This window comes from Nostoc sp. JL23 (assembly GCF_017115065.1).
GTDB lineage: Bacteria > Cyanobacteriota > Cyanobacteriia > Cyanobacteriales > Nostocaceae > Nostoc > Nostoc punctiforme_A.
The window spans coordinates 115,343-157,508 of sequence record NZ_JABXKN010000121.1; the positions used below are offsets into that span (position 1 = coordinate 115,343).

The 42,166-nt window shown below is 41.6% G+C and carries 39 protein-coding genes (1 of these 39 only partly in view); 24 read left to right on the plus strand and 15 right to left on the minus strand.

Features of this window, described 5'->3' with window-relative positions; genetic code table 11:
* The 7 genes from HWQ42_RS24340 to HWQ42_RS24370 all read left to right on the plus strand — a co-directional run.
* Nucleotides 1–684: the 3' portion of a hypothetical protein gene (locus HWQ42_RS24340; protein WP_292735885.1), read on the plus strand. It extends 366 nt beyond the left edge of the window; 684 of the gene's 1,050 nt are visible here — the last part of the coding sequence; its start codon lies beyond the left edge, outside the window; the stop codon is at nt 682–684.
* Nucleotides 685–776: 92 nt separating this feature from the next.
* On the plus strand, nt 777–1,598 hold the full coding sequence (locus HWQ42_RS24345) for a hypothetical protein (RefSeq protein WP_292816807.1): 822 nt from the start codon (nt 777–779) through the stop codon (nt 1,596–1,598).
* A 46-nt stretch (nt 1,599–1,644) separates the two neighbouring features.
* A complete protein-coding gene (locus tag HWQ42_RS24350) occupies nt 1,645–2,349 on the plus strand; it encodes a hypothetical protein (protein WP_292735891.1) in 705 nt (234 codons plus the stop codon).
* Nucleotides 2,346–4,004, plus strand: a complete 1,659-nt coding sequence (locus tag HWQ42_RS24355) for a TrbI/VirB10 family protein (RefSeq protein WP_292816809.1) — start codon at nt 2,346–2,348, stop codon at nt 4,002–4,004. Before HWQ42_RS24350 ends, HWQ42_RS24355 begins: the two co-directional genes overlap by 4 nt.
* Before the next feature lie 37 nt (nt 4,005–4,041).
* The gene (locus tag HWQ42_RS24360; RefSeq protein WP_292816811.1) at nt 4,042–4,614 is read left to right on the plus strand and encodes a hypothetical protein; all 573 of its coding nucleotides are present in this window, start codon (nt 4,042–4,044) and stop codon (nt 4,612–4,614) included.
* 349 nt (nt 4,615–4,963) lie between these two features.
* On the plus strand, nt 4,964–5,203 hold the full coding sequence (locus HWQ42_RS24365; protein WP_292735900.1) for a hypothetical protein: 240 nt from the start codon (nt 4,964–4,966) through the stop codon (nt 5,201–5,203).
* 63 nt (nt 5,204–5,266) lie between these two features.
* Nucleotides 5,267–5,524 (plus strand): hypothetical protein, encoded by a 258-nt coding sequence (locus tag HWQ42_RS24370; protein WP_292816813.1) that lies wholly within the window; start codon nt 5,267–5,269, stop codon nt 5,522–5,524.
* Nucleotides 5,525–5,606: 82 nt separating this feature from the next.
* Here HWQ42_RS24370 and plsY read toward each other — a convergent pair whose 3' ends face one another.
* The 4 genes from plsY to HWQ42_RS24390 all read right to left on the minus strand — a co-directional run bounded on the left by plsY (nt 5,607) and on the right by HWQ42_RS24390 (nt 9,076).
* Nucleotides 5,607–6,287, minus strand: coding sequence for a glycerol-3-phosphate 1-O-acyltransferase PlsY (plsY, locus tag HWQ42_RS24375; RefSeq protein ID WP_292816815.1), 681 nt, complete (start codon nt 6,285–6,287; stop codon nt 5,607–5,609).
* A gap of 77 nt (nt 6,288–6,364) precedes the next feature.
* Nucleotides 6,365–7,639, minus strand: coding sequence for a DUF3086 domain-containing protein (locus HWQ42_RS24380; RefSeq protein ID WP_292816817.1), 1,275 nt, complete (start codon nt 7,637–7,639; stop codon nt 6,365–6,367).
* A 136-nt stretch (nt 7,640–7,775) separates the two neighbouring features.
* The gene (locus HWQ42_RS24385; RefSeq protein ID WP_094350673.1) at nt 7,776–8,162 is read right to left on the minus strand and encodes a DUF3119 family protein; all 387 of its coding nucleotides are present in this window, start codon (nt 8,160–8,162) and stop codon (nt 7,776–7,778) included.
* 119 nt (nt 8,163–8,281) lie between these two features.
* A complete protein-coding gene (locus tag HWQ42_RS24390; protein ID WP_094350672.1) occupies nt 8,282–9,076 on the minus strand; it encodes an MlaE family lipid ABC transporter permease subunit in 795 nt (264 codons plus the stop codon).
* A gap of 466 nt (nt 9,077–9,542) precedes the next feature.
* Here HWQ42_RS24390 and HWQ42_RS24395 point away from each other — a divergent pair, with 466 nt between their 5' ends.
* The 3 genes from HWQ42_RS24395 to aroH all read left to right on the plus strand — a co-directional run bounded on the left by HWQ42_RS24395 (nt 9,543) and on the right by aroH (nt 11,827).
* On the plus strand, nt 9,543–9,839 hold the full coding sequence (locus HWQ42_RS24395; protein WP_292816819.1) for a hypothetical protein: 297 nt from the start codon (nt 9,543–9,545) through the stop codon (nt 9,837–9,839).
* A 650-nt stretch (nt 9,840–10,489) separates the two neighbouring features.
* Nucleotides 10,490–11,311 carry a signal peptide peptidase SppA gene (gene sppA / locus HWQ42_RS24400; protein WP_292816821.1) on the plus strand — a complete coding sequence of 274 codons (822 nt, stop codon included), beginning with the start codon at nt 10,490–10,492 and terminating at the stop codon, nt 11,309–11,311.
* 102 nt (nt 11,312–11,413) lie between these two features.
* Complete coding sequence (gene aroH, locus HWQ42_RS24405) at nt 11,414–11,827, plus strand: chorismate mutase (protein ID WP_292735923.1); 414 nt, start codon at nt 11,414–11,416, stop codon at nt 11,825–11,827.
* Nucleotides 11,828–11,843: 16 nt separating this feature from the next.
* Here aroH and HWQ42_RS24410 read toward each other — a convergent pair whose 3' ends face one another.
* On the minus strand, nt 11,844–12,245 hold the full coding sequence (locus tag HWQ42_RS24410; protein ID WP_292816823.1) for a type II toxin-antitoxin system VapC family toxin: 402 nt from the start codon (nt 12,243–12,245) through the stop codon (nt 11,844–11,846).
* Nucleotides 12,242–12,601: a hypothetical protein gene (locus HWQ42_RS24415; protein ID WP_292816825.1), complete on the minus strand. Its 360-nt coding sequence runs from the start codon at nt 12,599–12,601 to the stop codon at nt 12,242–12,244. The genes HWQ42_RS24410 and HWQ42_RS24415 overlap by 4 nt, the downstream gene beginning before the upstream one ends.
* A gap of 64 nt (nt 12,602–12,665) precedes the next feature.
* Here HWQ42_RS24415 and HWQ42_RS24420 point away from each other — a divergent pair, with 64 nt between their 5' ends.
* Entirely contained in the window at nt 12,666–12,863 is a 198-nt protein-coding gene (locus HWQ42_RS24420; RefSeq protein ID WP_292816827.1) for a DUF4926 domain-containing protein, read from the plus strand.
* 202 nt (nt 12,864–13,065) lie between these two features.
* Here the strand turns inward: HWQ42_RS24420 and HWQ42_RS24425 are convergent, their stop codons facing one another.
* Together HWQ42_RS24425 and HWQ42_RS24430 are read right to left on the minus strand one after the other, a co-directional pair.
* Complete coding sequence (locus tag HWQ42_RS24425) at nt 13,066–14,106, minus strand: GTPase (RefSeq protein ID WP_292816829.1); 1,041 nt, start codon at nt 14,104–14,106, stop codon at nt 13,066–13,068.
* Between the two features lie 711 nt (nt 14,107–14,817).
* Entirely contained in the window at nt 14,818–17,031 is a 2,214-nt protein-coding gene (locus HWQ42_RS24430; protein WP_292816831.1) for a phosphoketolase, read from the minus strand.
* Between the two features lie 186 nt (nt 17,032–17,217).
* On the opposite strand from HWQ42_RS24430, the gene HWQ42_RS24435 reads away from it, so the two are divergent.
* The 5 genes from HWQ42_RS24435 to crtO all read left to right on the plus strand — a co-directional run bounded on the left by HWQ42_RS24435 (nt 17,218) and on the right by crtO (nt 22,356).
* On the plus strand, nt 17,218–18,600 hold the full coding sequence (locus HWQ42_RS24435) for a cytochrome P450 (RefSeq protein ID WP_292816833.1): 1,383 nt from the start codon (nt 17,218–17,220) through the stop codon (nt 18,598–18,600).
* A gap of 486 nt (nt 18,601–19,086) precedes the next feature.
* Nucleotides 19,087–19,272, plus strand: a complete 186-nt coding sequence (locus tag HWQ42_RS24440; RefSeq protein WP_292816835.1) for a hypothetical protein — start codon at nt 19,087–19,089, stop codon at nt 19,270–19,272.
* A 34-nt stretch (nt 19,273–19,306) separates the two neighbouring features.
* A complete protein-coding gene (locus HWQ42_RS24445) occupies nt 19,307–19,693 on the plus strand; it encodes a cytochrome P450 (protein WP_292816837.1) in 387 nt (128 codons plus the stop codon).
* A 102-nt stretch (nt 19,694–19,795) separates the two neighbouring features.
* On the plus strand, nt 19,796–20,554 hold the full coding sequence (locus HWQ42_RS24450) for a DUF2993 domain-containing protein (RefSeq protein ID WP_292816839.1): 759 nt from the start codon (nt 19,796–19,798) through the stop codon (nt 20,552–20,554).
* A gap of 107 nt (nt 20,555–20,661) precedes the next feature.
* Nucleotides 20,662–22,356, plus strand: coding sequence for a beta-carotene ketolase CrtO (gene crtO, locus HWQ42_RS24455; protein ID WP_292730205.1), 1,695 nt, complete (start codon nt 20,662–20,664; stop codon nt 22,354–22,356).
* A gap of 85 nt (nt 22,357–22,441) precedes the next feature.
* Here the strand turns inward: crtO and HWQ42_RS24460 are convergent, their stop codons facing one another.
* The gene (locus tag HWQ42_RS24460) at nt 22,442–24,169 is read right to left on the minus strand and encodes a trypsin-like serine protease (RefSeq protein WP_292816841.1); all 1,728 of its coding nucleotides are present in this window, start codon (nt 24,167–24,169) and stop codon (nt 22,442–22,444) included.
* Between the two features lie 642 nt (nt 24,170–24,811).
* On the opposite strand from HWQ42_RS24460, the gene HWQ42_RS24465 reads away from it, so the two are divergent.
* The 4 genes from HWQ42_RS24465 (at nt 24,812) to HWQ42_RS24480 (ending at nt 29,601) form a co-directional block, all read left to right on the plus strand.
* A complete protein-coding gene (locus tag HWQ42_RS24465; RefSeq protein ID WP_292816843.1) occupies nt 24,812–25,555 on the plus strand; it encodes a tetratricopeptide repeat protein in 744 nt (247 codons plus the stop codon).
* Between the two features lie 78 nt (nt 25,556–25,633).
* On the plus strand, nt 25,634–26,506 hold the full coding sequence (locus HWQ42_RS24470; protein WP_292816844.1) for an NAD(P)-dependent oxidoreductase: 873 nt from the start codon (nt 25,634–25,636) through the stop codon (nt 26,504–26,506).
* A gap of 605 nt (nt 26,507–27,111) precedes the next feature.
* Entirely contained in the window at nt 27,112–27,657 is a 546-nt protein-coding gene (locus tag HWQ42_RS24475) for a PEP-CTERM sorting domain-containing protein (RefSeq protein ID WP_292816846.1), read from the plus strand.
* A gap of 327 nt (nt 27,658–27,984) precedes the next feature.
* Nucleotides 27,985–29,601, plus strand: coding sequence for an alkaline phosphatase (locus HWQ42_RS24480; protein WP_292816848.1), 1,617 nt, complete (start codon nt 27,985–27,987; stop codon nt 29,599–29,601).
* 120 nt (nt 29,602–29,721) lie between these two features.
* On the opposite strand, the gene gcvP is transcribed toward HWQ42_RS24480, so the two are convergent.
* The 3 genes from gcvP to gcvT all read right to left on the minus strand — a co-directional run bounded on the left by gcvP (nt 29,722) and on the right by gcvT (nt 34,478).
* Complete coding sequence (gene gcvP, locus HWQ42_RS24485) at nt 29,722–32,634, minus strand: aminomethyl-transferring glycine dehydrogenase (RefSeq protein WP_292816850.1); 2,913 nt, start codon at nt 32,632–32,634, stop codon at nt 29,722–29,724.
* A gap of 192 nt (nt 32,635–32,826) precedes the next feature.
* Entirely contained in the window at nt 32,827–33,216 is a 390-nt protein-coding gene (gene gcvH / locus HWQ42_RS24490) for a glycine cleavage system protein GcvH (RefSeq protein ID WP_094350648.1), read from the minus strand.
* A gap of 125 nt (nt 33,217–33,341) precedes the next feature.
* A complete protein-coding gene (gcvT, locus tag HWQ42_RS24495) occupies nt 33,342–34,478 on the minus strand; it encodes a glycine cleavage system aminomethyltransferase GcvT (protein ID WP_292816851.1) in 1,137 nt (378 codons plus the stop codon).
* A gap of 189 nt (nt 34,479–34,667) precedes the next feature.
* Here gcvT and HWQ42_RS24500 point away from each other — a divergent pair, with 189 nt between their 5' ends.
* Nucleotides 34,668–35,165, plus strand: a complete 498-nt coding sequence (locus tag HWQ42_RS24500) for a pentapeptide repeat-containing protein (RefSeq protein WP_292816853.1) — start codon at nt 34,668–34,670, stop codon at nt 35,163–35,165.
* A gap of 174 nt (nt 35,166–35,339) precedes the next feature.
* Here the strand turns inward: HWQ42_RS24500 and HWQ42_RS24505 are convergent, their stop codons facing one another.
* The 3 genes from HWQ42_RS24505 to HWQ42_RS24515 form a co-directional block, all read right to left on the minus strand.
* Complete coding sequence (locus tag HWQ42_RS24505) at nt 35,340–37,106, minus strand: tetratricopeptide repeat protein (protein ID WP_292816855.1); 1,767 nt, start codon at nt 37,104–37,106, stop codon at nt 35,340–35,342.
* A 301-nt stretch (nt 37,107–37,407) separates the two neighbouring features.
* Nucleotides 37,408–38,754 carry an LLM class flavin-dependent oxidoreductase gene (locus HWQ42_RS24510; protein ID WP_292816857.1) on the minus strand — a complete coding sequence of 449 codons (1,347 nt, stop codon included), beginning with the start codon at nt 38,752–38,754 and terminating at the stop codon, nt 37,408–37,410.
* A 430-nt stretch (nt 38,755–39,184) separates the two neighbouring features.
* The gene (locus tag HWQ42_RS24515; RefSeq protein WP_292816859.1) at nt 39,185–39,400 is read right to left on the minus strand and encodes a hypothetical protein; all 216 of its coding nucleotides are present in this window, start codon (nt 39,398–39,400) and stop codon (nt 39,185–39,187) included.
* A gap of 185 nt (nt 39,401–39,585) precedes the next feature.
* Here HWQ42_RS24515 and HWQ42_RS24520 point away from each other — a divergent pair, with 185 nt between their 5' ends.
* The 3 genes from HWQ42_RS24520 to HWQ42_RS24530 all read left to right on the plus strand — a co-directional run bounded on the left by HWQ42_RS24520 (nt 39,586) and on the right by HWQ42_RS24530 (nt 42,111).
* Nucleotides 39,586–39,768, plus strand: a complete 183-nt coding sequence (locus HWQ42_RS24520; RefSeq protein ID WP_292816861.1) for a hypothetical protein — start codon at nt 39,586–39,588, stop codon at nt 39,766–39,768.
* A gap of 236 nt (nt 39,769–40,004) precedes the next feature.
* Complete coding sequence (locus tag HWQ42_RS24525) at nt 40,005–41,756, plus strand: FAD-binding protein (RefSeq protein WP_292816862.1); 1,752 nt, start codon at nt 40,005–40,007, stop codon at nt 41,754–41,756.
* Between the two features lie 13 nt (nt 41,757–41,769).
* Nucleotides 41,770–42,111 carry a 4Fe-4S binding protein gene (locus HWQ42_RS24530; protein WP_292816864.1) on the plus strand — a complete coding sequence of 114 codons (342 nt, stop codon included), beginning with the start codon at nt 41,770–41,772 and terminating at the stop codon, nt 42,109–42,111.
* The last annotated feature ends 55 nt before the right edge of the window (nt 42,112–42,166 follow it).

Genomic DNA, 42,166 nt, shown 5'->3' on the forward strand with positions numbered 1-42,166 from the left:
CAAGTAGTGGTATCAGCAGATGCAGATAAAATATATCAGCAAGCACTGAATATGAGTGTTGCTGAAGAAGTAGCTGGTTCTTTTCTACGTCCTTGCCAATCGCTTACTGGCGAACAACAAAGTCAATGTTTTGTGAAAGCTGCCGAAAAAGTTAATGTTCTCTGGCAGAAATATAGAAATACTTATGGAAATAAAGGCTGGATAAATAGACTACAAACTAAGGTAGATAATATCAGATATGGCACTGGCATTGTATCAGAAACTTCTTTTAATTCTCTATTAGGTTCTACAGTGCAAACGAGCATCAAGAACTTTTTAGTTTCCTTACAATATGCCTTCCAGAATTTGATAGAAGCTACGATGTTGTTGATAGCAGCTTTAGGGCCAATTGCTGTAGGTGGATCTTTACTACCTGTAGCTGGTAAACCAATTTTTGCGTGGCTGACTGGATTTCTATCTATTGGAATCGCCAAAATTTCATTCAATATTATTGCTGTGCTGACTGCGGCAGTGATTGTCAATGGGCCAGGTCAAAATGCTAATGTCGATCCAGATTTAATGTGGTTCATAATTTTTCTAGGAATTTTAGCACCAATTTTATCTTTACTTGTCGCTGCGGCTGGTGGTTTTGCAGTCTTCAGCGCCATCAGCAGTACAGCTTCTTTAGTAAAAGAGAGGATATAGAAAATATAAAATTTTTGCAAGTATTGTAACTAGTAAGTATATGCAAAACATCATATATAATAGCTGAAGTTTTTGCAGGAGGAGGTGAAGAAATGGTGCGTTTACTAGAAAAAAGACAAAGAACGGGAAGTGTTTTGACGTTTTTTGCGATCGCAACCTTCAGTTTACATATATTAGTTTTATTTTTATTTTTATTACAAGGGCTAAATATTCGCCAACTCAGCTTGAGAAAACCTCCCAACTTTGTACAATTAATCAATGGCAAACCAGTAGCTAATATTGATGATTTAGCAAGAGAACCAGAAGCAATTCGCCAATTTATCAGCAAAACGATGATATCAATGTTTAGCTGGTCTGGAACCTTACCACCACAAACTATTGAAGAAGTCGCAAACCCCAAATCCGATTTAGGAATACTGATTAACACACCTCAAGGTGGTAGCCAAAAAATTAGTACTAGCAGTTGGGTAGCTAGTTTTGCCTTATCAGAAGACTTTCGTAAAGGTTTCTTAAGCACAGTTGCAGAAATGACACCGCCAGAAGTTTTCTCTGAAAATCCCAACCAAGCGATGACATCACAACTAGTAATTAAAAGAGTTTATCCACCAAAACAAATTGCACCAGGTAAGTGGCAAGTGGGTATGGTAGCTGACTTAATTCAAAAAAACCGAGTTGGTGGTGCAAAACTCATAACTCCTTTTAATAAAGATTTCCTGGTACGTGCAGCAGATTATTTCGCTAATCCCCAAGCCGACAATAGCACCGACCTGCAAAAAGCAATTTATAGTGTCCGCGCTGATAGACTAGAAATTTATGAAATTCGTAACTTATGTTTGCTAGATGACTACAACCCGAACGAAAATAAATCAAAACAATGCGGAACTGGACAAACATCTGATAGTTTTATCAGATAATCGCTTTTTTAGGTGAAGATAGTTCAATTTATGCGATCAATTATTAATGCAATTACTCAAACCAGAAAATAAGAAAAATAGTCCCTTACCGTTATTGGCAGTAGGAACGTTTGGTTTACACCTATTTACCTTGCTGTTACTAATATTTCACGGGTCTATGTTACAACAGTTAGGTCGACAACTCACACCTCAAAGTTTAGTGCAACTTGTTGATGGTCATGCTATAACGGTAGACCCCCAACCCAATTTAGAGCGGCAACCAGAGACGATTCGGCGCTTTGTGGGTGAAACTATGAGTTTAATGCTTACTTGGTCACAACAACAGCCACCAACACAAGTCTGGGAAATTACCTCCCAACTGGTAGCTGATGATTTTAAAGAAAAACTTAAGTCAGAAATTACTAATTTAAATCCAGACAGCCAATTTGAAAATGTTAATAGGGGAGTGGAGAATGTCTTAGTAATCCAAAGAGTTTCTCAACCGAAAGCAATAAGTAATGGGAAGTGGAAAGTAGAGATACTTGCCAATCAATTAATTTTTAACAGTTATGATAAATTAGGGAAATCAGTTTCCTTTAATAAACAAATTTTAGTTAGAGCAATAGATCAACCTGTAACTTCACTATCAAATGCAGCACTACCGTCGCAGTTTGCAGCTTACCGCCTTGGAGAAGCCAGATTAGAAATTTATAATATATGTGAAATTAAAGATAATAATTGTTCTGGAAATCCAAACAAGGCTCTACCATGACCCGATACTCAACTCCTGCCCAAACGCCTCCCCAAAATGGATTTACTCTAACTACCGATGATCGCCAACCAGAAGTAGAATCTGTAGATTGGGAATCGCGGATGTCAAGGTTGGTCGGTTTTGAAGAAGAATCTTCTTCTAGTGACACCGAAGAATCGGAAGACTCTGCAACGCCGCCAGAGCCACTTTCTCAACCACAAGAAGTTCAGACTAAGCAAGCACTCTCATCTAATCCCTTTGCCAAGTTAGGCTTGGTAGGGGCTGCTACCTTAGCGATCGTTTTGGTAGGTGGTGTGTTTTTGTCTCAGTTGATGAGTGGCAGCAATCAAAAGCCAAAAACTATTGTTTCTCCACCAGTGCAAGAGCAGCCCACTGATGAATCCATATCTCAACAGATGGAAGGCCAAATAGATACTCTCAAAACGAAATTAGCTCTGACTGAACAAGCACAGATGGTGAAAGCTGCCCAGCAACAGCTGAGAATTGCCAAATCAACGCCGACAGTAGCCTTACAACAACCGTCAGTGAGACAGAAAGTGATCCCAACGCCCCCACCAACAGCTTACGTACCTCGGACAGTGACAGTTGAGCGCGTCATTAGAGTACCTGCTTCTCAACCTTCGCTATCACCCCAACCACCAGTTGTGAACCCCACTCAACCAGTAGTTAATATAACTCCACCAACTCCACCAAGCCCATTTGAAGAGTGGGCAAGGTTAGCAAAGTTAGGTAGCTATGGTCAAGTCAATCCTAGCAATCAACCTACTAGTAATATAGCTACTTTGGAACCTGCAAATAATGCGCAGCCGCAGCAAGAGACGCCAAACCCAGATCCTGAGCAAACCCCACAAACCTCACAAACCCCACAACAGGACAATCCTGCGGTCAGTCAAGCCCAACCGCAGGGGCAGAAATCTGTAGCAGTTGGGAGTAGTGCCAAAGCTGTGTTGGCGACAGCAATATTTGGAGAAACTAGTAATAAGTCAGGTGGTGGTGGTGATGCAGATGAAGCGAAAAACGTATTTGTAATCCGATTGAAAGAACCACTAAAATCTACCGATGGTGCGATCGCTCTACCCGCAAACACCGAATTCCTAGCTGAAATTGGTTCGCTTTCTGAACAAGGTCTTTTGCAGATGAACGTAGTCAAAGTTATCTCGCAAAATAATGGCAACCCCACAGAACGAAGCTTACCCAACAATGCAATTATTCTTCGCGGTACTCAAGGTAAGCCTTTAATCGCAAATAAATTTCCTGGTCAAAGTTCGTCTATAGCCTCGATGGATGCAGGACTATTTGTTTTGGGAGGTATTGCTAAAGCAGCAGAGCTAGTAAATCGTCCTGATACCAAACTCCTGCCTTTATATGGAGGATATGGCAACAACGCCGTCCTTAACGGCGAGAATAGCGAAAATGGCGATAGCACCAATAACCCCAACAATGGTAATGGTGTCGTCACTGGTTATACTACTGTCACCGAGAATAGACGCAACCTTGCAGCGGGGGTTCTAGAAGGTGGTATGAACTCTGTAGTACCCCAAATTGCCCAACGTAATCAACAGGCGATCGCCCAAATGTCTCAACAAGGTGGTGTTTGGTTTTTGCCAGCAGGCACAAATATTGAAATATATGTTAATCAAGCAACTCAGTTTTAAGAGGTAATATTTATACCAATTTTAGATATTTGCAACCATGAAAAAGAATATTAAATTGTCAGGAAATAACCCAAAACGTTCTTATTTCCTACCTATAGCTTCCTTAATTTTCTCGGTTGCTATGTTCTTCTTGGTAGGTCGCGCCGTAGCTAATAACGCCGTTCTGCGTTCCATCTTTTCCTGTCAAGCACAAGGTTTAGGGGGACTAGTACCTACAGTTGATGTCTGGTATCAACAAGGAACAAACTTAAGCTTTATTCCGGCTGGAGAAGTAATTAAAAAAGTTTGGTTAAATGACCCATCACAGGTAACTATGGATTTTGATGGGCCAGTATGTATGCAGTTTGGTCAAGAAGCTAATAGTAGTTCAGGAGATTGTAAAAACTCCGCAGCAAATGTAATTCAACTCAGACGAATTCAAAAACTGGATATTCCTGGACTTCCTGCCACTAGCAATACACTTTTAACAGTTGTTACCGAAGCGCAAGGTAAAAACAAGTTGTATACTTTTCGAGTGATATATAAAACAGATGCTCCTGAATACCACACCTTAGCAGTTTTTCCCGATCCTTCTGGTCAGGAAGGAGCTTGTTCAAGAGTTTTACAATAAAGTTCTAGCAAAATTACCCGATAGCCACAGAAGTTTTGCCTCGACAAAAAGCGTTGATGCCTACGTATGTCTGCATTGTGGCCGATCAAAAGCCCTGCCATAATTCCCTGCTTCTAAAAAAGGGTTAGGGAAGATTTAAGTCTTTGGGCAGTTTTTTTCTTTAAATAGCACGGTTAAGATAACGTGTGGGCTACTACTGTAGTGCAATCAATTGAAAAACGCTATAACTTAACAGATTTAACTGACTCAGGCATTTTTAGCCGACATCTTTATAAATCTTCAGACAAAAACTAACCACAAATTCCAAAATCGTGTAAATATAAAGAAAAGCTTAAGAGGTTACAGGCTCATGGTGACAGCGAAAATGATGCAACAGCTTTGGGCTGTAATCGAGTCTACCCAGGTCAACACCCTACTCCAGTTTGACGATGCTGCTTTAGTACAATTGCTTCTCCAGCAGTTAAAAGCCAAGCAAGGGCTTGATGCTCAGTCAGATAGTACTCTCAATACTTATATAAAATCTAAACTGCCCCTAATTCGTGATACGGCTGAAGGTCGATTATCTTTAGGGCAAGGCGGCAATCATTAGTCCGAAAAATCAAATTATTGCTCGCTGCCAAGCATACGCTCAGAGTTCAAACAGTGGAATATTATGAATAACTGGCTAGTAATTGCCCTAGTAGCTTATCTAATTGGAGCAGCGATTGAAGGGGTGAGTGCAGCCAGTCAGCTATCTCATTCAATGCCAGAATTAGCTAAACAGACACAAGCTCATCCTTCAGAGTCTGATACTGGGTCTAGTTCAAGTTGGCGAGTTGTGGCCGCCATCGCCTCAGTCAGTATTTGTGGAGCTTTTTTGTGGCCTTGCCGCCTTTTCCACCGTTTAATTAAAGGCAACGTTCGTTCGTAATTCTAAAACATAAATACAGTAATTCTGGAAGAAGCTCTCCCCATCTGAGAGAAGAGTTTTGAGTTTGACTCCCGCTTACCTATCATGCAGTTTGTTCGGGTTCTGTCGCTACAGGTTGCCCAATTTTCGGCTCCGTTCCCGCAAACAGTCGTTCAATATTAGTGCGATGGCGCAAAATCACATACAATCCACCAGCAATCCCAAACAGAATATAGGGTAAGGGTTGATGCAAAATTACCATGAAAATGGAAACTGCGATCGCACCTGCAATTGAACTTAAAGAGACAATCCGCGATATCGCCACAACGATGGCAAACACACCCGCTGTTGCTAAACCTACCTGCCAACTCATTGCCAACAAAATCCCCAAGCTGATAGCAACAGATTTACCACCGGTAAAGCCCAAAAAAATTGATTTACTATGTCCCAGGATGGCAGCTAACCCAGATATTGTTACTAACCACGGTTGCCACAGTTGTGCATCTACTGTTGGAGGGATATAATTTTTAATTGGTTCAAAGTTAAACAACCAATAAACTAGAGCGATCGCTAATGCTCCCTTTAAAGAATCAAGTACTAAAACCAATGCTCCTGGCCCTTTGCCCAAGGTTCTTAGTACATTAGTTGCGCCAGTAGAACCTGAACCAACTTCCCGAATATCAATACCTTTTAACTGCTTCACAGCAATGTAGCCAGTGGGAAAAGAACCCAGCAGGTAAGCTATGACCACAATTGCTCCGCACAGAGTTAACCAAATAGCCATAATACAATTCAAAATTTAAAATTCAAAAAAGTCAAGAGGTATTACTCTTGACCAATGACCAATGACCAATAACTCATTTAAAAATCATCATCATAGTTTCTCACTATTTTGGGGTCAGGAGCAAAGGCTAACCACAGGGGAAATTGCAGCAGTGACAGACTAATTTGTTCTTCTGAATCGTCAATAATAATCAAAGGCAATTGATTGGCTTTCGTCAATCGGTCTGCTTTTTGAGCGAGAGCGTCAGATGCCTCAAATAATACCACACCCCGGTCTGGGCCGAAATCTGGGCGACCGATTCCCAGACAATCTTGCAAGCCACGCCGCCATTCACCTAATCGCTCCGGTGTATTAGCTAAGACTAAAGTACGGACGCGATCGCCATACAGCTTGTGTAATATCGAAATTGCAGCTGAGGCAATCAGAATATTTTGTAAGCGGCTACCCATTGTCCGCAAACCGCCCCTTCCTCCTTGAGTAAAAAACCAGTTGGAGATTCGTTCAGCGTGGATTGGTTCAAAGGTACGGCGTAGTTGCCACGGTGGTCCGTAGTAATCTGGTTTATTGCGGTATTGATCGATTAGGCGGCGAATTTGTTTTGTAGTATCTTGAAACTGCTGTTGGGCAAATTGGGGTATTCCAGGTTGGGGTTCGGCTGGTTTAGCCTCTTTTACAGCTGGTTTTTCTCGTTCTACCACAGTTGGGGTCAGTTGCAACTGTTCAGCGGCAACAGCCAAATCTTGTAAACTACCCGTGAGATAGTCTTTAAAACCCTGCACCCGAATTGCCAAGTCTTGGGATGCACCAGCAAAAGTGGTTCGCATCTCATTGCGGATACGTTCTTGACGGCGTTCTAGTTGTTCTACAGAAATTTGCAGGGTTTGTTTGCGTTGTTCTAACTGTACTAGCGACTCTTGCACGAGTCGCCCCAGTGAGGTTTGAGTTTCACTTACCTGTGCCTGAAGCTTTTCGTAAGAAGCTTGCAGCTTGGCTATTTCTGACTTGAGAGCTACTTCAGCACTCTGCAACTCTGCTATCCGCTGTTCTGCTTCTACATATAATAAATGATTTCCTGATTCTATTTCAGACCCCAAGGCGGCATTTTCCACTTCTAATTGCGCTACAAACTCGCCATTTGAATTTTCTGTTAGTTCTACTGTCGAATCTACCACTTCTGCATTGGAAATGAGTGGCTCAAAATTTGTGTACTCCTCTGATGAGCTAATGGCTTTTGTGTCTACCACTGACTCAACTGATGGATTTACTGGATGTTCACCTGCATTGTTCTCTTCTGCTTTTTCTGTCAACTGCTCATCAATTGGTTCTGGGGTTTGAGATGCCTCTGGGTTCATAAACAATAGTGTAATTCCTATGACGCGAATAAATAGCTTTCAGAAATATTACAATTGACCTGCCATAAAAGTCCTGAGCATGAGTGCTGAGTTCTGAGTCTATATCAAAACGACTCAGCACAGATGGCACTCAGCACTAAATACGCGGACAACGTTGTTCTAAGCAAGTTTTCAAGGTGTTGGGGTCAAATAAAATCGGCAAAAAGTGAATACTTTTAATTTCTTTAAAGTAAAACAAAATGGGGACTCTATTCCAAAATATCCGCCAGTTTTGCCATTCCTGGTAGGGAAAGCGCCGAATCAATTTTTCGCCTCTGTAAATATCTAAATCGGTAACGGTAAATTGCAAACGCAACGTTAACGCCTGAAACATGAGAAACAAACCAAACAGCGTAAAAACGGAGCCTACCCACGGTTGTACCAACAGTAGTGGAATCGCGGCAATCACCAACACTATGGGTATATTGTAACTAGGCTTGAGTTCCACAGTTGATGTGGAGTTAGAAGCAAATGAGCTGGTCACAGTTTTAAATCCTGCTTTGTTTAGTAGGCATCTCTCCTATTTTAGGAGTCAGGAGTTAGAAGTTAGAGTTAAGAGTGAGGAATTTTAACTCATAACTCCTCACTTCTCACTTCTAACTTTTATAGCCCTATGAATGCACTGCCAGTCCCCTGAAACATTAACCAAGAAAGAAAGAAGTTGCTCACAAATATAATCAGCAAGGCAGTCACAACAGCAGTTGTAGTTGACTGTCCTACACCTTTAGCACCTCCTGTTGTCGTCAACCCCCAACTGCAACCAATTACAGCGATTAAAATCCCAAAACAACACGCCTTGATCATGGCGCTTAAAATATCCCAGATACCAAGAAAATTACGGGCTGAGTCTAGAAATACTGTATCAGACAGGTTGTAGATATTTGTCGCAATGATGAATCCTCCGAACATCCCCGTTATCAAAGATAGGAGGGTTAAAATTGGTAACATTAAACAGCAAGCAATAACGCGGGGAATAACTAGATAATCGATTGGGTCGGTTTTTAACATCAACATGGCATCGATTTGCTCTGAGACTCGCATGGTACCGATTTCTGCTGCAAAGGCAGAACCGACTCGTCCCGCCAAAACTACTGCTGTCAACACAGGAGAGAGTTCTCGTGTCAACGCTATAGAAAGCACTCCGCCGATAATGTTTCCGGCGCCAAAGTTGATAAATTCCCGCGCCACCTGAATGGTAAACACTGCACCAACGAAAATAGCCGTCAATAGGGCAATAAATAAGGAATCTGGCCCAACTGCTGCCATTTGTTCTAAGGTGTTACGCCGATGGATTTTGCCTCTCAATAGGTGAACTAGTACTTGCCCACCCAGAAAAATCGCCGCCAGCAAACGCTGACTCCATTCCCCTAAACTGGATTTGGATGTAGTCTGGTTCAATGTTCTGCTGTAGCTAACTCGGTAACTGCCTTAAGAATAGCGGAAGTCATGGGAATGGGGAATGGGGAATGATGAAGAGGACAAGGGGACAAGGGGACAAGGGGACAAGGGGAAAGACTTGTTGCAATTTCTCTCCCCTGCCCCTCTGCCCTCATCTCCCTACTCCCTCAAGACGGCTAAATATTAACTTAGATTAAAGATGTTCTCAGAAAATGAAGCTGTTCTTAAACGTGCTGTAAGGCAATAAATAAGTAGTACACTTGGCTATAACCTCCATTTTGCAAGGTTTTTGTAGATTTGAATTGCCTTTTATATCCCCAGCATAGGCTGTAACTGCTACCCGTTTATTTTAATGAAAACTTAAGATTTTTGACAGATTCGCTGCTCTGGAGCGATCGCTCGTATTGTAGAAAATGACAAACCGCTATCTTGCTTTTGTCATCTCTACTCACGGAGTTTGTCTTAAATGACTATTTTTACTAACTTTCTCCGCTCCCTACTACTTACAATCATTTTTAGTTTTGTCGTTCCCATGTTCCTCGTTGGCGGCGGATTCCTTTTTCTATCCCTCATCAGTAACATCCCTGGCTTACAAGATTTAACCGAGGCGATCGCAACTCAGATTATGCATTTTCTCGCCACCTTCGGCAGTGGAACTCCCCTACGCGGATTATTTGTAATTAGCTTGACCTTTAGTTTCGTTGGCGCACTGTTTGATATGTTCGTATATTATCGGTATCAAATTTTACGTATAGATTCTTGAGTAGTGGAATCGCTTGATCAGGAGATTATTGGGCTGTAGAAGACAGGAAAAAGTGATATTTCCCAGAGTGAAAGTACTACTAGTACAACACGGCGGAAATAGAGCAACCATTTAAAATCTTTAAAGAGCTTATTCCATAACACTTTTGACTTTTGACTTTTAACTTTTGACTTCCGCCTTGCGGTACTAGTCTTAACCTAAATAGAGATTAGTGTTGCTGAATGAATTTGTATTAATTAAATTGAGTGTCGAAGTAATTGATTAAATATTTATATATTCATTAGTTATTAGTTATTAATTACTGACAACTAGTAAACGTGTGCGACCTTAGTAAAACCAGTCCTCAAATATTCAAAAAGCCAGAATAACAAGGCATTGAGAGCTTTTAATTTTGCAAAATAGCTAAAATAGTCTTTCTAAATCATCAGGTTAACGCTAAACTAGAGTTTGGCATTTTATGCTAGCTGTAATCTTTGAGGATTTGATTAGTATTAATCGAGAATATCAAATAAAACTCACTGAAAAGTATAAAAATTTCCTTAAAATTCTGATGAACACAATGCTTGCTCATGTTTCTTAACAGAGGAAAGCAGGTCGTCTGACCGTTGGGGATCTTATATTGAATTTATTACGAGGTATGTTGACAGCTCATGGTTTGGCCGTTTAAGCCCAAGTTTAGAAAACAAATTGCGCGGATTGAAATTACTGGTGCGATCGGTAGTGCTACTCGCAAACGCGTCCTAGAAGCTCTGAAAACTGTAGAAGAAAAAAAGTTTCCGGCATTATTGCTACGTATCGATAGCCCTGGCGGTACAGTCGGAGATTCTCAAGAAATCTACAGTGCCCTGAAGCGTTTGCGCGAGAAAATCAAAATAGTTGCTAGCTTTGGCAATATTTCGGCTTCTGGAGGAGTCTACATCGGCGTGGGAGCCGAATACATCGTTGCCAACCCAGGTACGATTACGGGTAGTATTGGTGTGATTTTGCGTGGGAATAACTTGGAACGCTTGCTAGAAAAAATCGGTGTTTCCTTCCAGGTAATTAAGTCTGGCCCTTACAAAGACATTTTGGCTTTCGATCGGCAACTGACCGAACCAGAAGAACACATCCTGCAAGAGTTGATTGACACAAGTTATCAGCAGTTTGTCCAAACGGTAGCTGATGGACGTTCTTTAACGGTAGAAGCTGTGAAAAGTTTCGCTGATGGTCGGATTTTTACTGGACAGCAAGCCCTAGCCTTGGGTGTTGTAGACCGCCTGGGTACAGAAGAAGATGCCCGTCGTTGGACAGCAGAACTGGTTGGTCTCGATCCAGAAAAAACTCTCTGCTATACCCTAGAAGAACGTAAACCCTTATTGAGTCGTTTTATACCAGGAAGTCGTCAGTTTTCATCAGGAATTGGGGCTGGTATTGATTGGCTCGAATTTGAAATGTCTACTAGTGGTTTACCTCTGTGGTTATATCGACCCTGATATGAGTTAGGAGTTATGAGTGAGGAGTTATGAGTTAACAGTCTTAACTTCTCATTCTCAACTCCTAACTCCTCACTTTTGTGTTTTAAGGAGGATTTTGGCGTGGACTGGCAAATGCGGGCTATTCGCGGAGCAACAACCGCTTCAGAAAATACTGTTGAGACAATCCAAGAGGTAGTTACAGAACTACTAAATGAACTGGAAAACCGGAATCAATTCCAGCCCAAGGACATTATTAGTGTGACTTTTTCAGTGACACGCGATTTGGATGCAGTTTTTCCAGCTGCGATCGCAAGAGCGCGTCCTGGTTGGGATAATGTGGCTATGTTGGATGTGCAGCAAATGCACGTCGAAGGCAGCTTACAGCGCTGCATTCGCTTTTTAATCCACGCTTATCTGCCAGCCTCCGCCTCAATTCATCATATTTATTTACGCAACGCCGCTAGCTTGCGTCCCGACTGGAGTTTGCCTCAGACTTTACAAGCATCACAGCAAGCAGTTAAGTCAAAAGTGTAAGAATACTTAATATTTTTTAAGATGAAATCCAGTTTTCCAACTGCAAATTAGAAATGCGGCTGTAGTGACGAATATTGTTTGTTACTAAAGTGTAATTTTCTGCAACTGCAACACTAGCAATTAGTAAATCAAATTCAGCAATAGTTTGTCCTATTCTACGGAGTTCTGCCTTTAATTCACCATACTTTCTAAGGGCAGGATCGGTTAAAGGTAGAACGGGTAAGTTTTGAATAAATTCTTCTGCACGAGTTAAATTTTCCACTACTCGTTGAGAATTATAAGCACCGAAATACAACTCAGCAACCGTGATACTGCAAATACAAATTTGCTCCCATCCTATTTCTCTAACTTTAGTTTTGACTGGATTAATATCTTTAATCCAATAAATGCAGGTATCGGTATCAAGTAAATAAGTCATAGGCTAATGTCATTGTTAGAAATAGTACGGCTATCATAAATATCTTTGACTATTTCCTCAGCAGTACGTTCATCTTCCCAAGGGCCAAGCCTTTCCATAAACGTGTCTAGTGGATGCGATTTTGGCTGCTGCTCAGATGAGAGGATGATTTCATTTACTATCAATTGATTTGCTTCTGTAACTCCTAATTTTTTGGTTTCCTCTTTAGCTATAACCATAATTTGCATCAAGGTTATAGCCTGACGCAGAACATCACCTTTATTTGTGCCTATTTTATTTGCTAGTTCGTCTAATATCTGATTTAGTTCAGGTGACAAATCTAAGTTTAAGCGAACCATCTTTTGACTGTTAGTCATGGTTCCATCCTTACGTAAAATTTTAATTACATTATAGTTGGCTGAGGCTGCAAGATTGATAGCGATGATTCAAGAACTTGATCGGGTTATTTTGACTAGTGATATCCCAGAACATAGTTTAGAAGAGGGTGATATAGGTACACTTGTTTTAGTGCATCAGGGTGGCAAAGGATATGAAGTTGAATTTGTCACATTGGATGTTGAAACTGTTGCAATTGTTTCACTCCACAGCATACAAATACATCCCATGGGTAGAAAATAAATTGTGCGATCGCGGCTGATAATCTAATTTATAATGGCATACAGCCAAATAATATTTTAAAATTTAAAATATATTACTTGACACCAGAGGCTAGAGAAAATCAGTATTAAGAAAATTATTATACACAAGGTAAGAATATTACCTCGTCATGAGGCGATGTGTATTACTAAATATAAAAATAGCTTTATCTTGTTATTTAGTTTTAGCTAAAAAAGTAAAAAATACTTCCTACAGCAGCGCCTACTATACCACCAATTGCAGCACCGATTGGCCCACCAACTACTGCTCCAGCACTTGCACCCGCAGCTGCTAAAGCTGGAATAACCTCTATAAGTTTTTTCTTAATTAATTCTTTTTGTATGCCATTAAATATAAAATCATTAGCATTAAATTCATTATCCTTATCTTCTTTGTCTTGATTTGTAAATTTTGATTGATTATAAAAAGTCCAGTTGGGATCTCTATTAGGTTTATTAGATTGTGTTTTATTTATTCTAGGAGCGGTTGCCATCAAAAAAGGTATAGCACCTCTTTCAGACATTGTTATAAATACTTGTGTATACAATTCTTCTAACCATCTTTTGCCATCTGGTGTTGTTTGGCTTTTATTATCTACAGCAACTGAGGGGATTTTATTTGCAATTTCATTACCTGTATGTTTTGCAATTTCATCTCTAATACGCTTAGTTCTTTCCCGTAATTCTTCTAAATAGTCGTCAGCTTTATTAGCGCGTGTGAAAATAATTATAGAATGTTCCCAAACTTTTGGTGTGAATGCTTCTGAAATAATTTGTATACCTTTTTTTTCATCTTCACCAACTCTTGAGTCATCAAGACGAGTTACAAACCAAAGTAAATCTATTTGCTTGACTTGATTTTGAATTAATTCTATATACTTTTGGTTATTTCCTTTTTCTGGGATATCATCACACAGTCCAGGTGTATCAATTATTGAACATTTAACACCATTTATTTCATGCTCATATTCCTGAACTTCCATTGTTGTAGCATCATATTTGCCTACAGGAGCAATTTCCTGATTCAGTAATGAATTAACAGTACTAGATTTACCAACACCTGTTTTACCTAGTAAAACAAATACGAACTTTTTGTCTTGAGATAGCTGTAGTTTATCAATTAATAAACTTAACAATTCTCCAAAAGAAGAAGAGATAGATTCTTTGCTTGCTGCCAAGTTTTTTGTAATTTCATCCACGAGCTTTTTAGCTGTCTCATTAAGCATATAATTTATATTGTTAATTAATTTTTATATATACTAATAAATTAAAATGATAAAAATAACCGTAAATATACGCCTTAAAATGCTAATCTATGGCGTCTATCTGCGTGTATGTTAGGTTAAACTTCAGACTTTTCTACTTACAAAATCCAGCTTAATGAACTAACCCAATCGCACTTTTCCTCAAGTCTACACATTCCCCACGCCTCCAGATAAAAATATCACCCTTCGTCCTAGTTCAAAAATCAAGTTTTGCGACTTGTAAAGTAAGTTTCTGACTCGTAAACTAACTTTTGCGACTCCAAAAGCAGCTTTTGCGACTCCAAAACCAGCTTTTATTAAAGAATTTCAGCAAATCTACTCCCATTTTTCCTGTCTACTAAGTTCTCTTCAATAAAAAACGCAAATATACGCATTCCGACGCAATTTTCAGCGTTTCTATACGTATAAATGCGATAAAAGTAGAAACAATTCCAGCTTTATAGCGCTTCTCGGTTGATCCAATACAGACCTAACCCCCAGCCCCTTCCCTACAAGGGAAGGGGAGCAAGATTCAAAGCCTCTCTCCTTTTAGGAGAGAGGTTTGGAGAGAGGTCAGAGTGTATTGTATCCACGCGAGAACCGCTATATTTAATGGGCGTTGCTAAATCTAGGGATGAATATCTCACGCAAAAGAAAATTCAATAAAATCATCCCGCATTTATGCAACATCATTTAATGCACTAATGCGATCGCACGTTTTGTCAACGCTTCCGCAGTCAATCCATTAAACGCCATCAACTCGCCAGCACTGGCTGTAGTCTCCCCACGCTTCCACGCGAAGGTGTCGCGCTTGGCTGTACTACGTAACAGAATAGGTTCTAACATCCCCGCTGCACCACCAGTAACAGCAATTAACGCATCGCCATCAAATAATTCGGCAAATTTCGCATCATCTAAGAAACCGCCTTCGGGTTCAGAACAAGTATCCCAAGCAGTATCGTGGCTACGGTACAATTGCCGAGGATTGATCACAGTAACTATCTTCACGCCAATACCTTCAGTTTCCAAGAAAGCAGCAGCTTCAAATACTGGTATTAATGTTAAATCGCCAATCACAGCAAATACAACTTGTCTATCACCAGCAACTTCATGTAATAACACTGCACCATCGCGTAACCCTTGACGAGTTTGTTCTAAAGTTGTGCGAATTGGCAATGGCGATTTACTAGCTGTAATCACAACTCCCTTATTCTTAGTTTTCAATGCCCAGTCATAACAGGCTTGAATACTATTAGCATCAGGCGGAAATAATGGGAAAACATTTCCATTTCGCATCAACGAAGCAAAGTAAGCTTCAATTTCTGGACGTTGGTGAGTCCAACCGTTGCGTCCTTGCTCTAATGCGCCTGCTGTGAATAAAGTAATAGTCGAAGGAGTTTGACGGCGCAATTCTGCCATTGCTTGAGTCACAGTTTGCCAAATTGGTAATCCGTTGATGGCAAAAGATTCGTAAGAACACCACAAAGTTCTCGCACCCATTAACGCCAAACCCGCAGCTAAACCGGCACAAGCATCTTCACTCAATGGTTCATAAACTTGTCCATTTGGTGCTTGGTTATATAAGTCGTCGGTTGTGGGATGGATAATCTTTAATGCTTGGTTGATGTTGGCAATTCCTGATGCTTCGTTACCATCAGCGTTGGTGACAAGGAAATTTTGATCTTTATTTCCAACTATTCCTACTAATCGTCCCATCGCAGCTGTGGAAACTTTAGGTTCACCTCCAACTGCATATTCTTCTAAAGGTAATTCGCCTAATTCTGCTAATGGAAATTCAAATTCTGTAACTACAGTTTTTGCTGCTGGGCCACCACCGGCGCGTTCGGCATTTGTTCTGACTAATTGCCAAGCTTCCGCAGATAAAGCGCGGGTTTGCAATGCACTAATAATGTGCGGCGCATCCAGCGTATCTTTAGGATATAAGTTGTGAGATTTTGCACCCCGCGCGTGGACTCCTGCACCTTTGAGTTGTTTAATAATGAAGACGGTAAGTTTACCACCAAGGGCCGATCGCGCTGCTTTATCTACACCCGAAAGTACTGCTTGAGTGAATTCTAGACGTTTCTCAAAAGAAAAGGCGGTACTATCAACGTAATCCCCTGGCTGGTTTTGATCGTCAAAATCTTTGGCATCCACTAACACGACTTCATCAAAACCGTTACCTTGCCAATATGCTTGCATCTGTTCATTGGTTTTAAGAGAAACCATGCTGTGATGTTCTTGGCTGTAACCGTTCCACACCAATACCGGCAAGAAATTAGTGACAGCAGGATAAGCAGTATGGAAATGTGCGATCGCACTTACAATATAAGGCTCACCCAATCCACCATCCCCAACTGTAAAGGGGAACAATTTATCTTTGTGTAACAGTGCAGCCGCCATTGCAAAGTGTTGCCCTTGTCCCAAAGGTCCCGCAGGTGCAAGAATACCGGGGATAAAACCAGAAAGGTGTCCTAAAAGTCCGTGCTTTTCTCGGAAGCGATCGCGCAATTGTTGGACTGTAAAAATTCCCATGTCCTCTAGCGAACGATCCAAGAACATGGCACTATAAAATCCGGGGGCGTGGTGTCCGACTTCGGTAATAATGTTCTTGTATCCCAGCATGACAAGAGATGCGTAAGCTTCTGCTTGGCTGGCGAATCCGCCGGGATGCCCAGAAGCTTTAGTAGCAGTAACTTGCAAAGTCAGGTAGCGCAGGGCATCGGCAGCAAGTAAAGTTTGATATACAGCTGCTTTATCTGTGGTCGATGCGATCGCGATTTTGCCCGACTCGATAGCAGGTGTTGCACCATGAGTTTCAAAATCTGGTAATGCTTCACCAAAATATTGAATTCCTTCAGAAAAATTGGGAAGCGCTGAAGATGCTTTTGCGGAGATTGCAGTCATGCTGAGTACCTTTTGACGGTGAGGTGAAACTGTAGATGCTCGTTGAATTTAACCAAAATTTTACATCTTCGAGGTTGTAACAGTTTATTGCTTTTTTGCAACGTTAGAATAAGTACTTTAAATAGTTACGCAACCAAGATTTCAATTAGTTGAAGTAGCAAAAAATATTTAGCAGGAAAAAAATTTATGAAATTCCCAAATGGCCCGCAAACTCCAGCAGTTGTACAGATGCTGCGCTGGATTGTTAATCCGATGTCATTTATGGAGGCTTGTGCCAAAAGCTATGGGGAGATTTTTACTCTCAGATTAGACAACAATCTGCCTCCTTTGGTGATTGTCAGCAACCCCCAAGCGCAACAACAAATTTTGACAACTGATAACAAGGAATTAGAAGCCCCTGGCGATCTGAATAAGGTACTTGAACCTTTGCTGGGCAAGCATTCTGTAATTAGCATTAGCGGCGCAGAACACCAGCGTCACCGCCAGTTGTTGATGCCTCCCTTTCACGGCGAAAGAATGCGGAATTATAGTCAGGTGATTACTGATGTCACCAAGCAAGTCATTAGCCAATACCAGATAGGCAAACCCTTCAATATTCGATCTGCTACTCAAGCTATTACCCTACGGGTGATTATGCAAGCTGTGTTTGGGCTACATGAAGGGCCTCGCGCCGAAAAACTACAGCAATTTATGAGTGAGCTTTTAGAAAAGGCTAGTTCTCGGTTAAGTGTGGCTTTGCTTTATTTTCCAGCTTTGCAAAGAGATTTTGGCCCGATTAACTTCTGGGGAAACCAGATGCGCCTTCAGCAAGAAGCTGATAAACTCCTCTACGAGGAAATTCGGGAACGTCGAGAACAAGCAGATTCATCACGCACGGATATTCTTAGCTTACTCATGGCTGCTAGAGATGAAGCCGGTCAACCCATGACTGATGAAGAGTTACGCGATGAATTGATGACTTTGTTAGTCGCTGGTCATGAAACCACAGCGACAGCCTTAGCATGGGCATTGTACTGGATTCACAAACTACCATCAGTGCGCCAAAAGCTACTGCAAGAATTAGATAGCTTGGGCGATAACCCAGATCCCGGAACCGTTTTCAAGTTACCCTATCTCAACGCTGTTTGTTCCGAGACATTGCGGATTTACCCAGTAGGTATGCTAACTTTTCCCAGAAAAGTAAGAACCCCGATATCGCTGGGCGGTTACGAACTAGAACCCGGTACAGTCCTACTTGGTTCTATTTATCTGACCCACCAACGGGAAGATATTTATCCAGAACCTAAGCAGTTTAAGCCAGAACGCTTTTTAGAACGGCAATTTTCTGCCTATGAATATTTGCCCTTTGGCGGTGGTGCTAGGCGCTGTATTGGGCTAGCATTCGCCCAGTTGGAAATGAAGCTAGCACTTGCTCAAATCCTTTCTAGTAAGGAATTGGAACTAGTTAATAAAGGTGAAGTACGACCTAAACGCCGTGGTTTGGTGACAGGCCCTGATCGCCCTATTGAGATGGTTGTTAGGAGTCAACGTCAGGTGAAGCCTCCCATTTTACAGACAACCACTGTTTGATGCTGGGAGGTTTGATGGTTGCGTTCAGCAAATTTTCAACTTCCATCTATACATTTAGATAGATTTTCAATGCTTTTAAACAATCCCCTATAGTCCTCTTTAAAAGAGGACTATAGGGGATTTTAATATATTACAACTGTAAAAAGAATGGATTTTAAGACTGAGGATACACACCAATACAAGGCATTTTAATATCACCAAAAGACGTATTTTAATAGGTGTATTCTAAAATAATTGAGTAAGCTTTTTCTGTAAATGCATTTAAAAATTTAGAAAAAATATTATTATTAATTTTGTAAAAATTAATGGTGATTAATTACCACTACGGTTCACTTAGTGGTAGGTAACTTCCGATTCTCCCCTGAAAATTTTAAAAATTTTGCTCTAATTGCATCTTTTTTAAGAAGTGTTAGGGAGAAGTAAGCTTTAACTCAAACGGATTGAATTATTTGCGCCTTCTGAAATTCTAAAAGTATCGAATAAATAATGAAACTATTTAATAATCTACGCACACCAGCGTTGCTACAAATTCTGCAATTAATTGCTGAACCAACAAAGTTTTTAGAAAATAATGCTGCCAAGTATGGTGATGTTTTCACAGTACAGGTAATGGGTTTAAAGTCGCCACCGATAGTATTTTTTAGCCATCCCTGCACACAAATTAGATTTTAAGAAAGCAACCCATGTTTTAATTTGCACACCACGAATGCTAAAAGATCGAGTGGAAATTATGGGGCATAAATTTACATCAGAAACAATTTTAGTTCCATGTATTTATTTAGCACATCGCCGAACAGACACTTACCCAGAATCAGAACAGTTTCGTCCAGAAAGATTCCTCAACCAAAAATTTTCACCTTACGAATATTTACCCTTTGGTGGGGGTTATCGTGGTTGCATCGGTGCAGCATTTTCTATGTATGAAATAAAATTAGTAACAGCCATAATATTATCCCATTTTGAACTAAGCCTTACTGATAAACGTCCAGCGCATCCAGTCCGTCGTGGTATTACAATTGTCCCTAGCGGTGGTATAAAAATGGTTGTTACCAAAAAGGCAAAATTTAAAAGACAAACAATACTTTCTAGTTAATTACTCAATCCTCCGATTTGCATATACCGCAATGTAGATCCGCTCCTTAGTATCTAGCCTTTACAGTAACTAGTAAGAGGACATTTAGGAGCTTACTAATTCATGCCTGATGAGCATCGGTTAGAAGAACAATTTCTATCCCAAGAAGCTGAAAAACAAATATCCAATCAGCTAGATGAAGTAGAACAAATAGAAATAGATGTACAAACCGATTTGTTAAAAATACTTCAGGGACAGGCGGATGGAGTTGCAGTTGCAGGACAAGGATTAGTCATTAAAGAAGACATTCGCATACAGGAAATAAAACTGCAAACAGATAGTATTGCCATCAATCCTTTTAGCGCTCTTTTTGGTCAAATAGAACTCAATGAGCCAATCAATACCATTGCTAGGGTTATACTCACAGAAGTAGATATTAACCGCGCCTTGACCTCAGAGTTTGTTCGTAGCCAGATGCAAAACTTTGAGTTGAATGTAGATGGCGAAATTGTCAGTTTTGAACCAGAAGAAATTCAGGTATTTTTACCTGGTGATGGCAAAATAGAATTTAGGGGAAAGGTGCAGTTAAAGGAAATGGGAAATACTCGCCCTTTAGCTTACACTGCGATCGCTCGTCCACGCACTAATTCACAACCCGCTATGCTAGAGGGTTTTAACTGCACTGAGGGAGAGGGGATTTCCATAGAATTAATTACAGCATTCATGCAGAAAGCTAAAGAACTGATGAATATACCATTTTTTAAATGGGAGGATATATCGTTTTCTATCAAAGATATAGAAGTACAAAAAGGTACTTTAATACTTATGTTAGAAGCTCAGGTAAAACAAATACCCTCATCATCAACTTTAATCTCTCCTTAGTAGGATTGACACTAGTTAAAGATAATTTTTGTTACTGAAGGATGATGTAAATGTAATAAAAATTTTCTAAAATTTGGAAAGTTACTGATTATTTCTAAATTCCAACTATGCAAGAGTATGATGTTGTCCTAATCGGTGCTGGACATAATGGGCTTGTTTGTGCAGCTTATTTGCTAAAAGCCGGTTATAGCGTTCTGTTACTAGAAAAGCGTTCTGTACCAGGTGGCGCAGCAACAACTGAAGAATGTTTACCCCAAGAAGCTCCTGGATTTAAATTCAATTTGTGTGCTATTGACCATGAATTTATTCACTTAGGGCCAGTTGTTGAAGAATTAGAACTAGAAAAATACGGCTTGCATTATTTGGAGTGCGATCCAGTTGTTTTCTGTCCTCATCCTGATGGCAAGTATTTCTTAGGACATAAGTCGGTGGAAAAGACTTGTGCAGAAATCGCTCGTTACAGTGAACGTGATGCCAAAAAATACGCAGAGTTTGTAGACTATTGGCAGCGAGCGCTAGGTGCAATGATTCCCATGTTTAATGCACCGCCAAAGTCAATTATAGACATCCTTGGTAACTACGACATCACAAAACTCAAGGATTTATTTTCAGTTATTGGTTCACCTAACAAAACGCTGGACTTTATTCGCACGATGTTAACCAGCGCTGAAGATTTGCTTAACGAGTGGTTTGATGAGGAATTTCTGAAAGCGCCGCTAGCCAGACTAGCATCAGAACTAGGTGCGCCACCATCACAAAAAACCCTTGCCATTGGTGCAATTATGATGGCAATGCGTCACAATCCGGGGATGGCCAGACCTCGCGGCGGAACAGGCGCACTTGTGCAAGCTTTGGTGAATTTAGTCACAAGTAAAGGTGGCGTTATTCTCACAGATCAGCACGTTGAAAAAGTTTTAATTGATGATGGCAAAGCTGTAGGTGTGCGGGTTGCTGGTGGTAAAGAATATCGCGCTAAATACGGGGTTATTTCTAATATTGATGCCAAGCGGTTGTTCTTACAAATGACTGATAAAAGCGATGTTGATGGAGCCGACCCCGATTTATGGGAAAGATTAGAACGCCGCATCGTTAACAATAACGAAACCATCCTCAAGATAGATTTAGCTTTAGATGAACCACTGCACTTTCCCCACCACGCTCACAAAGATGAATATCTCGTCGGTTCTATCTTAATTGCAGATTCCGTGGCTCATGTCGAACAGGCTCATAGTAAATGTACTTTGGGAGAGATTCCTGATGCTGACCCATCAATGTATGTGGTGATGCCTAGCTACTTAGACCCCACATTAGCACCACCAGGCAAGCACACTGTATGGATTGAGTATTTTGCCCCTTATCAAATTGCTGGTGCAGAAGGCACTGGTTTAAAAGGTACTGGTTGGACGGATGAATTGAAAAACAAAGTTGCAGATAGGGTGATTGATAAGTTGGCAGACTATGCACCCAATGTCAAAGGTGCAACTATCGCCCGTCGGGTAGAAAGTCCAGCAGAACTAGGAGAAAGATTAGGTGCATACAAAGGGAATTATTATCATGTTGACATGACCCTAGATCAGATGATATTTTTCCGTCCATTACCAGAAATAGCCAACTACAAAACGCCAATTGATAATCTATTTTTGACTGGTGCAGGGACTCATCCAGGTGGTTCAATTTCGGGAATGCCGGGACGCAATTGTGCGCGGGCATTTTTGCAGGCAAAACATCCCATTAGCCAAACTTTGAAGGATGCGCGGGATTCGATTAAGTCAACTGTCGAGTCAGTGTTTGGCATCAATTAAGCGTTGCACAGATAAAGTAGAGTTATACAGTTCAGATAAACCCAAAACCCTCATGTAGAGACGCGATTTATCGCGTCTTGATTTATCAGGCAATCACGAAAATATCTGTATTAGTCATGGCTAGACCTATTGCTAGTTGAGCAACTTGGATTTGACCAGATGAGCCTATACCATCAGCATCAAAGAATAAACCCCCTGTATTATTGTTGTAGATAAAGCGATCGCTGCTATCTTGTGCTAATGAACCGATAAAAAATTGTGTTGATTGAAGTATACCTTCACTAAGTCCACCTCCAAACCCTATTTTAGAAACATAGATTGTGTCATCTAAGGGCGAAAAATCTGTAATGTTATCAATTCCTTCAGAAGGGGTATTAATAATAAAAACATCAGATCCAGTTCCTCCTGTTAAGGTATCATTACCTAAACCTCCAACGAAAGTATCGTTACTAATTCCCCCTATAAGGATGTCATTGCTATTTCCACCATTTAGCTGGTTATTACCAGTATTACCACTCTCATTAATATTGGCTGTACCTGTGGTGAGATTTTCTTCACGGGCTGTTAAAGGAGAGCTAATAGTTGATGAAATGCTAAGAGGTAATATCGCACTATTGGCAACAGAGAGTAAAGTTCTAAATACCTTTTGGTTGCTGGTTAAACTTTCATCAAACTCTTGGATTAAATTAGTTGGATCTAGAAATGAAATAACGTAGTAATTTCCAATTGGGATATTGGGAAACGCACCGTTCCATGTCGCTGTTCCCGAATTGAATGGGTTAATCGATGAAATAGTTGTATTACCAATTAGATAATGAGAACCAATACTATTAGTGATATTGGTATCAGTAGAAGCGTAAAAAGAAACTGAGAAATTACCTGTCGCGGCTGTACCATTGTTGCGAGGATAAACTGTGATGCTGAAATTTTCCCCATTTTTAATAGTGTTATTACTAAAACTTCCAAGAGTTGTGTTAAACCACACATCAGAGTCTACTAAATCAGCTTTATCAGTGGGTTTACGTGTAGCTGTGTCTTCGTTAATCCAGTTTTGAATCTCGTTATATCGAGTGCTTGTAATTCGGGCGAACTCGTTGTAAAGCGGAGTTTGGTTGGTAGTTGTCTCATTTGAAGCTACTCCATAAATAGTCGGTTTATTTGTGTTGGAATTATTAAGCCAGAGAGGGCCTCCACTATTTCCATTTAGAATATCTAGCTCATTACTACGCAAAATCGAGTCAGTTGTACTTGTGATTTTTCCACTCTGAGTCCACATATCATAGTTGTCAAATTTCCCATCACTATTGGAATCAAACTTATCAGAAGGGTATCCAGTGACATTCATTAAAGTTCCACTGTTGAGATTCTCGTCATATCCATAGTTAAACCAGCCAGTGAAGTTTCCAATATTGCGGTCAAGAGTAACCAATCCTATATCATATTGAAAAGTTTCGCTTTTAGTCTGATCTCCTTGAGTCCATCCTTCAAAAGAACGTGTATAAACAGATTTGGCTTCACTATAGTATTCATAGTCAGCGCGGTTTGTACCAGCAATGATATTTCCTTTAGAGCCAAGCATCACCTCAATTTTATCTGCCCAACCCCCATATCTTGTGTCATACACACAGTGTCCTGCTGTTAAAAAGTGGTAGGAATCAATCATGGCACCAGAACCGTTGACGATAATATCATCAGCAGTATCAATAACCCCATCTGGGCCTTTCCAACGTATTCTCATCTTTCCTATAGCACTAAACGGAAAAGTTATGGTGTTGCTAACTTTTGTCCGACCATCAGGGGAGAAAACAGACATAGTTTTAGATCCTGAATAGAAAATAATAAATACAAAATATACAAATTTAATACCAGAAATTATCTCCTAGCATTAATAATTTACTAGTAATTTCTATGAATAATGCTTCCTGCTACTCAGTTTTTAAGTAATATTAAACCTATAAATTGCCATAGTTGTAATATAAATTATGTCTACGATTTATCAATAATGGAGAGTTGATTTTCTGTTTTATTTTGAAGGAAAAATAAAACTAATTAATAGAAATCAAGGTTGGAAAAACTAGCTATTATGATATTATTTCTGTCCTCACCCCTGCGATCCTGGCTAATTTATACCGTCGGCATTGGCAAATTGAAGAAGGTTTTTATCAGGGTGAATTACTACACGAGTACGATGTTACGACGAGTCCCAGCTACGCAATATATATAGCAATACAAATATAATTGTTTTTTGAGTAAAGTAGTTCTAAGCGATTGCTTTATGTGTATTTATTATGATAATATTATACACCCTTGATTTTGATAAATTTTTATGCATTGTCAACAAGGCTCTTTGGGAAAATAAATATAAGTAAATTAATGGGTAAAAAGTAGTGTATTTTGATAATACTCAAAAAACTAACAAATTTTAACATCATCTAATAATTTTTGTAGGTACAGCATGGTTTTTCGGAACTGCTTCGTTGCATCTGGCTTGATAGCTTTCTTGACATTTGGCTGTAGTGAGGGGGCAAACTCATCGGCAGAAAATACTACACAGGTTGTCCAAGAAAGCAATGTAACCCAACTTTTTATAGAAGCGAAGGCTACGCAAAAAGCAGAAGATTACTTTCATCAAGGTAATAATTTATTAGATAGACAAAATTATGAAGATGCCATAAAAGCTTATGATAAAGCGATCGCCATCAAAGTTGAGAGTCCTGAAGCTTGGATTAACCGTGGCATAGCATTAACATCGTTGCAACGCTACCAAGACGCTCTTGCATCCTATGATCGAGCGATCGCCATCAAACCCGACAAATATGAAGCTTGGTATAATCGTGGCATAGCTCTAACATCGTTGCAACGTTACCAAGATGCTTTTGCATCCTATAATAGAGCGATCGCCATCCAACCCGACAAATATGAAGCCTTAATTAACCGAGGCATTGCTCTGACAAAGCTGCACCGCTACAAGGATGCGATCGCATCTTATAATAGAGCGATCGCCATCAAGCCGGATTTGCACCAAGCATATTACAATAAAGCTTGCTCTTATGCTTTACAAAACAATCTAGAATTAGCAATTGAGAACCTAGACAAAGCAATCAAGCTTGTTCCTGATAAATACAAGAAATTAGCAAAAACTGACCCAGACTTTAGCAAAGTGCGTAGTGAAAAGCAGTTTCAGGAATTACTGCAATAGGATTTTATCACCACCTCTCGGTGTAGAATATAAGCCTGCTGTAGAAAGGATTTTTTCTTGAGCGGTTTAAGGTTAGACATGAAAAAATTGTTAATCACCGGGGCAAGTGGTTTTTTAGGATGGCATCTTTGTCAGCTTGCCAAACAAGAATGGGATATTTATGGCACTTATTTATCCCATTCTTTAGAGATTCCTGGCATGAAAATTTTAAAAGCGAACTTAACAAATTTTCAGGAATTGAAGCGTATCTTTAATGATGTCCAACCAGAAGCAGTTATTCATACTGCTGCACATTCGCAACCAAATTTTTGTCAAACCAACCCCAAAGAATCCCACGCAATTAATGTTATCGCATCCTGTAATATTGCCGGACTTTGTGCGGATAACTTTATTCCTTGTGCTTTTACCTCAACCGACTTAGTTTTTGATGGCTTAAATGCCCCCTATCAAGAAACAGATGCCGTGTGTCCTGTCAATCTTTACGGTGAGCAAAAATCCATAGCTGAAGCAGATATGCTAGAAAGGTATCCGATGACCGCAGTGTGTCGGATGCCCTTGATGTTTGGTGCAGCAACACCCACAGCTAAAAGCTTTATTCAGCCATTTATTCGGACTTTACAAGCAGAAAAAGAACTAAGTTTATTTATAGATGAATTTCGCACACCAGTAAGTGGAACAACTGCTGCCAAAGGACTTTTATTAGCATTAGAAAAAGTTAACGGCATCATTCACTTAGGCGGCAAAGAGCGGATTTCGCGTTATGATTTTGGACAGATATTAGTAGAAGTATTCCAACTTCCCGCTACCGGACTTAAATCCTGCCGACAACAAGATGTGAAAATGGCAGCACCTAGACCAACAGATGTTTCTTTGGATAGTTCTAAAGCATTTGCATTGGGGTATCAGCCTTTATTTGTAAAAGAAGAATTAGAGGCAATACAATTCAGTTAAGACTAAGTGTTAAAACTAAAAATAGGAATAGGCTATTTTGGAATGCGATTACCTCTAGTACACTACGCGTAGGCGTTGTTCGCCGTAGGCATCGCAACGGAAAAACCTGTTTTATTGAGAATTTAGTAATGTAATTGATAATTTAACCCCGATCTGACAAAATCACGTTACTCCCTTCTTTAACAGGCAAGCGACGGTTTCCTCTCACTTTCTCCCCTCCTAAATGAGAATTATTCCTGTAAAAGCGAAAATTTAATTTCGTGAAAGTCATATCTGATTGCATTCCACTCTTATTCAGGCTCATTACTATTTATTTAGATGTGCTTACCCTATAGTTATCGGCTAATTTTTTAGTTAGTAAACTTAAATTAAATTTTATTTTTACCTTTAATTAAAGTTTGCTTAAACTCCTAATTTTAAAATGGGGTGTCTCAAAACAATTTGGGCAGTTGTTTGCTTCTTATTGAAAAAGAGAAAAATATTGATTTCATAACTGGATCTAACAGTTATGAATTTCAATTGGAAAAATAAGTAAGTTAGATAAAAGCTATTTTTGTAGCTTGTAATTGCATTGCTTACAGAAGTTGATGGTAAGGAAAATTGAGATGAAATTGGTTCCAAATTTATTGGTTGCTGCTACTATTGCTTTAGGTTTTGCTACCGTAGATGTAAAATCTGCATCTGCTGCAATTCTTAATTACGCTTTCACCGTTGATAGTCCAGCAACAAAGGGGAATGGCTTTTTTAGCTTTGATGACTCAACCTTCAGCAATGGCTATAATCCCGAAGCTCCCATTCAGTCACTTTCTTTCAACTTTGATGGCGATACCATTTACACTGAACAAGATGATGCAAATTACCCAGATTTTCCTCTTGTTTTTAAAACAACATCCTTAACAGGACAAACGTATTTTGGATTAGATTATCAGTTTAATGATAAAGCTAATCCTTCCAGTTCTATCAGTTATGAAATTATTGGTGACGATTTTACAATTTACTCTAAAACTTCTCCCAATACTGAACTGATATCAGGTACAGTTTCTTATAGACAAGTACCTGAACCTACACCTTTAATTGGTGTTCTTTTTGCTTGTAGCCTTGGCTCAATGATGAAGAGAAAGGTAGCATCCATGAAAAAGATTAAAATCTAACCTTGGTTAAGTTGATATTAACAATTTCTTTGCCAAGGATTAATCTCTTATTAGTAGGGTTTTATGTGGGGAAACAACATCTGACACATTGATAGCTGAGGGGAAAATTGGAAATTAAAATCTGATTTTGATAATACCAATTCTCTATGAAGCTGCACATTATGACCCCTCCCAACCTCTCCTTAGCAAGGATGGTGGGGTTATTTCTATGGGTCTTAATAAAGAATTGCTATAAGGGAATAATTACGAAATTTTCCTACGATTACTCCGCCATCTTTGTGTTAGCTGTTGCTGTACTTTAACTTACCTGTTAGCCAGGAGTAGAGAATGGTAGATTACCGGAATTTTGAGCAGTTCCTGCACAGTCGAATCAAACGACGCAACTTAATTATTGGGGCAGGAGCATTATCTGGTTTAGCAATCGCTAACCAATTTTCTTCTCAAAGAGCGATGTCTGCCGACAAGCCGCTACGCGTCTACGCCACCAGCAGATTTTCCAATTATCCTTTCACTTTAGGTGTAGCGTCGGGCGATCCTTATCCTACTAGCGTAGTGATTTGGACTCGTCTCGCTCCTGAACCTTTAAATGGAGGTGGAATGCCACCTGTGAATGTGCCAATTCGCTGGGAAATAGCAACCGATCCCGACATAAGGCGTATTGTCTCCAGAGGTACGGTACTTGCAACTCCACAACTAGCTCATTCAGTTCGAGTTGTCGTAGAAGGCCTGCAATCTGATACTTGGTACTGGTATCGGTTTCTTGTCGGTCAAGACGCTAGCCCCATTGGTCGCACCCGTACAGCGCCTTTAGCAGGTGGCTACTTAAATAAATTAAACTTTGCCCTTGTTTCCTGTCAGCACTATGAGCAGGGATACTATACTGCTTACAAATATATTGCCCAGGATGACCTCAGCTTGGTAGTGCATGTTGGAGACTACATCTATGAAGGCGGAATCTCAAACAATCGTCCCAGAAAGCACAACAGTGCCGAAATTCTAACCTTAGAAGATTACCGTAACCGTCACGCCCTCTATAAAACTGATACCAATCTGCAAGCAGCTCATGCAGCCTTTCCCTGGATTGTCACCTGGGATGACCACGAGGTAGAAAACAACTACGCCAACGACATCTCCGAAGTCGATACTGAACCAGATCAAAATCGGGCAATCTTCCTGCAACGACGGGCTGCTGCCTATCAGGCTTACTACGAACACATGCCACTGCGCCCCTTCTCGCGTCCCGTTGGCCCCGATATGCAACTTTACCGTCGGCTTTCCTTTGGTAACTTAGCTACCTTCCATGTCCTAGATACCCGTCAGTATCGCACCGATCAGCCCTGTGGTGATGGTACTAAAGAACGTTGCCCAGAAAATTTAAATCCGAATGCAACGATTACCGGCAAGCGTCAGGAAGATTGGCTATACAATGGTTTAAATAACTCACAGGCTAAGTGGAACGTTTTAGCCCAGCAAGTTATAGTTGCTCAGATAGACACAAAACCAGGGGAAGGCAGAACCTACAGCATGGATAAGTGGGATGGTTATGTGGCTTCCCGCGATCGCCTTATGCGTTTCTTAGAACAGCGCAAACCATCTAATCCAGTAGTCTTATCAGGCGATATCCATTCCAACTGGGCAATAAATTTAAAGGCTGACTTTAATAACCCAAAATCTGCTACGGTTGGGAGTGAATTCGTCTGTACCTCAATAACCTCCGGTGGAGATGGGGCAGATACCAGCCCAAATGTTGAAGCTTACTTACCCGATAACCCACACATTAAGTTCTTCAACGGTCAACGGGGATATGTTCGCTGTGCGCTGACTCCCACAACCTACAAGACAGACTATCTAGTTTTATCAAACGTCACAACCCCGAATGGCACGCTTAGTAAGCGGGCTTCATTTGTAGTTGAAGATGGTCGTCCAGAAATACAACAAGCCTAATTGTTTAATTCCCAGGTATCACAACTAGATAATCACAGATAGAAATAGGTAAATCATCAGTTTTTATCGAAGGCAGGAGTTAGGAGTTTTAATTCCTAACTCCTAACTCTTCACTTCAGTTTAATAAGCATCCATTGGCAGACAAGAACAAACAAAATTCCTGTCGCCAAAAGCCGCATCAATGCGACCCACAGCCGGCCAGAACTTATATTCACGAGTCCAAGGCGCGGGATAAGCAGCTTGTTCACGAGAATAAGGATGATTCCATTCTCCAGTAATCAGACTTTCGGCAGTGTGGGGTGCGTTCTTCAAAACATTATCTTGGATATCCACCTTGCCAACTTCTATTTCGGCAATTTCTTGGCGAATAGAAATCAACGCATCACAGAAACGATCCAACTCTTGTTTAGATTCACTTTCTGTAGGTTCCACCATGATTGTACCCCCTACAGGCCAGGAAACAGTCGGCGCATGGAAACCATAATCTATCAGACGCTTGGCAACATCATCGATTTCGATCGCAGCTGATTTTTTGAGCGATCGCAAATCTAAAATACACTCATGGGCAACTAGACCATTTTTCCCCTGATACAAAACCGGATAATACGATTCCAGTTTCTTGGCAATGTAGTTAGCGTTGAGAATCGCCACCTTAGTAGCTTGGGTTAAACCATCTGCACCCATCATGGCGATGTACATCCAAGAAATCACCAAAATACTCGCACTACCCCAAGGCGCAGCTGCCACAGCACCAATATGTGAGTGCTGAGTTGAGTCGTTGATAGTAACAACAGGATGTCCAGGCAAAAACGGCACAAGATGAGATGCAACGCCAATGGGCCCCATACCAGGGCCACCGCCACCATGCGGAATACAGAAAGTTTTGTGCAGATTCAAGTGACAGACATCCGCGCCAATATCCCCAGGACGGCAAATTCCCACTTGGGCATTCATATTTGCCCCATCCATGTAAACTTGTCCACCATGACTATGGACAACAGCGCAGATTTCCTGAATTGGTTCCTCAAAGACACCGTGAGTTGAAGGATATGTCACCATTAAGGCGGCTAATTCATTGCTGTGTTTTTCTGCCTTAGCCTTCAGGTCAGCAACGTCAATATTACCTTGGGAGTCACAAGCAACTGCCACCACTTTCATCCCGCACATCACTGCACTTGCTGGGTTTGTCCCGTGTGCCGAAGTGGGAATCAAACAAACGTTGCGGTGTGCTTCGCCCCGATTTTCGTGATATTGGCGAATTACTAAAAGTCCAGCATATTCGCCCTGAGAACCAGCATTTGGTTGCAGAGAAATTCCCGCAAAACCAGTAATTTCAGCTAACCATGCCTCAAGTTGCTGGAATAGGATTTGATAACCTTGCGTTTGCAACGCTGGGGCAAATGGATGAATCTTGCCAAATTCCTCCCAACTTACCGGAATCATCTCAGCAGTTGCATTCAACTTCATTGTGCAAGAACCCAAAGGAATCATTGATGTCGTTAGCGACAAGTCCTTACTTTCAAGTTTGTGCAGATAACGCAACAACTCCGTTTCTGAGTGATAGCGGTTAAAAACTGGGTGAGTGAGATATGTACTTGTACGGCAGAGAGGAAGATGTGAGGATGAGGAAGAAGTTAATTCTTCTAAAGTGAAGGGTAAATCATCTGTACCAGCGAAAATCTGCCAAAGGTCGATTAAATCTTCTGGTGTAGTTGCTTCATCCAGCGAAATACCAACAGTAGTTGCATCAAAAACCCGCAGGTTAATTTGAAGTTGTTCACTAGCTGCCAAAATATCTTCTAAATTGCGTCTTCCCAGTTCTACTCGCAACGTATCAAAGAAATCTTTGGAACTGATGCTGTAACCCAAACGCTTCAGTCCTTCTGCCAGCAACACTGTCAAAGAGTGGATATTTTCGGCAATTTGCTTCAGTCCAGCAGGGCCGTGATAGACGGCATACATACTCGCCATCACCGCCAGTAGCACCTGTGCAGTACAAATATTACTAGTGGCTTTTTCGCGGCGGATGTGCTGTTCGCGGGTTTGCAAGGCGAGACGTAATGCAGGCTTACCTTGGGCATCTTTTGATACACCCACAATTCGCCCTGGAACCAGCCGCTTATACTCTTCCTTCGTAGCAAAGTATGCCGCATGAGGTCCCCCAAACCCCAACGGGATACCGAACCGCTGAGTACTTCCGACAGCAATATCAGCGCCAAATTCCCCTGGAGGGGTCAGCAAAGTTAAACTTAGAGGGTCTGCTGCTACCGTCACCAATGCACCCTTAGCATGGGCTTTTTCGATAAAAGCGCGGTAGTCGTAAATAGTGCCATCACTTGCAGGGTATTGCAGAACAGCCCCAAAAATTGCTTGATCAAAATCAAATGTTTGATGATCGCCAACAATAATCTTAATCCCCAATGGTTTAGCGCGTGTTTGCAACACATCAATGGTTTGGGGATGGCAGTCACGAGAGACAAAATAGGCATCTGCCTGATTTTTGGAGACACCGTAGCTTAGGCTCATCGCTTCCGCTGCGGCTGTGGCTTCATCAAGTAATGAAGCATTGGCAATTTCTAAACCTGTGAGGTCAATAATCAAGGTTTGAAAATTCAGCAGCGCTTCTAGTCGCCCTTGGGCAATTTCTGGCTGATAAGGAGTGTAGGCAGTATACCAACCAGGGTTTTCTAAGATATTACGCCCAATCACAGGTGGGGTAATACTGTCGTAATAGCCCATACCAATGTATGAACGGAAAACCTGATTTTTGGCAGCAACTTTTTTTAACGATGCCAGTGCTGCATACTCACTTTCTGCTGCTGGTAACTTTAGCGGTTGTTTCAGCCGAATTGCCTGTGGAACTGTTTGGTCGATTAGAGCATCCAGGCTGGGAAATCCCAAAACCTTAAGCATAAGCTGGATGTCATCAGAGTTAGGGCCAATGTGTCTTGGCACAAAACTACTTAACTTTTGACTTTTGTCGTCCAGCACTTGCTGCTCATTAGACTTGAGAATAGGGGCGTTCAATACCACAAATTACTCTCCAGATGGTACTATTATCATATTTTGCAATAAATACTCTTAAACTGGGGGCTGGGGACTGGGAATTCGGAAGATATTGGATAGGTGAATAAGAGTAATTGTTAATTACCTCCTCCACTCACCTACTCCTTTACTCTTCCATTCAGCACTGGCTCAACGCCCCGCTAACAGCACTAAGCACTCCTACTCCCCTTCTACTTGGGCGCGATACTCATCAGCTGTCAAGGCATCTTCAACTTCACCAGGGTCATTGACGCGCACTTTCAAAAACCACCCTTCCCCATAGGGGTCTTCTGACACTTCTTCGGGAGAATTAATTAAGGCTTCATTCCGTTCTATAACGGTGCCTGTCACTGGTGAATTCAGTTCCTCAACGGCTTTCACTGATTCGATTGTGCCAAAGTTTTCTCCCCTAGTAAGAGCATCGCCAATTTCTGGCAGTTCCAAAAAGACGATATCACCCAATTCCTGTACGGCAAACTCAGTAATGCCAATTGTGGCAATTTCACCATCTATTCGCACGTATTCATGAGAATCCAGATATCTGAAATCTTGAGGATATTCAAAAGACATATCACTTCCTCTCCCTTATTAAAAAAATTATTGCCCCAATAGTCATCCAAGCCATATTTGGTAATGAACCTGACTGTAGATTGAATAACTCACAACACATTATTCCTCAAAAACCTCAGCGCTTATCAGTTGGCAACACGATTTTTTGACCGATAAAAGGGACGTTTAACTACAACTGCTGGATAAGCTTTGCCGCGAATTTCGACTTCTAGCTGCTGACCAACAGTTGCTAGCTGGGTGGGAACGTAGCCTAATGCAACAGGATAACCAAGTGTAGGTGACAGGGTGCCACTAGTAACTTCTCCCACAACTTTACCTTCGGATAACACTTGATAGCCATGACGGGCAATGTTGCGTCCTTGGGTTTGCAAACCTACCAATCGACGCTGCACTCCTTTGGATTTTTGCTCTGTTAAAACTTCCCGACCAATAAAATCGCCTTTGGTATCTAAGTGAACTAGCCACCCTAAACCTGCTTCTAAAGGTGTGGTAGTGTCATCGATATCTTGTCCGTAAAGTGCCATCGCTGCTTCTAGGCGCAGAGTGTCTCTCGCACCGAGTCCACAGGGGATAACACCACTTTTATGGAGACTTCGCCACAATTCTACTCCCACATCTGGGTCTACCATCACCTCAAAGCCATCTTCTCCGGTGTAACCTGTGCGGGCTAGGAAGGCAGGTTTATCTAGTAGAGTTGCTGCTAAATGTCCAAAGGCTTTGATTGGTTGCAAGTCTTCTTGCACTAATGGCTGGAGATATTTAATCGCTTTTGGCCCTTGCACGGCAATTAAGACTTTATCTGGTGAAAGGTCTTGGAATTGCAACTTATTTAGGTCAAGGTGTTGCAAGAGCCATGCTTTATCTTTACCAGAGGTTGCCGCATTGACTATAATGAATGCCTTTTGTGTACCACTGGTGTCTTCACCTTGATAATAAACAATGATGTCGTCAATAATTCCCGCTTGAGGATTTAACAATACGGTGTATTGCGCTTGACCAACTTGCAAACGACTCAAGTCGGAAGGTACTAGTGGCTGGAGTTGGGAAATCAGGTTTTTACCTTGGAGGGTAAATTTGCCCATGTGGGAAATATCGAACATTCCGGCTGTATTTCTTACAGCCTCGTGTTCGCGGCTAATTCCACTAAATTGCACAGGCATTTCCCAGCCGCCAAAGCTGGTAAGGCGTGCTTTGAGTTCTACACCCAGTTGATATAAAGGGGTTCGCGCCAGAGATTGGGCGTTGTCTTCTTGATTAGCCACAGGTAATTATTGCGATCGCACCTCAACATCTATCATCCTACGAGAGATTAGGGAAGAGGTGACAGGGGACGGGTGATAGGGAATAATCTCTACCCTGTAACCTGTACCGTATTCCCTCATCCCCTTTGTCCCCTTCTGTAAGGTTTAATAGTTAATAGTAGAAGTGTTGAGATTTATTAAGAAGAGATTATGAAATATTGGCAACTGTTAGCTAGCTTTGTCTTAGCTATGGTTCTTTTTTTGTTTCCCCTATCGGCGCAAGCTGCAAGTTCTTCTAGTATTACCCGTTCTGTGGGTAATGATGAACTCAAGGGCAAGGATTACTCTGGTCAAAGTTTAATTGGTACTGAGTTTACCAATCTCAAATTAGAGAATGCTAATTTTAGCAATGCTGACTTACGTGGTGGTGTATTTAACGGTAGCGTATTGGAGGGAGTAAATCTGCATGGTGCTGATTTTAGTGAAGGCATAGCCTATCTAACAAGGTTTAAGGATGCTGATTTAAGTGATGCTGTGTTGACTGATGCGATGATGCTGCGTTCTACTTTTGATGGCGTGGATGTCACCGGTACTGATTTTACGAATGCAATTTTAGATGGCATACAAGTGAAAAAGCTTTGTGTTAAGGCAAGTGGTGTGAATTCTAAAACTGGTGTGGATACTCGCAAATCTTTAGGATGTAAGTAAAATCTCATCCCTCTTCTTCGCTGAAGAAGAGGGGGATATTATTTTAAACCGTTCGAGGACACAAAGAGCGATCGCTAGTAGAACACGGCGGAAATAAACCAATCATTCCAAATCAACGAAATCCTTATGCTGTATTCATTTTTAATTTTTAATTTTTAATTCCGCCTTGCGGTACTAGGGATATGCTTCTCTTAAAAAGCTGGCATAATTTGCCCGAACCGTCATAGTTGTCGGATGACTTATACCTAAAGTCCGTTCACAAATTTTTAAAGCTTTCTCAAATAAGGGTTTGGCTTTCCTGTAGCGTCTTGTATAACGGTAGAGTGCTGCTAGATTGTTTAGGCTAATGGCAACATCGGGATGGTTATTTCCCAGCAGGCGTTTACTCAGTTCTAAAGCTTGCTCATACAAAGGTTCGGCTTGCTTGTAACTTCCTGTATATTCATAAAGTTGTGCTAAATTGTTCAGGCTGGTAGCAACATCGGGATGGTTATCTCCTAGCAGGTGTTTTCTCAGTTTTAATGCTTGCTTGAGCAAGGGTTCAGCTTCCCTGTAGCGTTTTGTATAACAATACAATGCTCCTAAATTGTTCAGACTCGTGGCAACATGGGGATGTTCTTCTCCCACTAGGCGTTTCCACAGTTCTAAAGCTTGCTGATACAAAGGTTCGGCTTCGCTATAGCGTCCTGTATATTCGTAGATTAATCCTAAATAGCTCAGGCTAGTGGCGACATCGGTATGTTCTTCTCCTAGCACGCGTTTTCTCAGTGCTAAAGCTTGCTCAAGCAAGGGTTCGGCTTCCCTGTAGCGTCCTGTAGTTTCATAGAGTACTGCTAAATTGTTCAGACTAGTGGCGACATCGCTATGTTCTAAACCAAGACGATTTTGAGTCAGTTCTACACACCGTTGCAACCAAGGCTCTGCTTGCTGATAAAGTCCTTGACCTTGATAAAACCAGGCTAATTTGGTAAACAGAGTGATTAGATTTTCATCGCCCAGATATTCGGATAGGTGAGTTGCAACTTCTGTAATATGCGGGATATGTGGAGTGAGGTTGAGAATATTTTCAGGGTTAAGCTGTTGCGGAATTAGCTTTGCTACCTCTAACATCATGGCTGCAAATTTAGTCTTTGCTTCATCCGCCTCACTTGACTTATCCAATTTCACTTGGAAAAGTTGTCGAATCTGTGGATTTAGACGATAAATTCCTTTACTTTTCTGTTGTAGTAAATGCAATTCCAGTAAATCGGCTATGGCTTTCTTATTGAGTTGTTGTTTTTTGTCATCTTCTATTGTCTCAACAGATAGGGGAATGTCAGCTAAAGCACACAAACTTAGCAAACAGCCAAAGCTTTGGGCATTTTCATCCAACTGTTCCCAACTCAATTCAAAAGCTTCAAATATACCGTATTCATCAGGCATCAATGAGTTAGCATTGACTACTGGTTCATGTTCCACTCGTTTCTTCTCTAGCCGCTTCAGCAGTGTTTCCAGAGACAAATCTGGCATTTTATCCAAATATCGTCCCACTAACTCTAACGCTAAAGGCAAATATCCCAAAAATTTACAAATTCTTCTGGCAATCCAAGCTTCTTGTTGCAGTCTTTCCCGAACCACTAGCGATTTTAATAGTTTCATCGCCGCCAATGGTTTGAGGGCATCTAATTCGCTATTATATTTTACGCTCAGATAAGCTTGTAACTTTTCTAGTTTGTCTCGATTGTTGAAAGTCGCTAACTCAGGAGAATTCTGGGCAAACTTGTCATATACCTCACCCACCCACTTTGTGAAAGCAGCAATATCAACATTTAATTCGCTGGCAAGTTTAGCTTTACTTTTACCTAAGTTTTCTGTCTGAAAATACTTTGCAAAAGCTGCCCTTTGCTCTAGAGATAAGCGATTCGTAGCAGCTTCTTCGGCTAGGAAATTAGCCCATTGCATAAACAGCTTGTGAAGTTTATTTTTATTCTAGCTTTGTCTCCATTGGGAAATCTCCTCTCTTTGCGGTAAAAATACATTTGTATAAAAATAATTTAAAAGCAGTGGCTTGCCATTGGGCATAGCCACTTGCAGCTTCTGAAAGTGAAAGTTGAGCCTTTGAACCTCAAGTTTCGAGTTTGCAACTCAAAACGGGTGGGCGATATCTACGACGGGCTACGCCTAAGCACTTTGTTTTTCTCTCTAAATATTTTGAGAATAAAGGACTGGGAAAAGAGATTTTCATCACATTGTTGTGTGATGTCTAGCTGACAGATGCGGTGGTGGTTTGGAAAAAGCGGTTGGCGGGGCGTGTCAGTCCCAGATTTTCGCGCAGTGTCTTGCCCTCATAATCGTGGCGGAAAATCCTCCGTCGTTGGAGTTCTGGCACAACCTTGTCTACAAAGTCATTCAACCCTTCAGGAAGAAAAGGGAACATGATGTTGAAGCCGTCAGACCCTTCCTCTGTCAGCCATTGCTCCATATCATCAGCGATCGTTTGGGGTGTGCCGACGAAGGCCAGCCCGCCGTAACTGCCGACGCGTTGAGCTAGCTGTCGAATGGTCAGGTTCTCGCGTTGTGCCAGTGCTATCACTCGTTCGCGTGAGGACTGTCCGGCGTTAGTCTGCGGGATTTCCGGTAAGGGGCCGTCTGGATCAAAGCGCGAAACATCGTAGCCAAGTGCGCTATTCAGGCTGGCTATCCCACTGTCATAATGTACTAGGCTGTCCAAATGAAGACGCTTGGCACGCGCCTCTGCGACGGTTTCACCCACAACTACCAAGACACCTGGAAGAATTTTGATGCTATCTGGATCGCGTCCGATCGCCTGCACGCGACCCTTAATGTCGGCAAAGAATGCCTTACCTGCCTCTAAGCTACCAGCTGATGCAAACACGACCTCGGCGGTTTCGGCGGCCAGTTGACGACCAGCTTCGGAGGCTCCAGCCTGGACGATCACAGGCCACCCCTGGACAGGTCTGGCGATGTTCAATGGTCCCCGCACGGAGAGATATTTTCCTTTATGATCCAGAACGTGAATTTTTGCGGGATCGAAATAAATCCCTGATTCTACGTCTCGAATGAACGCATCGTCAGCGAAAGAATCCCAAAGACCCGTGACGACATCATAAAATTCCCTAGCCCGCACATAGCGTTCGTCATGTTCTACCTCTTCTTCTAATCCAAAGTTGAGCGCTGCATCTGGATTTGATGTGGTGACGATGTTCCAGCCAGCGCGACCGCCACTGATATGATCGAGAGACGCAAAGCGGCGAGCGATGTGGTAAGGCTGGTCATAAGTAGTGGAAGCGGTGGCTACCAGCCCAATGTGTTCGGTGACGCTGGCAAGGGCAGAAAGTAAGGTGAAAGGCTCGAAAGAGGTGACAGTATGGCTGCGCTTGAGCGCGTTGATTGGCATATTTAGCACCGCTAAGTGGTCAGCCATGAAGAATGCGTCAAACTTGCCCTGCTCTAGTTTCTGGATGAATCGTTTCAGCGCTGGGAAGTTGAAATTAGCGTCAGGCAAAGCCCCAGGATAGCGCCAAGCGCCTGTATGTATGCTTACCGGGCGCATGAAAGCACCCAGTTTTAATTGCTTCGATCTGCTCATTAGCCCTCCGTATCATGTTTAGAATGCAGGGGCGATCGTCCCCTTGAGGTAGTTGTTGATTCTTAAAAATTTTTCGTCAAACTTTAACATCGAAAATTATATCTAAAACAAACAAAAATAATTTATTTTCATAATCTTACTTTGATAGATAAAAATGATAGGACTTAAACCTTGTGTTTGTAGTGTTATTCGCGACTACATTTGAAAAGATACCTCATAAAAAAATAATTACTAATAGCTAACAAGCCTATATTTATTACGAAATTAATTTTTCAATTATAAGTATTACTATTTTCTTGACAAATAGTAATACTTATAATCTTAGAAAATATGAAAAATTAATTGTATTATCACGGTAAACCTCTGAGGTTAATCGTTCCTTGTTTGGGAGCTTGTTTCAAATTAAAGCTTAAAGGGCAGTTTTTTATCATCAATCATTCACACTCACAAGTTTGGGTAGTCTAGATATAGGGATATCCAAGAAGTAAGAAAGAACCTCTCGCCGCCAAGCATCATAAAGTACTGGTAAATCATCAATTTCAATACCAATAGCTTTTTGACTCAACTGCCAATGATCCCGAAAGTAAGGATTGCTTGCGATCGCTATTTTGGGAATGTGAGAGGCGTATTTATGCTGTACCGCCATTACTTCCCACACCAGGGTACTTAGCCATGTTTTTGAACATACTTTATTTTTGCAACTAGAATAATAATACGTTAAATCAGTAGAGTTACCGTATGATACTATGAGATTTGCATAGATAAAGATAAAAAACAAGGAGGTATCTAGATTCTGTATCTCCCTAGTCCCCATTTAATTTGGAGGCAAGAATGTCAGAACCACACTACGGTATTTGGGCCCCTGTTGGAGGTAACTGTGGCCCTCTCAATGCGCCAGATGAACCGATTGATACTAGTTATGAACGCACGCGATCGCTAGTATTAGAAGCAGAGCGTTTAGGATATGTCGCAACCTTAGTCGCACAGCACCTTTTCAACCAGATAAGAAATTAACTTGCAAGACTTAATGTTTGATAAGCTAACAATTAGAGTATCATATTAACTGTAATTTGCCGTACACTCTTTGTATATATTATGCAAACTCTATCTACTGCATAATTTAGTCGGACAAATCAGCGAGACCTCTGGTATAGCTACCACTAACGCAATTTTATAGACAAAAAAGCAGATGAGCAAAACACGCCAGTAATAGTAGCTCATTGTCGAAAATGACACCGATGACAAATTAAGTGGTGCTTAAAATGCAGGCAAGTGGATTTTTGCCTGTAGAAGCCGCTCACAGTGGCAAAGAAATATGTGACTGCCAAAAAGGAGAAAAGGAATTGCTAACAGAAAATGAACTACAACTATCTGCTGATGTGCTGGTAATTGGTGGTGGTCCTGCCGCTGCATGGGCAGCATGGGCAGCCGCATCCCAAGGAGTCAAAGTCATCATTGTTGATAAAGGTTTTCTGGGTACGAGTGGTGCTGCTGCTGCTAGTGGTAACGGCATTATGGCCCCTTCTCCAGAGAATTGGGACAAAGTTTTATCGGAGCGTTATCGCATAGGAAAAACCCTCGCTAACTCACGTTGGATCGAGCGTGTGATCGAAAAAACTTGGCTCAGTTTGCCCTTAGTAGAAGATTGGGGCTATCGTTTCCCTAAAGAAAATGGGGAATCTGTGCGCCAGAGTTATTATGGCCCTGAATATATGCGGGTACTTCGCAAAAACCTCTTGCGTGTTGGTGTGCAAATTTTCGACCAAAGTCCGGCTTTAGAACTTTTGTTGGCTGACGATGGCTCAGTCGCTGGGGCAAGAGGTGTGCAGAGGCAACATCATCGTAACTATACCGTTCGTGCTGGTGCAGTAGTCTTAGCGAATGGCGGTTGTGCATTCTTGAGTAAAGCATTAGGGTGCAATACTAATACCGGTGATGGGCTGCTGATGGCAGTAGAAGCTGGTGGCGAACTCTCTAGTATGGAAGCTTCCAATCACTATGCAATTTCGACCGCTTTTAATGCCACAGTGACACGGGGTGTTCCCTTTGGCTGGGCTAGTTACACCGATGAAGCAGGTAACGATCTTGGTGGCTATATCGATGGTCGTCGCGATCCATCGTTCCTTCCCAATGCCCTCTTGAAAGGCTCCGTTTATGCCCGTTTGGATAAAGCCACACCTGAAGTCAAAGCAGTAATTGAAAAGTCTCATTTCATCTCTTTTCTACCATATAAAAAAGCTGACATTGACCCCTATACTGAACGAGTGCCTGTAACACTAATTTTAGAAGGTACAGTCCGTGGTACAGGTGGAATCCGTTTGACCGATGATAGTTGCGGTACAAAGGTTCCTGGACTCTACGCCGCCGGTGATGCAGCATCGCGGGAGTTTCTAGCCGGGTTAGCTTCTGGAGGCGGTGGCCCCAATGCTGCTTGGGCAATTTCCACAGGGCAATGGGCTGGAGTTGGGGCGGCTACCTTTGCGAAAAGTCTGGGCGCTCAAGCAAATGAACGGGTTGCACGTCCTACTGGTCAAGCCGGATTGCGATCGCCTATGGCGAGGCGTAGCCCATCGCCTTCACCATCTTCTGAATTCGATAGTGAGGCGATCGTGCGCGGCGTACAAGACCAGATGTTCCCGTTGGAGAAGAACTATTTGCGTTCTGAGCAGGGACTTCTGGATTCCCTGGCCAAATTAGAAACGCTGTGGCAGCAAGTACAAGGGAACCCAAAACAAGATACAGTGCGCGATGTAGAATTTTCTCGTCGAGCGGCTGCTCTGACGGCTGTAGCGCGATGGGCATATTTTAGCGCTTTACATCGCACGGAAACACGCAGCGAACATATTCGTATGGACTATCCCAAAACCGATCCAAATCAGCGTTATTACCAAGCAACCGGCGGCTTAGAAAGACTTTGGGTAAGGCGTGATTGGATTAAGGATGCCATCGCTACACCACCAGCACTAACCACTCAAACCACCCCCTCTGTATCAAAGTTGTAGTAGGAGCAGAATCATGATCGAGCTTGTCAGCCATAAACTCTGTATCAATTGCAATCTGTGCGTCCAAGTATGTCCTACTAATGTTTTTGACTCCGTACCTAACCAGCCACCTGCGATCGCCCGCCAGGAAGATTGTCAAACTTGTTTCATGTGTGAAGCATATTGTCCTGCGGATGCGCTCTATGTTGCGCCTGAATCTCACACCAATGTTGCAGTCAATGAGGATGATTTAATTGAAAGTGGCATCATGGGTGAATATCGTCGCGTCTTAGGTTGGGGATATGGCAGAAAAAACAATAGTGAATTAGATACTGCTTATAAACTACGCCAACTACCGCGCCCCTATCAAAGTTAATTGGTAGGGTCGAGGTGTGCATTACTGCATCACCCCTCCCATTCGGAACCGTGCT

Bases quoted from the DNA above. Each gene is read 5' to 3' on its own strand.
- HWQ42_RS24345 (WP_292816807.1), top strand. From the start codon at position 777: ATGGTGCGTTTACTAGAAAAAAGACAAAGAACGGGAAGTGTTTTGACG.
- HWQ42_RS24350 (WP_292735891.1), top strand. From the start codon at position 1,645: ATGCAATTACTCAAACCAGAAAATAAGAAAAATAGTCCCTTACCGTTA.
- HWQ42_RS24355 (WP_292816809.1), top strand. From the start codon at position 2,346: ATGACCCGATACTCAACTCCTGCCCAAACGCCTCCCCAAAATGGATTT.
- HWQ42_RS24360 (WP_292816811.1), top strand. From the start codon at position 4,042: ATGAAAAAGAATATTAAATTGTCAGGAAATAACCCAAAACGTTCTTAT.
- HWQ42_RS24365 (WP_292735900.1), top strand. From the start codon at position 4,964: ATGGTGACAGCGAAAATGATGCAACAGCTTTGGGCTGTAATCGAGTCT.
- HWQ42_RS24370 (WP_292816813.1), top strand. From the start codon at position 5,267: ATGAATAACTGGCTAGTAATTGCCCTAGTAGCTTATCTAATTGGAGCA.
- plsY (WP_292816815.1), bottom strand. From the start codon at position 6,287: ATGGCTATTTGGTTAACTCTGTGCGGAGCAATTGTGGTCATAGCTTAC.
- HWQ42_RS24380 (WP_292816817.1), bottom strand. From the start codon at position 7,639: ATGAACCCAGAGGCATCTCAAACCCCAGAACCAATTGATGAGCAGTTG.
- HWQ42_RS24395 (WP_292816819.1), top strand. From the start codon at position 9,543: ATGACTATTTTTACTAACTTTCTCCGCTCCCTACTACTTACAATCATT.
- sppA (WP_292816821.1), top strand. From the start codon at position 10,490: ATGGTTTGGCCGTTTAAGCCCAAGTTTAGAAAACAAATTGCGCGGATT.
- HWQ42_RS24410 (WP_292816823.1), bottom strand. From the start codon at position 12,245: ATGACTTATTTACTTGATACCGATACCTGCATTTATTGGATTAAAGAT.
- HWQ42_RS24415 (WP_292816825.1), bottom strand. From the start codon at position 12,601: ATGACTAACAGTCAAAAGATGGTTCGCTTAAACTTAGATTTGTCACCT.
- HWQ42_RS24420 (WP_292816827.1), top strand. From the start codon at position 12,666: ATGATTCAAGAACTTGATCGGGTTATTTTGACTAGTGATATCCCAGAA.
- HWQ42_RS24425 (WP_292816829.1), bottom strand. From the start codon at position 14,106: ATGCTTAATGAGACAGCTAAAAAGCTCGTGGATGAAATTACAAAAAAC.
- HWQ42_RS24430 (WP_292816831.1), bottom strand. From the start codon at position 17,031: ATGACTGCAATCTCCGCAAAAGCATCTTCAGCGCTTCCCAATTTTTCT.
- HWQ42_RS24435 (WP_292816833.1), top strand. From the start codon at position 17,218: ATGAAATTCCCAAATGGCCCGCAAACTCCAGCAGTTGTACAGATGCTG.
- HWQ42_RS24440 (WP_292816835.1), top strand. From the start codon at position 19,087: ATGAAACTATTTAATAATCTACGCACACCAGCGTTGCTACAAATTCTG.
- HWQ42_RS24445 (WP_292816837.1), top strand. From the start codon at position 19,307: ATGCTAAAAGATCGAGTGGAAATTATGGGGCATAAATTTACATCAGAA.
- HWQ42_RS24450 (WP_292816839.1), top strand. From the start codon at position 19,796: ATGCCTGATGAGCATCGGTTAGAAGAACAATTTCTATCCCAAGAAGCT.
- crtO (WP_292730205.1), top strand. From the start codon at position 20,662: ATGCAAGAGTATGATGTTGTCCTAATCGGTGCTGGACATAATGGGCTT.
- HWQ42_RS24460 (WP_292816841.1), bottom strand. From the start codon at position 24,169: ATGTCTGTTTTCTCCCCTGATGGTCGGACAAAAGTTAGCAACACCATA.
- HWQ42_RS24465 (WP_292816843.1), top strand. From the start codon at position 24,812: ATGGTTTTTCGGAACTGCTTCGTTGCATCTGGCTTGATAGCTTTCTTG.
- HWQ42_RS24470 (WP_292816844.1), top strand. From the start codon at position 25,634: ATGAAAAAATTGTTAATCACCGGGGCAAGTGGTTTTTTAGGATGGCAT.
- HWQ42_RS24475 (WP_292816846.1), top strand. From the start codon at position 27,112: ATGAAATTGGTTCCAAATTTATTGGTTGCTGCTACTATTGCTTTAGGT.
- HWQ42_RS24480 (WP_292816848.1), top strand. From the start codon at position 27,985: ATGGTAGATTACCGGAATTTTGAGCAGTTCCTGCACAGTCGAATCAAA.
- gcvH (WP_094350648.1), bottom strand. From the start codon at position 33,216: ATGTCTTTTGAATATCCTCAAGATTTCAGATATCTGGATTCTCATGAA.
- HWQ42_RS24500 (WP_292816853.1), top strand. From the start codon at position 34,668: ATGAAATATTGGCAACTGTTAGCTAGCTTTGTCTTAGCTATGGTTCTT.
- HWQ42_RS24505 (WP_292816855.1), bottom strand. From the start codon at position 37,106: ATGCAATGGGCTAATTTCCTAGCCGAAGAAGCTGCTACGAATCGCTTA.
- HWQ42_RS24510 (WP_292816857.1), bottom strand. From the start codon at position 38,754: ATGAGCAGATCGAAGCAATTAAAACTGGGTGCTTTCATGCGCCCGGTA.
- HWQ42_RS24515 (WP_292816859.1), bottom strand. From the start codon at position 39,400: ATGGCGGTACAGCATAAATACGCCTCTCACATTCCCAAAATAGCGATC.
- HWQ42_RS24520 (WP_292816861.1), top strand. From the start codon at position 39,586: ATGTCAGAACCACACTACGGTATTTGGGCCCCTGTTGGAGGTAACTGT.
- HWQ42_RS24530 (WP_292816864.1), top strand. From the start codon at position 41,770: ATGATCGAGCTTGTCAGCCATAAACTCTGTATCAATTGCAATCTGTGC.